General features: G+C 28.3%; 53 protein-coding genes and 1 tRNA gene (2 of these 54 cut by a window edge). 22 read left to right on the top strand and 32 right to left on the bottom strand.

Annotated elements, in window-relative coordinates:
- Positions 1-439, top strand: partial view of a GTP-binding protein gene (locus H9W90_RS10570; protein WP_187481563.1) — the 3' portion only. Its footprint begins 80 nt before the window's first position; only the last 439 of its 519 coding nucleotides appear in the window; the start codon falls outside the window, past its left edge; the stop codon is at positions 437-439.
- A gap of 3 nt (positions 440-442) precedes the next feature.
- Here the strand turns inward: H9W90_RS10570 and era are convergent, their stop codons facing one another.
- A complete protein-coding gene (gene era, locus H9W90_RS10565; protein ID WP_187481562.1) occupies positions 443-1,327 on the bottom strand; it encodes a GTPase Era in 885 nt (294 codons plus the stop codon).
- A 110-nt stretch (positions 1,328-1,437) separates the two neighbouring features.
- Here era and H9W90_RS10560 point away from each other — a divergent pair.
- The 5 genes from H9W90_RS10560 (at position 1,438) to H9W90_RS10540 (ending at position 4,694) form a co-directional block, all read left to right on the top strand.
- Positions 1,438-1,510: transfer RNA gene (locus tag H9W90_RS10560), tRNA-Met, on the top strand.
- Positions 1,511-1,563: 53 nt separating this feature from the next.
- Positions 1,564-2,931, top strand: a complete 1,368-nt coding sequence (locus H9W90_RS10555; protein ID WP_187481481.1) for a tyrosine-type recombinase/integrase — start codon at positions 1,564-1,566, stop codon at positions 2,929-2,931.
- 12 nt (positions 2,932-2,943) lie between these two features.
- Positions 2,944-3,918: a hypothetical protein gene (locus H9W90_RS10550; RefSeq protein WP_187481503.1), complete on the top strand. Its 975-nt coding sequence runs from the start codon at positions 2,944-2,946 to the stop codon at positions 3,916-3,918.
- 132 nt (positions 3,919-4,050) lie between these two features.
- A complete protein-coding gene (locus H9W90_RS10545; protein ID WP_187481479.1) occupies positions 4,051-4,230 on the top strand; it encodes a hypothetical protein in 180 nt (59 codons plus the stop codon).
- A gap of 59 nt (positions 4,231-4,289) precedes the next feature.
- Positions 4,290-4,694: a hypothetical protein gene (locus tag H9W90_RS10540; protein WP_187481478.1), complete on the top strand. Its 405-nt coding sequence runs from the start codon at positions 4,290-4,292 to the stop codon at positions 4,692-4,694.
- 340 nt (positions 4,695-5,034) lie between these two features.
- Here H9W90_RS10540 and H9W90_RS10535 read toward each other — a convergent pair whose 3' ends face one another.
- The 13 genes from H9W90_RS10535 to H9W90_RS10475 form a co-directional block, all read right to left on the bottom strand.
- Positions 5,035-5,568 (bottom strand): condensin complex protein MksE, encoded by a 534-nt coding sequence (locus H9W90_RS10535; RefSeq protein WP_187481561.1) that lies wholly within the window; start codon positions 5,566-5,568, stop codon positions 5,035-5,037.
- Positions 5,549-6,772 (bottom strand): hypothetical protein, encoded by a 1,224-nt coding sequence (locus H9W90_RS10530; protein WP_187481560.1) that lies wholly within the window; start codon positions 6,770-6,772, stop codon positions 5,549-5,551. The genes H9W90_RS10535 and H9W90_RS10530 overlap by 20 nt, the downstream gene beginning before the upstream one ends.
- 2 nt (positions 6,773-6,774) lie before the next feature.
- Complete coding sequence (locus tag H9W90_RS10525) at positions 6,775-7,590, bottom strand: DUF2220 family protein (RefSeq protein ID WP_187481559.1); 816 nt, start codon at positions 7,588-7,590, stop codon at positions 6,775-6,777.
- A complete protein-coding gene (locus tag H9W90_RS10520) occupies positions 7,580-10,303 on the bottom strand; it encodes a coiled-coil domain-containing protein (RefSeq protein WP_187481558.1) in 2,724 nt (907 codons plus the stop codon). Before H9W90_RS10520 ends, H9W90_RS10525 begins: the two co-directional genes overlap by 11 nt.
- A gap of 284 nt (positions 10,304-10,587) precedes the next feature.
- Positions 10,588-11,043, bottom strand: a complete 456-nt coding sequence (locus H9W90_RS10515; RefSeq protein ID WP_187481557.1) for a hypothetical protein — start codon at positions 11,041-11,043, stop codon at positions 10,588-10,590.
- A gap of 146 nt (positions 11,044-11,189) precedes the next feature.
- On the bottom strand, positions 11,190-11,606 hold the full coding sequence (locus H9W90_RS10510) for a hypothetical protein (RefSeq protein ID WP_187481556.1): 417 nt from the start codon (positions 11,604-11,606) through the stop codon (positions 11,190-11,192).
- A gap of 130 nt (positions 11,607-11,736) precedes the next feature.
- A complete protein-coding gene (locus H9W90_RS10505; RefSeq protein ID WP_187481552.1) occupies positions 11,737-12,279 on the bottom strand; it encodes a hypothetical protein in 543 nt (180 codons plus the stop codon).
- A 168-nt stretch (positions 12,280-12,447) separates the two neighbouring features.
- Positions 12,448-12,843: a hypothetical protein gene (locus H9W90_RS10500; protein ID WP_187481555.1), complete on the bottom strand. Its 396-nt coding sequence runs from the start codon at positions 12,841-12,843 to the stop codon at positions 12,448-12,450.
- Positions 12,815-13,315: a hypothetical protein gene (locus H9W90_RS10495; RefSeq protein ID WP_187481554.1), complete on the bottom strand. Its 501-nt coding sequence runs from the start codon at positions 13,313-13,315 to the stop codon at positions 12,815-12,817. Before H9W90_RS10495 ends, H9W90_RS10500 begins: the two co-directional genes overlap by 29 nt.
- Positions 13,316-13,320: 5 nt before the next feature.
- Positions 13,321-13,659, bottom strand: coding sequence for a DUF3467 domain-containing protein (locus tag H9W90_RS10490; protein ID WP_187481553.1), 339 nt, complete (start codon positions 13,657-13,659; stop codon positions 13,321-13,323).
- Between the two features lie 231 nt (positions 13,660-13,890).
- The gene (locus H9W90_RS10485) at positions 13,891-14,433 is read right to left on the bottom strand and encodes a hypothetical protein (protein WP_187481552.1); all 543 of its coding nucleotides are present in this window, start codon (positions 14,431-14,433) and stop codon (positions 13,891-13,893) included.
- 333 nt (positions 14,434-14,766) lie between these two features.
- Positions 14,767-17,361, bottom strand: coding sequence for a TrlF family AAA-like ATPase (locus H9W90_RS10480; protein ID WP_187481551.1), 2,595 nt, complete (start codon positions 17,359-17,361; stop codon positions 14,767-14,769).
- A 328-nt stretch (positions 17,362-17,689) separates the two neighbouring features.
- On the bottom strand, positions 17,690-18,391 hold the full coding sequence (locus tag H9W90_RS10475; RefSeq protein WP_187481550.1) for a hypothetical protein: 702 nt from the start codon (positions 18,389-18,391) through the stop codon (positions 17,690-17,692).
- A gap of 216 nt (positions 18,392-18,607) precedes the next feature.
- Between H9W90_RS10475 and H9W90_RS10470 the strand changes: the two genes are divergently transcribed.
- Together H9W90_RS10470 and H9W90_RS10465 are read left to right on the top strand one after the other, a co-directional pair.
- Entirely contained in the window at positions 18,608-19,429 is an 822-nt protein-coding gene (locus tag H9W90_RS10470) for a HipA family kinase (RefSeq protein WP_187481549.1), read from the top strand.
- Position 19,430: 1 nt separating this feature from the next.
- Positions 19,431-20,276, top strand: coding sequence for a hypothetical protein (locus tag H9W90_RS10465; RefSeq protein ID WP_187481548.1), 846 nt, complete (start codon positions 19,431-19,433; stop codon positions 20,274-20,276).
- Positions 20,277-20,488: 212 nt separating this feature from the next.
- Here the strand turns inward: H9W90_RS10465 and H9W90_RS10460 are convergent, their stop codons facing one another.
- From H9W90_RS10460 to H9W90_RS10390, 15 genes are all read right to left on the bottom strand, one after another.
- Positions 20,489-21,256 (bottom strand): hypothetical protein, encoded by a 768-nt coding sequence (locus H9W90_RS10460; RefSeq protein ID WP_187481547.1) that lies wholly within the window; start codon positions 21,254-21,256, stop codon positions 20,489-20,491.
- Positions 21,257-21,644: 388 nt separating this feature from the next.
- Positions 21,645-21,839: a hypothetical protein gene (locus H9W90_RS10455; protein WP_187481546.1), complete on the bottom strand. Its 195-nt coding sequence runs from the start codon at positions 21,837-21,839 to the stop codon at positions 21,645-21,647.
- Positions 21,840-21,990: 151 nt separating this feature from the next.
- A complete protein-coding gene (locus tag H9W90_RS10450) occupies positions 21,991-22,788 on the bottom strand; it encodes a barstar family protein (RefSeq protein WP_187481545.1) in 798 nt (265 codons plus the stop codon).
- Between the two features lie 148 nt (positions 22,789-22,936).
- Positions 22,937-24,490, bottom strand: a complete 1,554-nt coding sequence (locus H9W90_RS10445) for a TlpA family protein disulfide reductase (RefSeq protein ID WP_187481544.1) — start codon at positions 24,488-24,490, stop codon at positions 22,937-22,939.
- A gap of 150 nt (positions 24,491-24,640) precedes the next feature.
- Positions 24,641-25,219: an MltR family transcriptional regulator gene (locus H9W90_RS10440; RefSeq protein ID WP_187481543.1), complete on the bottom strand. Its 579-nt coding sequence runs from the start codon at positions 25,217-25,219 to the stop codon at positions 24,641-24,643.
- A gap of 143 nt (positions 25,220-25,362) precedes the next feature.
- Positions 25,363-26,820 carry a T9SS type A sorting domain-containing protein gene (locus tag H9W90_RS10435; protein ID WP_187481542.1) on the bottom strand — a complete coding sequence of 486 codons (1,458 nt, stop codon included), beginning with the start codon at positions 26,818-26,820 and terminating at the stop codon, positions 25,363-25,365.
- A 194-nt stretch (positions 26,821-27,014) separates the two neighbouring features.
- Entirely contained in the window at positions 27,015-27,605 is a 591-nt protein-coding gene (locus tag H9W90_RS10430; protein ID WP_187481541.1) for a hypothetical protein, read from the bottom strand.
- A 154-nt stretch (positions 27,606-27,759) separates the two neighbouring features.
- Entirely contained in the window at positions 27,760-28,458 is a 699-nt protein-coding gene (locus tag H9W90_RS10425) for a hypothetical protein (protein WP_187481540.1), read from the bottom strand.
- A gap of 314 nt (positions 28,459-28,772) precedes the next feature.
- Positions 28,773-30,275 carry an Eco57I restriction-modification methylase domain-containing protein gene (locus H9W90_RS10420; RefSeq protein ID WP_187481539.1) on the bottom strand — a complete coding sequence of 501 codons (1,503 nt, stop codon included), beginning with the start codon at positions 30,273-30,275 and terminating at the stop codon, positions 28,773-28,775.
- A 3-nt stretch (positions 30,276-30,278) separates the two neighbouring features.
- The gene (locus tag H9W90_RS10415) at positions 30,279-31,193 is read right to left on the bottom strand and encodes a hypothetical protein (RefSeq protein WP_187481538.1); all 915 of its coding nucleotides are present in this window, start codon (positions 31,191-31,193) and stop codon (positions 30,279-30,281) included.
- Positions 31,193-31,495 (bottom strand): helix-turn-helix domain-containing protein, encoded by a 303-nt coding sequence (locus tag H9W90_RS10410; protein ID WP_187481537.1) that lies wholly within the window; start codon positions 31,493-31,495, stop codon positions 31,193-31,195. The genes H9W90_RS10415 and H9W90_RS10410 overlap by 1 nt, the downstream gene beginning before the upstream one ends.
- A 290-nt stretch (positions 31,496-31,785) precedes the next feature.
- Positions 31,786-34,146: a toxin-antitoxin system YwqK family antitoxin gene (locus tag H9W90_RS10405; protein WP_187481536.1), complete on the bottom strand. Its 2,361-nt coding sequence runs from the start codon at positions 34,144-34,146 to the stop codon at positions 31,786-31,788.
- Between the two features lie 164 nt (positions 34,147-34,310).
- Positions 34,311-35,111 carry a hypothetical protein gene (locus H9W90_RS10400; protein ID WP_187481535.1) on the bottom strand — a complete coding sequence of 267 codons (801 nt, stop codon included), beginning with the start codon at positions 35,109-35,111 and terminating at the stop codon, positions 34,311-34,313.
- 157 nt (positions 35,112-35,268) lie between these two features.
- Entirely contained in the window at positions 35,269-35,910 is a 642-nt protein-coding gene (locus tag H9W90_RS10395; protein WP_254712475.1) for a toxin-antitoxin system YwqK family antitoxin, read from the bottom strand.
- A gap of 34 nt (positions 35,911-35,944) precedes the next feature.
- Positions 35,945-37,102 carry a tyrosine-type recombinase/integrase gene (locus tag H9W90_RS10390; RefSeq protein ID WP_187481534.1) on the bottom strand — a complete coding sequence of 386 codons (1,158 nt, stop codon included), beginning with the start codon at positions 37,100-37,102 and terminating at the stop codon, positions 35,945-35,947.
- 420 nt (positions 37,103-37,522) lie between these two features.
- Between H9W90_RS10390 and H9W90_RS10385 the strand changes: the two genes are divergently transcribed.
- From H9W90_RS10385 to H9W90_RS10375, 3 genes are all read left to right on the top strand, one after another.
- Positions 37,523-39,112 (top strand): tyrosine-type recombinase/integrase, encoded by a 1,590-nt coding sequence (locus H9W90_RS10385; RefSeq protein ID WP_187481533.1) that lies wholly within the window; start codon positions 37,523-37,525, stop codon positions 39,110-39,112.
- Between the two features lie 3 nt (positions 39,113-39,115).
- Positions 39,116-39,796 (top strand): hypothetical protein, encoded by a 681-nt coding sequence (locus H9W90_RS10380; RefSeq protein ID WP_187481532.1) that lies wholly within the window; start codon positions 39,116-39,118, stop codon positions 39,794-39,796.
- A 64-nt stretch (positions 39,797-39,860) separates the two neighbouring features.
- Positions 39,861-40,298, top strand: coding sequence for a hypothetical protein (locus H9W90_RS10375; protein ID WP_187481531.1), 438 nt, complete (start codon positions 39,861-39,863; stop codon positions 40,296-40,298).
- Between the two features lie 6 nt (positions 40,299-40,304).
- Here H9W90_RS10375 and H9W90_RS10370 read toward each other — a convergent pair whose 3' ends face one another.
- The 3 genes from H9W90_RS10370 to H9W90_RS10360 all read right to left on the bottom strand — a co-directional run bounded on the left by H9W90_RS10370 (position 40,305) and on the right by H9W90_RS10360 (position 43,882).
- On the bottom strand, positions 40,305-41,654 hold the full coding sequence (locus H9W90_RS10370) for an ATP-dependent DNA helicase (RefSeq protein ID WP_187481530.1): 1,350 nt from the start codon (positions 41,652-41,654) through the stop codon (positions 40,305-40,307).
- 61 nt (positions 41,655-41,715) lie between these two features.
- The gene (locus tag H9W90_RS10365) at positions 41,716-42,498 is read right to left on the bottom strand and encodes a hypothetical protein (protein WP_187481529.1); all 783 of its coding nucleotides are present in this window, start codon (positions 42,496-42,498) and stop codon (positions 41,716-41,718) included.
- A 1-nt stretch (position 42,499) separates the two neighbouring features.
- The gene (locus tag H9W90_RS10360) at positions 42,500-43,882 is read right to left on the bottom strand and encodes a reverse transcriptase domain-containing protein (RefSeq protein ID WP_187481528.1); all 1,383 of its coding nucleotides are present in this window, start codon (positions 43,880-43,882) and stop codon (positions 42,500-42,502) included.
- Between the two features lie 512 nt (positions 43,883-44,394).
- Between H9W90_RS10360 and H9W90_RS10355 the strand changes: the two genes are divergently transcribed.
- From H9W90_RS10355 to H9W90_RS10305, 11 genes are all read left to right on the top strand, one after another.
- Positions 44,395-45,420 carry a helix-turn-helix transcriptional regulator gene (locus tag H9W90_RS10355; RefSeq protein ID WP_187481527.1) on the top strand — a complete coding sequence of 342 codons (1,026 nt, stop codon included), beginning with the start codon at positions 44,395-44,397 and terminating at the stop codon, positions 45,418-45,420.
- A gap of 6 nt (positions 45,421-45,426) precedes the next feature.
- On the top strand, positions 45,427-47,133 hold the full coding sequence (locus tag H9W90_RS10350; RefSeq protein WP_187481526.1) for an AAA family ATPase: 1,707 nt from the start codon (positions 45,427-45,429) through the stop codon (positions 47,131-47,133).
- Positions 47,134-47,135: 2 nt separating this feature from the next.
- Entirely contained in the window at positions 47,136-48,113 is a 978-nt protein-coding gene (locus H9W90_RS10345; RefSeq protein ID WP_187481525.1) for a hypothetical protein, read from the top strand.
- 15 nt (positions 48,114-48,128) lie between these two features.
- A complete protein-coding gene (locus H9W90_RS10340) occupies positions 48,129-48,590 on the top strand; it encodes a hypothetical protein (protein WP_187481524.1) in 462 nt (153 codons plus the stop codon).
- A 67-nt stretch (positions 48,591-48,657) separates the two neighbouring features.
- Positions 48,658-50,442 carry a type I restriction-modification system subunit M gene (locus H9W90_RS10335; protein ID WP_187481523.1) on the top strand — a complete coding sequence of 595 codons (1,785 nt, stop codon included), beginning with the start codon at positions 48,658-48,660 and terminating at the stop codon, positions 50,440-50,442.
- A complete protein-coding gene (locus tag H9W90_RS10330; protein ID WP_187481522.1) occupies positions 50,442-51,800 on the top strand; it encodes a restriction endonuclease subunit S in 1,359 nt (452 codons plus the stop codon). Before H9W90_RS10335 ends, H9W90_RS10330 begins: the two co-directional genes overlap by 1 nt.
- Before the next feature lie 2 nt (positions 51,801-51,802).
- Positions 51,803-52,264, top strand: a complete 462-nt coding sequence (locus H9W90_RS10325; RefSeq protein ID WP_187481521.1) for a hypothetical protein — start codon at positions 51,803-51,805, stop codon at positions 52,262-52,264.
- A 15-nt stretch (positions 52,265-52,279) separates the two neighbouring features.
- A complete protein-coding gene (locus tag H9W90_RS10320) occupies positions 52,280-52,675 on the top strand; it encodes a hypothetical protein (protein ID WP_187481520.1) in 396 nt (131 codons plus the stop codon).
- Positions 52,676-52,772: 97 nt separating this feature from the next.
- On the top strand, positions 52,773-54,434 hold the full coding sequence (locus H9W90_RS10315; RefSeq protein ID WP_187481519.1) for a DNA recombination protein RmuC: 1,662 nt from the start codon (positions 52,773-52,775) through the stop codon (positions 54,432-54,434).
- Between the two features lie 3 nt (positions 54,435-54,437).
- The gene (locus H9W90_RS10310; RefSeq protein ID WP_187481518.1) at positions 54,438-57,419 is read left to right on the top strand and encodes a type I restriction endonuclease subunit R; all 2,982 of its coding nucleotides are present in this window, start codon (positions 54,438-54,440) and stop codon (positions 57,417-57,419) included.
- 43 nt (positions 57,420-57,462) lie between these two features.
- On the top strand, positions 57,463-57,671 hold the 5' end (the start) of the coding sequence (locus tag H9W90_RS10305; RefSeq protein ID WP_187481517.1) for a hypothetical protein. 1,075 nt of this gene lie beyond the right edge of the window; the window shows 209 of its 1,284 coding nt (coding positions 1-209); its start codon is at positions 57,463-57,465; the stop codon falls past the right edge of the window.

Below are 57,671 nucleotides of genomic sequence, written 5' to 3'. Positions count from 1 at the left end.
AGAAAATTCTGAAGTGATCATAAATCGTTTTTCTGAAGCATTTAAAAAAGAAGAGATATCTTTTAGAGGAAGTTTTGTAGATGGCCACGTTTTTATAAGTGTTGCCAAAGAGGACGAACATTTTTGGTCGCCACAATTACATTTAGAAGTTTTAGAAAGACCTGGAAATAAATCTGAATTAAAAGGTTTATTTGGTCCTAAACCACAAGTTTGGACGCTTTTTATGTTTATACACTTTGTAATTGGAATTTCTTTTTTAGGATTTTGTGTTTTATTATACACAAAATTATCTCTAAAAGAATCAATTATTTTTCCGTTAATAATGATGGTGTTTCTTCCTCTATTTTGGATTTTACTTTACTTTTTAGGAAAAATAGGAAAAGATACAGGTAAATCTCAAATGCAAGAATTACATGATTTTATGATAGAATATATTTAAAGTTTATTTTTGATTATAACCAAAACGTTTCAACTGAATTTTATCGCTTCTCCAGTTTTTATTTACTTTAACGTACAATTCTATAAAAACTTTTTTCTCGAAAAATTTCTCTAAATCTTTTCTTGCTTCTGCACCAACCCTTTTTATGGCAGAACCTTTATGACCAATAATAATTCCTTTTTGAGTTTCTCTTTCTACCATAATTACAGAACGAATTCTAACAATATGTTCCTCTTCGGTAAACTCTTCCGTTTCTACTTCTACAGAATATGGAATTTCTTTCTTGTAATGAATTAATATTTTTTCTCTAATTTTTTCATTCACAAAAAAGCGTTCTGGTTTGTCTGTTAATTGATCTTTCGGGTAAAAAGCAGGACCTTCTGGTAATAATTCTTTTATTTTTTCGAAAACTTCGGAAACATTAAAACCTTCTAAAGCAGAAATTACAAAAACATCTGCATTTGGTACTTTGGTTTTCCAATATTCAATTTTTTCTTCTACTTCTTCTTGCGTAGATTTATCAATTTTATTCAATAATAGTATAACAGGTATTTCACTATGAATAATTCTATTGAAGAATGCTTCGTTTTTAAGCTCTTTCTCACCAACTTCCACCATATAAATTAGAATATCTGCATCTTCAAAAGCAGATTTTACAAAATCCATCATAGAAGATTGCAATTCATAGGCAGGTTTTATAATTCCTGGCGTGTCAGAAAACACAATTTGATGATTCTCGTCATTTACAATTCCTAAAATTCGATGTCTTGTTGTTTGTGCTTTAGAAGTGATAATAGAAAGTTTTTCACCTACTAACGCGTTCATTAACGTTGATTTACCAACATTAGGATTTCCAATAATATTTACAAAACCAGCTTTATGTGTCATGTTGCAAAGATAATTCCTTTTTACAGTTCATTCAATTTTAGAGTATTAAAAAATAATTAAAATAAAGTTTGGTTTTTACTTACATTGTATTGTATATTTGCAGTCCAAATCGCGGGATAGAGCAGTAGGTAGCTCGTCGGGCTCATAACCCGAAGGTCACTGGTTCGAGTCCAGTTCCCGCTACAAAGCTTAATGCTATTAGAATCAACGAATTGTGTCTCACAATTCGTTTTTTTATGTCTTTAAGTTTCTTACTTTTACGTACCGTAAACGCTACCGTAAACGTTTTTACCATGAAAATGAATTATTCAGAACCAAAAATCTACACAGGAGGAGTAGATATTTCCACTTGGTCAAAACTCACTTTACAAGAGAAAAAGAAAGCAATGTCTAAAGATTGGTTTGTTTATTTTTCATTTCGAAATCCAGAAACTGGAAAATTGGTAAAGCAAAATTTTATAAAAGCTGGCGCAAACAAATTAAAAACCAAGAAGGATCGTTATGCTTTTTTAAAGACGATGCAACAATCTTTGTTAGAATTGTTGCAATATGGTTTTAATCCCTATGAAGATAACAGTGCTTTGGAAGAAGCTATTTTTTCAGATGCCACACAGAAGAGCAAAAACAAAGCAACAGAAAAACAACAAGAAAGCAACAGTAAGGCAATAGAACAGCAACAGCCAACTATTAAAGAGACAAATGCTACGTCTATTTTAAGTGCTTTTGAATTCACTTTAGATTTAAAAGCAAATATGATGAACAAAAATTCTTTTGTTCAGTATAAGAGCAGGATAGGTCTTTTTGAGAAATGGTTAAAAGAGAAAACTTATTTCGATAATCCCATCACCTTTATAACAAAGAAAATAATTATTGAGTATCTAAATGATGTTTTAAAAAGAACGAGTGCAAGAAATCGCAATAATTCTAGAACAGATATTGCATCTATGTTTCAGCTTTTGGAAGATAATGAAATCGTAAAAGAAAATTTCGTACGTAAAATTGCTGTTTTGAAAACAGTACCAAAAAGAAATAAAACATACACCCCAAAACAAGAGAAAGATATTTACGAATATATGAAAAGTGAAGATCCACATTTATTACTATTTGTAAAATTTATTTCCTATAGCATATTAAGACCTATTGAGATATGTAGGTTAAAAATTGCTGACATTGATGTTATAGACAAGAAAATATACGTTAAAGCAAAGAACAAACCTGTACAAATTAAAAGACTGCCAACTATTTTATTGGATAGCCTACCAGATTTATCATTAAAAGACCCAAAAGCCTTCCTTTTTGGTAGATTTGAAATAGGAGAAGATTGGGATGCAGAAGAAACTAATAAAAGAAACGAATTTTCTAAACGCTTTAAAAAAATTAAAGAACACTTCAAGTTAGGTACGGAATTTGGAATGTATAGCTTTAAACATACTTTTATTACGAAGATGTATAACAGTTATAGGAATCAAGGTAAATCTCAACATGAAGCAAGGAGTATGTTGATGCCAATTACAGGACATTCAACAATGGTTGCATTAGAGAAGTATTTAAGAGATATAGATGCCGAGTTACCAGATGATTATTCAGTATTATTAAGAAAATAATTAAAAACAAAAATGCATAGAAAAAGTAAGTTTTGGTCTTGTATTAAGAAGAATACAGATTTTTATGATTTGACAAGAGAGCAACAAATTGATGCCCTAATAAATGGCGGAGTTTATGTTTGTTACAATTCTGCATCATCATCATCATCATCAAAATTAATTGTAAAAGACAACGTTCTATACCTGCCAGATTTAAGCATAAAAAAGAAACCATCAGAAGATTTATTAGATGAGTTTTATGATTACGTTCTAGATATTAGCCAAAGTGATATTGATACTCACTTTTATCTTTTTTTTAAAAACTTTAACGATAGTGTTTTCGGAATGGAGTTTTTAGAGCAAAAAAAGGTAGCTCGTGAACTTTTTATAGAAATTTATGATAGCGTAGATGTAAAAGGAATAGATTTTTTAAAAAAGGAATTTTCCAAAAACGGAATAGAAAATTTAAAAGAGTATAATCGGTTTTTAAAATTAAAAAGTGTAAGAAAAGCAAAGTGTTCAGCGCTAGCTACTGATGATTCATTAATTTCATTTTTAGGTGGTAATGAAGCCTATTTTAAGTCTTCTGAATTCTTAGAGCATAATAATTTTTTATCTATGCTTGATTTTGAAAAACAATTAAAAGTTTTAATTAGTTTGAATGACCGTTATCAATTTACAGAAGATGTAGTGTTTAGTAAATTGGGTAAATTGAAGGATCGGTATAAAAAATATCAAAACACATTCTCAAGTTTTGATGTATTTAGATTTACAAATAATTTTATTGAAGAATTAAACGAAAACAAACCCTCTAATATTGATAGCTTACACCAAGCTTTATTAGAATTGAATTTGATACAAGCAAAGAAAGAATCTTTTATCAACTACCTAAATACTGAACATAACACTCCAACTACTAAATTAAGAAATTATGCTAGAGACGTAAATCGGTCTCACGATTTTAGAGTGCTCAAAATTAAGGAGCAACTCAAAGAATTGATTTCTTAAAGAGGATGAATTCCGCATTTGACATAAAATACTTCACACAGACATAAAAAGACATCCTTCGGACATCTATTTCTAACCCCTTTCTGTACCTATAATCTTTAACTTCGAATAGACCTTAGTTATCGATTAGAAATGAATTCAGAAATAGTTTATCAAGTAGCAAAAGCCCTTCCAAAAGAGGAGCAATTGTTGTTGTTTGAAAAACTAAAAAAAGATTTCATGTTCTCAAAAACAAACAATAAAATAAGCAGCAAGCAATTAAAAAAAGAAGATGCTATTGATTATTTATTGGCTCATGTTTTTAACAAATAGGGGTAAAATATTGTAATAAAGAACGATTAAACATTAATCTTACGTAAAATTAACGCATAATGGAACCAAGAATGTATGTGTGTGAATATTGTAAAAAGGAATATTTACCAAAAAGAAGAAGGGTACAAAAGTTTTGTAGTGATAGTTGTCGTGTTCGAAAACATCAATTAAAAAGCTCAAAAATCAGTAAAGAATTATCTCTAAAAGAAAATATCGTCCAGAAGGAAAAAACAAAAATAGAAGCAGTCAGCTTCGCTGGTGTAGGAAATGCAGCTTTAGGAAATTTGGCAGTAAAAACATTAAGTACTCTTTTTACTAAAGAAGAAAACAAACCAGCAACAAAGGGAGATATACTAAAATTAACAAAATTAATTAGGTATCAAGAAATTAGAAATTTATCCAAGGACTTGTTAGGTAAAAAACCTTTTTTTGATACTGTTCTTAAAATAGTTGTGTATAAATAAAAATCATTGTTTTAAACGACCACAAAAATCCAGCGAAGCTGAACAAATAAACCTTAAAATACTTTTTTTCAAATTACTGGCAACGTGATTGTATAAGCTTTGTTGCGTGTTTCAAGCAACTAATTTAGTAAATAATTACTGACCAAGAAAGTCTTGGAGGGCTTTCGAAAGTAAGCAAAAAGCCAGCAATAAAGTTTATACGCTGTTGTGCATAGTGCTTTTTTCATTCAGCTTGTTTTCCGATGTTTATTATTTAGTTCGGATTGAGCGTTGGCAAGACATACTCTTTTGCAATTTTTGGTGTAGAGTTGGCTGATGCGAATTGTAAATGTGTATGGGTTTATGCCTTGGCTTTTTCATCTTCTGTTTTTTCTTTAAGTTTCTCTTCTGCAATTTCCATAGCAAAAGTAAAAAATAGCTTTACAGCTTTTGTAAATTTGAATTTATTACCATCAATTACAATTAAATTCTTACTTCTCCAAGTCTTAATAAATTTATCAAATTCGGAAACTGTAGTTTTTTCTAAAATCTCCCACTTACTAGACTGTCTTAATAATTCTTCAGTTTCGCTAATATCAAACGAACCTACTTCTATTTTATCTCGAAAATTCTTGCCAGAATAATCTAATTCTCTTGAAAGTATGGCTAGAAATAAAGTAAAATCACGTGTTCTTTTTTCGTTTACTTCATTAGAAGATAAGTAACTAAAATCCGCTTCAATATTTAATTTGAAATTAAATGATTTTTCGAAAAACTCTGTGTATTCATCTTCAAGTTCCTGTAATGTGTAAAACAATGGACTTGGTGAAATAATGAATTTTCCGTCTAATAATTCATTAACTATTTTTTTATGCTCACTTGGATACTCTTTCATAAACTCGTACTTTAGGTATTTTTATAGAAGCGTCTTTTAACTCAATTGTAATTCTATCGTCTTCTCTGTATTCAGCCACCAAATCTTCTTCTAATAAAAGATTGGTAATAGAAAAATATTTCGATAATGTAATCTCATCAGTATGTTTTTTTAAAGCATCAAAACACCACAAATAAAAATCTTCAATTTTATCTTCTTTTAATATTTGTTCTTTAAAATATGTTGAATCTGGAAGCCATTCTTGTTCTTCAATCTGCTCTTCATAATAAATGTCAGAAGTTTTGTAAATGAATTGGTCTACAAAAAATTCTGCTTCACTATGAAATCCTTTGAATATAGCACTTCCTTTGATTTTCTTAATAGGTTTAGGTAATGGTATAATATAATTTTCTGGATAATCTACATTTTCCACAAAATGATAAAATCCACTTAAAATGATAGAATCGCTTTTAATTCTATCTAATAGTGGTCTTAATTCTCTTGTTAGTTTTTGTAAATTATGGTCTAATTCTGTGCGAGCGTAAATTACAGAACCATAAAGTTTTTTATATTCTCTCTTTAGCTTAAAACTGCTGGCAACATATTGTTTTTCGCTGGTATATTTTTGGATTTCAACAAGAGCAGAATAAAATGATTCAGGATGTCCTTTTTCTAAAATCTTATTAAGTGGTTCAATGTATTCGTCAATCCAAAAAACTGCTTTTTCTAATCTTTTTGATAAATCAGAATATTCATCCGCATTTACTTTTAATGATTCTGTGTCGCTTAATAGTCTTTGGGTTTGTCTATGAATATCATTTAGAAATACATCAATTACAGTTATGATACTTTGAATAAGAACAATTATTTTGTTAGGCTTTTCTGTTGTTTTTAATTCTGTAAATAGCTCAAAAATAGTCCTGTATCTATCTTTTAAAGTTTGAGGTAAATCAAGCGTGAAATCATCAAAAATAAATTGTAAAAAAGAAGTATAGTGAATATCTAATTTATAGTCTTTTGTTGGAAGCTGTCTGCAAAACTTAACATCAATTAGCTTTGTTATTGAAATCTTTGGGTCATTACTGATATTATATTCTTCAATTAATTTTTCAAGAATATCGCTATCTATAATAAAGTCTGGCTTACTAGAGTTAAAAGCTTCCTGTACAAATTCATAATGATTTTGCAGAAATTTTAATATGTATTTACCTGATAACTTAATCATCTTTATATTTTTACAAATAATGCTTGTTGTTCTAAAAATCGTTTAGTTTTATAAATGTCTGTCCTGATTTTTACAACATTCTCGTCAGTCGATTCTTTTACTTCTTTACTTGGGTTTTGCTCTCTTCCTTGTTTTGTTTTAATTGTTCTTGAAAATGTATTAAAAAGTATTTCGTAATTCGATGGAATAAATATCTCTGCATTTGGAAAGACTTTTTTAACCATCAAATAGTTTTGCAATCCTTTGTAGTCGTAATCAGGAAAAATAAGAACTTTTTTTGTTTTTAACTTATTTAAAATGGATTTTCCTAAACCACCATAAGTATGGATAAACACAAAATCATTATCAATTACTTTTTCACATAACAAAAATGAATCTAAATTTTCTACAATACAAATTTTATCTGTTTCTAAATTATTTACTTGAGCACTAAAAGCACCAAATAAATTAGTTGATTTTTCTAAATCTACAATTTCAGAATTTATCTTAATATTTTTAAAACCTCTTACTAAGATTATATTTTGACTCTTTCTTTTTCCTGTTTTTGTATTTCTATATGTTCCAATATTGCCAACAGCAGAATAACTATCTTGAAGTTCTTTAGGAAACTTGCTTCTGAAAAATAGTTGCAAATTTTCTTTATCGTTTAAAATATAACTTCCACCACCTGTAACAGCTTGCGAATAGGAAATAAAATTACCATTAAGTAAAGTTTTAAAGTCGCCACTTTTTTTAACAGACGCACTAATAGAGGAAGCGTTAATTTTTCCCTCTTCTAAAATTTTTAATATGAAGTTATAAAAAGTCTTATTCTGCATCACGATAAATTACTGGGAACGATTGTAGTTCGCCAAATGAAATCTTTTTTCTTTTATTTTTCGAATCTGTTTGAGGTTCTTTTAATAAATAATATTTTTCAATTCCTTCAACTTTTCTAGGTGCTGCAAAAATTGGTACAAAATGATTTGCTTTACAAAACTGTATTAAATGCTTGACGTTTTTTTGACCGATAGCATCAAGTTCGTCTACATAAATTATGGTACGGTTTTCGGTGTTATTGTGAACTAATTCTTTTAGAATATTTAAGAATAAATATAGTTTTAAAACAATATTAGTTCCTCTTGATTGCACTTGTTTAGAAAGGTCTATAGTTTCAGTTTTACCAGTAACTTTTGTTATTTCTACATTTATTTTAAATAAATCAACTATGTTAATTGCTTTACCATTACTATTTGTTAATTGTCTTTGTAATGCTTCTTTTGATTCTGAATTTGCATTATCAAAGTCTAAACCGTCTGAGAATTTGAGTTGAGAGATTTTTTCTAAATCTTTAATTAAATCAGTATTATCATCAATCTTTACTTTAACACTCTGAATATTTGAAATAGGATATTCTGCTAATCTTTGGTTATAACTTCTCGAAACAAAAGTTTTAAAATCATTGTATTGTGTAATGAAAGAATGTGTTGGACTTCCAATTTCGTGTGATAGTGTATCTAAAAGGTTATTTATAACTTTTTCGGTTTGTGGAATGTTTACCATTTCTTCATCTACATCTCGAATGAATTTTTTAATGTCTTTCACATCCATTTTCAAAACGTTGTGTAAATCATTTTTGAGATTATTTCTATTCTCTTTAATGCGTAGAAATTTTTTATATCTTGATTGAAAATTTTCAGATATTTTTTCAAATTCAACATCTAAAATTTCTTCAATTTCATAAATATCTGTTGAATCTAATATTTCCTGATATTGTTTCTTAATATTCGTTAAATCATCTTTGTATTTAGCCCTTTCTTTTATTTTTAGTGATAAGGCATTTTTTGTTTTGCCAATTTCTAAATCTTTATCTATTATTTTTTGAGCATTATCTTTTAGTTCTTTTTTAAGAACTCCAATTTCCTTGTCGTTACTTTCACTTTTGAGTTTTAATTCAGGTTTTTTGTCAATTCTTTTTAGAAATTCTGAATTGGTTTTAATCGAATTGCTTAATGCTTGAATTTCCTTTTCAACACCTTTTCTATTTTGTACAATTTGTAATTGAGATTTTTTTTCAATTAACTCTTTTTCTTTAACTAAGAGTTCTTCTTGAAGGTTTTTGATTGTAGGAAGCTCTTTCTTTATCTCAACATCTGCAACATCTATTAAGCCGTCAAAAAACTGTAAAGGGAAATCGGAATTTGTAATTTCTTTTATAATTTTTGATTTATCAAGTTCCGCTATATCTCGATTTAAAAAAGTATAAATCTTTTTGATTGTTTCTTCATCTTTAGAAATGTTCTGATATAATAAATTGTCAAAGCGTTTAATCGCATTTTCTTTTTTATCAATATTAGTTTTTAGATTTCTAATAGCATCTAAAATTTCTCTTTCAGTAAATTTACTTCGTTCCAATTGACTTAGTTTAGAGACTAAATCAGTATGTTTTTTTTCTTCGTCCTTTAAATTACTCTTTAAACCTTGATAAAGTAAATTGTCATTAGTTGGTTCGTATTCTTTTAGCTCGTCTAACTCTATAGATATTAACTTGTTTTCATTTACAAGTGCTATACTTTTGTTTTCTAACGTTGTTTTAGAACTTATTAAAGTGTCTCTTTCTTTTGTTAAGTTTACATCTATTTTGATTTGTAAATCTTTTATAGAAATAGAAAGTTCACTATTATCATTTATTTTATCAGTTAATTCTTGCTCAACTGTATTGAATTTTTTTAGAAACGTATTTTTTAATTTACCTAAAATTGATTCTTGACTTATAAATTCGTCATTAAGTAGTTTTAGCTTTTCGAAATCTGTTTTAATCGAAATTAAATGTTGAAGATGTGTTTTCTTTTTCTCAAACTCTTCAATTTTTTCAAAACTAGTACTGGAAAGTACATTTAAAGGAATGTGTTGTTGACCATCTGCTACTAAAAGAGCATTTTTAAATGACTTTTCATTAATATCACTAGTTCTAATTAGGTGTCTATAAATATCTGTGAAATTATTTGAGAAAGATTTTCTTCCGTTTCTTTTTACATTTTTTTTAAGCCAAACAACAGGATTTTTATTCTTATCAGAATTGTAAACCAAATTATATAATTCTTCATTTGAAAGTTTAACAGGAACATCAGTTGGGTTTTTAAGCGTAAGTAATTGAAGAACATTATTCCATCTTCTTGCTTTAAATTTTCCATTGTTTGTTTCTACAAAGCAAGATTCATCATATTCTCCTGTAATTTTATAATATTCTATAGTGTTTTCGGGTGTAGCTTTTACAAGAATAGAGTAGTAGCCATTTTTTAGTATTTCAAAGATTATAAAACTATGTAAGCTAGTTCCATCAAAATAATGCTTCATTGAATCGGACAATTTTCTGTCGTCTTCAAATCGCATTTGGTCTTTATCTGTAATGTATAAGAAATTAAGTGCGTTAATGAAAGAACTTTTTCCAACATTATTTTCAGCTGTAATTTGAATACTCGAACTTTCTCCGATGTGAATACTTGCTTTGGCGTAAAGTTCAGAGTTTATGATTACAATTTTATTCAGCATTCTTTTTTTCGTTTTATTTCGTTTTGAGCGTTTGCAAGAAACAGCTCTTTTATTTTTTTTCGGTTGGCTTTTCGCGTTGGCAAAAAAAATAAATGTGCTGTTTTCACGTTGGCTTTTTTAGCACTAATTTAAATACTTTGCACGAATTTCCGCATTATGCACAACGGTCTTGTATAAGAATAGTTGCGTGTTTGCGTGCGAGGAATTTCCGAAGGAAATTCAGATGTAGCAAATACGCAACTACCTTTGTTTAAGCCTAAATTAGCAATTATTTTTATACGTTGTTACCCAACGTTTTTTTTATTCAGATTTCCATAAAATGATTTCGGTTGAGCCCAACTATAAAGAGTTCTAATTCTCAATTTCCAATCTTTTTCAAACAAGTCATTCCAATATTTTTCTTTCGGATAAACGACTTTATCCATTTTTCCATGATGGTCATCGTATTCAAATTTTTCCCATTCACTTTGGATAGAACTTAAATCAAAATGCTTTTCAAATTTCTCCAATCCTTTTGTTCCAATAATCTTGTCAGGAATAGGATATATTTTTTCTGATTTGTCAATGATGAGTAAAAAAATCGATTCATCGTCTAAAGCAAGTCTCGGACTAATTCCGATTAATTTTATTTCATTCAGATTTAAGCTAAATGATTTGCAATATTTCGCTAATCCAATTTCTTTCGAGGAAAACTCCGTAAATTTTAATTCAGTGTCTGTTATTTCAATTCCAGGTTTCATTTCTCAAATGTTGGGTAACGTTGTTGTGTAGGAAAAGTTGCGTGGTTTAAGCAATAAAGTTAGTAAATAAAACACGAACCAAGAAAATCCGAGAGGATTTTCGTAAGTAGGCTTTTACCAGCAATTTTTTTTACACGGTGTTGGGTTTAGTTTTTTCCTTTCTCACTTTTTTCTTTTTCCTTCATAAAAATTTTTTCTTGTTCAACACCTCTTGAATGTTGTCTATATCCGTATGCAATAATTCCAAATGTAACAACATAAACTCCTGTATAATCAGATATAAAGAAAGATACAGCCGTTAAAACTATTCCTAAAGCCATTTTGTCAAAGCCTTTACTTTTATTTTTTTTAAAGTCAAAGTCATCTCCACTTATATGATCTCCAGTATTTTCCATTTTGCTTAAAAACTCAACTTCTTCAGCTTCATTATCTTTTTCAAAAGTTTCACAGTTATTCTCAAAATTTGCAAGTTCATTTGTTAAACCACATAGTAATCCTTTGTGAAAGTCAAATTCACGATTCCTACATATTTTACAAAATTCTAAATGTTCTTCTCTTTTCATTTTTTTAATTAAACCCAACGTTGTTGTATAAGAAAAGTTGCGGTTTTGTCAGCGAGGAATTTCCGAAGGAAATTCAGAAGTTGGCAAAAATGCAACTGCCTTTGGTTAAGCACTAATTTAGCAATTTTTTTTATACGGTGTTGGCAACTGGCTTTATTTTTTCAGTTTCTTGTTTCGTAATAACATAAATCAATTCTTCATAGTTCTCTGTTGAAAATCTCTCTATTATTTTTTTTTCTTTTAAAGTTTCAATTTCTACTATTTTGTTTTCGTTTATTTCCTCAAAATCCTTTTTTGATATTATATTTCCATTCAAAATATAAATAATTCTCTTTTCAGGATTAATATCATCAACCGCTATTATTTGATTTAATGTTGATATAAATATTGCTCCGTTTTTCCCACTTTCTCCAAATATTTTTAAAGATTTTTCCTTTTCAAAATATTTTACGCTCAAAATATCGTCTTCTAATAATAAAATTTGTTCGGTATTCATTAATTCATATTCTCTGATGTAACCGTCAATAAGAATTAAAGGATTTTCAGTTAATGAATTTTTTTCTTTAATTGACTCAATATAATTTTCTAAATCAGTTTTGTTTGATTTTTTCTGACTACAAGAAACACTTATCAAAATCAGAATTAATATTATGTAACTTTTTAATTTCGTCATTTTTCAGAGTTCAGTTTTGTGCTTGTTGCCAACGTGTTTGTATAAGCTTTGTTGCGAGTTACAAACACTAAAGTTAGTAAATAAAACACAAACAAAGAAAATCCGTGAGGTTTTTCGCAAGTAGGCAAAAAGCTAGCAATAAAGTTTATACGGTGTTGGCAATAGTAGTTATTTATTATAAACAACTATAGATTCGTCTCTAATTTTCTTTGGCTTACTGCCTCTCATTTGTACTCTTTCTTCGGAATCGTGTATTTCTGAATGATATATATTTTTTTCTATTGGAAGATATTTTATTATACCATTTCTATTGCGTACACTTTCAGCTTTTACCTTACAAATTGAAAAAAAATCTTTACTACTTTTCAGAAAGTCAATGCATTCTTTTTCAGTTCTATCTGCTTCTCTATCAACTGAAACACCTTTTGAATCTTTGAATGTGGCAGAACTAGGTCTATTGTTTTGAAAATCCCAATTAATTTCAATGATTCCACGATATAAGAATTCATTATTATTTATTGAGTTATTTAATTTTTTAGGTGTAAAGCTCACTAATAAAATCATTTATTTCTGAAATTGAAATTTCTTTTTCAATTTCTTCTCCGTTTTTTACTTGGTATACAAAAATTTCATTTGAAGATATTTCAATTTCCACTAGATTTTCGTCATTTAAATATTTTTCAATTTGTATAGAACCTCTACCTGTTGGGAAAATTTGTGGCTGATAATCTAAAGTCGAAATTAAATTCTCAATATCAGAAATTAGAGAGTCTTCAATAGTTTCACCATTATATCCATTCCAGTCTTCTTGCAAGTGTTTCAAACTGTTTAATTTTCTTTTATTAAGTTTTAATTGCTCTAAAGAAAATCTATGAGAATTATTAAATCTTGTTGAGGATGGTAATGATGTTGTGTTAACTATACTGTGAGTTTCTAAATCAGAAGGAATGAAAAACCTTTCAGATTCAGTTGAATTAGTCATGGTAAGTCCTAAGCTAATAATCATTGTACGTTTAATTATATCAGTTGTATCCATTGATATTATTTTTTCCCTTTAGCTAAATCTTCTAGTTTTTCTAGTTTTTCAATATTATTCCCCAACCATTTATAAATTTCTTTAGCTGATTGATAATTCATTATCACTCCATTTTCGATAACTCTTACAAAGCTATTATTTAAATCAGATGGCTCAGATTCAATTTCTTTTGGTGCAACTTTATCATTTTCTATTTGATAGGTTTGAGAAATTGGAAGAGCGTTTCTTTCTAAGTAGAAATTTATTACAATTTCCCCTTGAGGACTAATACCTCCTTGAGCTCCGTTAACATATTTAGGGTTGTAACTATCTTTAAATATGTATTTACTTTTTATTTTATTCATTATACTTAAATATAATAATTTAATTTATATAAAAATACAAAAATATATTTTTTAAATTTGAAATCAGATTAATATTAACAAAATATTAATTCATAACGATTTTCATCTATTATTGCCAACGTTGTTGTATAAGAAAAGTTGCGGTTTTGTCAGCGAGGAATTTCCGAAGGAAATTCAGAAGTTGGCAAAAATGCAACTGCCTTTGGTTAAGCACTAATTTAGCAATTTTTTTTATACGGTGTTGGCAACTGGCTTTATTTTTTCAGTTTCTTGTTTCGTAATAACATAAATCAATTCTTCATAGTTCTCTGTTGAAAATCTCTCTATTATTTTTTTTTCTTTTAAAGTTTCAATTTCTACTATTTTGTTTTCGTTTATTTCCTCAAAATCCTTTTTTGATATTATATTTCCATTCAAAATATAAATAATTCTCTTTTCAGGATTAATATCATCAACCGCTATTATTTGATTTAATGTTGATATAAATATTGCTCCGTTTTTCCCACTTTCTCCAAATATTTTTAAAGATTTTTCCTTTTCAAAATATTTTACGCTCAAAATATCGTCTTCTAATAATAAAATTTGTTCGGTATTCATTAATTCATATTCTCTGATGTAACCGTCAATAAGAATTAAAGGATTTTCAGTTAATGAATTTTTTTCTTTAATTGACTCAATATAATTTTCTAAATCAGTTTTGTTTGATTTTTTCTGACTACAAGAAACACTTATCAAAATCAGAATTAATATTATGTAACTTTTTAATTTCGTCATTTTTCAGAGTTCAGTTTTGTGCTTGTTGCCAACGTTTAGTATATGAAAAGTAGGGCAGTTGGTAAGCACTTACTTTCGATTTTGAACTTAGCCATATTTTTCATTTTATTTTTATCTTTTCGTTTTTCTAAAATACAAATTAAAAATATGGCGGACTTTGCAAATAAACACAAGCCTTCGTTTTAGCACTTTCCGCCCTATTTTTTATATACATTGTTGTGCTTTCGTTATTTTCCACAAACTTGCTAGCGTTGGCAAAGACATACTCTTTTGCGATTTTGGGCTTAGCATTGGCTGTAGCGAATTGCAAATGTGTATGGCTTTCAGCGTTGGCTATTCCATTGCAATCGCATACTTCCTTTCTCTTTGTTTAAAGGCTTCATTTCCACCTTCTAATATTTCACATACGTGTTGTTTGATACCTTGAGAATCTAAAGTTATTCCAATAGATTTGTCTTTTTCTTTTGTGTTTTCTAAACTACCAGAAACGTACTGAAATTTAATTCCGTTTTTGTTTGGTGAATCATTTCCATTTTGATTGGCTACAATTATTAATTCAGAATCTGAACCAACCACTATATTTGGATTATGTGTAACTAATATTATCTGACGTTCTTTTTTCTTCTTAATGAGGTATGCAACTAAGTCTTTATAGATTGCTCTATTGTCTAAATCATCTTCCGGTTGGTCAATTAATATTGGACAATCTTTACTGCTAAAATCAAGTAGTAAGAGTAAAACAACGAATGCTTTTTTACCTTCTGACATCTGATTGAAAATATCATCATAAACTATGTCGTAAGATATTTCAAAAAAGTTACTTGCCATTAATTTTTGACAAAGTGAATTATGACTGTATTGACCTTTTAAAGTAATATTCTTTTCTAGAAGCTTTTCAAATATTTGATTTACCGAACTAAAATAGTTTTCGTTAGTATCTAGGTTAACTCCGACTATTGTTTGCCCTTGCTGACTTTGTTGGTTTATACTATTGTATAGTAAATCTTTATATTTACGCTTATTTAGTTTTGCAGATGCCTTTATCTCTAATTTGTCTCTAGACACACTTAAATCCTCTCTGAAAGCTTCTATTTTGTTTAAAAATTCTCGATGTGAATCTTTTATAGAAGTTTTGAAAGCTTCTATTTGTTCTTTTAACTTGTCAACCTCTTTAGTAATTATCAATATATCTGCAAGCTTGTCTTTTTGAATTTTCAATTTGCTTTCAACTTCTCTGTACTGAGTGTTATTCTGAAAAGCCTCCAAACCTTTTAAATAAATTGGGTCTATAATTATTCCTTCTATGATTTTTTCGTTTACGGTTTTAACAGCAGTATTAGAAGTCTGTATTTTGTCAATTTCCGTTTCCCATTCTCTTTGAAACTTTACTTTTAATTCATCAAACTTCCTTTTGATTATTACACGGTTTTCTTCTGAAATTGACACAAGTTCAAATTCAATTTCCTTGTTGATGAAAAACTTCTCTTTTAAGTTTTCAATTCTAGAAATTTCATCTCCTAAAATTTCATTTGATTTAGAAACGGAATCTTTTTGAGCTCTCAATTTTGAATATTTATCTAAATTGTCTTCAGATATTTGAGACTTACTCTTTAATTCAGCTAATTCTTTTGTGAGTTTTTCAATTTCTGCTTCAATACCTTTTTTATCTCCTTTTTCTTTTAAAAGGCTTCGCCTTTTTATTAAGTCTTCCTGAAGTTGAAATATTTTATTAACCTTGTTAGTAATGTCAGTGTTGTTTTCACTACTAAACGTTTCATAGTTCGAAATCAATTGATTTTTAGAGCTATCTTGTTTAATGATATTTTCAATAAGATTATCAAGTTCTTTATTTCTGTTTCTTGCTAATGTGTACATATAGCTTTGTGGAAAGTATTCAATATCTCTATTGTCGTTTACAGTTCCATCTTTCCAAGTAACAACTATGTTGGCAACAACTTCATTTACAAAATTAGTGTAATCTTCATTTTCTGCTTTTACGTCTTTATCGCAGTTTAATTTTTTTGCGATAGCACCCAATAATATAGATTTACCAGTTGAACGCCCACCAATTATTGAGCTTAAATTTTGATTAAAATATATCGTTTGTGGGTTGAAATTTGTGTGAGATATTTTAACGGATTCTATAACTTGATAACCAGCTTTTTGATGTGGTTTCAAACCTTGAATTCTAACTCTTTGTTTAGGCTCGAAAATAACTTGCTTGAGACCTTCGAAAGTCGTGTCTGCCTTTATCCAACAATTTTCTTTTAGAACATATTTTTTCACGTTATGATTATCTGAACAGATTATCATTGGAAGATGCTTCTTTATTGCAGGAAAAACAACATTAACATAACCGTCTTTATCATCTGGCTTTCCTAGTTCATAAAAATCTATAAGTTTTGCTATCAGAGTTTTTTGTGCATCTCCGTGTGGTAAAGAATGAGTAATGTTCTCAACGGAATTGGATTTTTCTCCAGCGTGAATTGTCGCAATTCCTCCTAATTCTTTAATTAATTTAATTGTATTTTCTAAGTTACAATAGACTTCATTAATTTTAGCGCCTTCTCCTTTAATTTTGGATATATTGGTTCTATTTTCTATTTGTCCCCAAATATGGGTTAAGTTACAATCTTCTGAGAAGATACCTATAAAATGAATTGGTGCACGACCTCTAGCGTCTGAAAGAAATTCAATTCCTGGTAAAACAGTAATACCTTTTTCCTGTCCTAATTTTTGTAGTTCGGTAATACGTTCAATATCTATTATGTGATGGTCAGTTATCGCAACTACAGAAATTTCATTGGTAGATAAAGTATCAATGATTTCTTGATTTGTTATTGTTTTATCTCCGTAATCGTATGATGTAGGTGTGTGAAAATGTAAATCCCATTTTCTCCATTGAGAACCTTTTTCTATTTCTTTCATTCTTTAATTTGGTCAGTAGTCACTTAATTCCGTAAACTTATTTCATTCCTAACTTATTATATTACGGTTTTCCTCAATCTAATTCGAGCGTTGGCAAAAAACAGCTCTTTTGGTTTTTAGCGTTGGCTTTCGTGTCTGCAAAAAAAACCAGAAGTGCTGTTTGTGCGGCTGGTTTTCATAATGAAGCACAACGTGATTGTATAAGCAAAGTTGCGATGATTTAGCAGTAAAGTTAGTAAATAATTACGAACCAAGAAAGTCCGTGAGGACTTTCGCAAGTGAGCTAAAACCAGCAATTTTGTTTATACGGTGTTGTATGCCGTTTTTTCTATTTGTAATAGTAATACCAATTACTTTCATAATTCGTGTCAAAATTTTCTTTACTGTCCAAATGGATATTAAAATATTCTTTTTTGAAATACTTAAACTCATCATATTCTTTTAGTAATTCAAAATATTGCTCTTTCCATTTCTTGTGTGTTTCAGAATATTCATATTTCTTTAATTGTTCATCAGTTTGTAAAAAATATGTTACAGAATTAAACCTTCTATCAATTCCCCATAATTCTGGATTATTTATTTCCGTTTTCAGTTTCTTAATTTCTTTTTCAGGTATGTTCTTATTTGCCTCATCTTTTGCAATTGTTTCAAAGTCAGAAAAGTAAACAAATACATTTTTTGATTTATATATTAGTTTAAATAATCTTTTAATCCAATTCGTTTTATTTTCCAATTCATAGTTTGAAGTTATTTCTGCAAACTTTTCAGCAACCTCTTTTTGTTTTCGCTTATCAAAATTATAAGTTTTATTATCCATAAACTTTCCTTTGTCTCTTGCGTATTCAAGACAAATTTGTATTCGTGGTTGAGACTTATTTTTATGGATATAATCGAAAATGATGTTTAAAGTTTTGACATCGTATTTTTGGTCAATCCATTTCGCAAGTGGTTCAAATTCCTTTTTTATTGTTGAAATTCCTTGTTTTATTTTCTTGGTTGATTTATAATCTTTGTCAGAGGTAAATATCATTTTCTTTAGTTCGGAATTTTTTTCTCAAATGGCATACGGTTTTGTATATGAAAAGTAGCGTGTAAGTACTCACATACTTTTCCGACTAAAATAACGTTATTAAATAAGTAATACAAATTAAGTTAGGCGATTATTTAGCTATTTTTTATATACGTTGTTGTGCAAAGTTTTTATTTGATATATTTGCTTGTATAATAAGTATATAATAATTTTTTAATGCAATTACTTCATACAATTGAAGATGTTCATAAAGTTTTTGACACACAAGGAAGTAGTCCGCTACTTGTAACTTGCAATGATTTCAGAGATTGGGTATGTAAGTATGATAGGTTTCCTAAATATTTGTTTAACGAGTTGATAGCATCTGAATTTGCTAAAATATGGGGAATTAAAACACCCGAAACTTGTCTTATTAATGTTAAAAGAGAACATATTCCAAATGAAAAATTTCCGCAATTACAGATAGGTTGGTTTGAAAAGCAATGTTTTGGATCTTTATATCTAGAAACTTCTAAAGAATTAGATCATACTATGGTGTCAATGTTTCAGGAAAAATCTTTTAGAAATAAAATATCTGATAAAACGGATTTTTTAAAAATAGCACTATTTGATATTTGGACAGCAAATGAAGATAGGAATCATAACAACTTCAATTTGCTTTTATCCGTTTCTCCTGATAATATGAGTTTTTTTTATGCAATCGACCACGTAAATATTTTTAATATGTCATTCCTTGATTATGGAATTACAGATTTGACTGAGGATGAATCAATAATTAAAACTGATATAGCAAAAATTTTATTTGGAAAAGACAGGAAATTAACAGACATTGTGAATAACTTGGTTGAAATGTTATACATTTGCACCAAAGAATGTGAAAATAAATTAGACGATATTTTAGATTTAGTACCAGACTCTTGGAATATCGACAAAGTCTTAATTAAGAAAAGAATTATTGACAATTTATTTTCTGATGATTGGAAAAATCAATGTGAATCGAACTTTAGAGAGTTTATACAATCTTTTGTAGCTAATTAAAATGAAAACTATTTATTCAATACTTTACGTTAATTTGAATACTACTCTTAATGAAAGAGTTAGTATAGGCGTTCTTGTGTCTAATGGTTCTAAAAATTATTTTAAATTCTCTTCGGACAAGCTTTCTGCTTTTAAAGGTATTTTAAATAGTGAGAGATATGGTTTAGTTAAAAGTTACCTTAAGTCAATTGATAAAGAGATTGTTTCTGATAATATAGTTGACTCTAATAAATTATTTATTAAAAGAGATTTTAAGAATGATTGGATTAATGAGAGTTATTTAGTTTATCTTTCTAGATATTCAAATAATATTATTCAGTTTTCTGAACCAAAAACGATTGATGTAGATTTAAATGATAATACATTTAAAAGAATTTTTGAAAAATATATTTTTAAATTTTCTAATGACACGAATGTTGAACCTGAATTTAATGTTCATTCTATAGTCAAAAAGCAATTATTTCCTAAAATTCAAGAGAAAGTTAACATTGAAAAGACATTGACCTCTGATGATTTTGAAAATTTATTTGCACCAATAGATATAGATTTTATAGGTGTAAATGGAATACCTGTAGCTGGACAAACAATAGACTTTGAAAAAAGTCATTATTATCTTGAAAATGATGTTACTAGATTTGTGTCTTTAACAAAAGCTATAGAATTAGAAGGTGACTCTAGAGGAAAATATTTTGTTTTAGGAAGAGAACCTCAAAAGAGAGTAAACAAAAACCATTTGCTATGGGAACATATTAGAGATACTGAATTTCTAGAGTTTGTCGATATTAGCGAAGTCGGAATTATTGAAGATTACATTCAAAAAAATAATGTTAGACCTTTTTTTGATTAAAATTAGATACTAACAAATCAGAATGCTTTATTTTTGTGTTAGTATTTCTGATTGATTTTATTTCCTAAATTTTTCAAATTTACCGTAATTTTAAATTTTGCACAACGTGTTGTGTATGATTAGTTGCGTTGGCGAGAACTAAGTTACTAAAAGAAAACGAACCAGAGGAAAATCCGTAGGATTTTCCGAGTACACACAGACCAAGCAATTAATTATACACGTTGTTGTGAGTTGGCTTTTTTCTGTTCGTATTTCGGTATTATTTCGTAAAGGTCAATTCCTTTAGGTTTGTTTTTTAGCATTTCGTCAATCAATTCCGATTTTCCACCAATAAATGTCATTGGACAGTCGTAATCTGTAATTATAAACCAATCATTTCCTGTTGTCGGATAGATTGCACTTGGGCTATCTCTAATTTCGGGTTCAAAGTCCCAGACTTTTGGTAATTCAGATAAATTTCCACGCAATATTTGGTCTTCGTAAATCTCTTTAGTTTTCATTAAAACATAATAAAAGTCAGATTCCAAGTCTCCATATTTTTTAATCAGTGATTGAGTGATAAATTCCAAGTCAGATAATTCAGCTTCTCCCTCGGCTGGATACCAAATGTATTTTGGCCAGTCATTATTTTTTCTTAAATACTTGTCTGCAATTTTTTCTTTTACTTTTTTCGCTGTTTTTAAATTGAATTCCTCGTCATATTTTTTAAAGAATTCCGAATAAGTAAGCCTTTCAAATTCTTCTTCGTTGACATCTTTATCTCTTAAAAAGTTAACTTTTTTATTAAGTTCTTTTGCTTTGTAGTTTATCCAAAAAGGATGTAATAAAATCAAATATTTCTCAAAATTTGGCGGACTACACATAGCTTGTAAATACCAAAAAAAGTTGTCGTGATTGATTTTGACGTCAAGCTCAAATCCTGGTCCTAATTCAGCATATGGTTTAATCCATTTCGGTATGTCGTCTTTTACGAAGTTCATTTTTCAGCTTGCTCACAACGGTTTTGTGTATGAATAGTTGCGGTTTTGTGTGCGAGGAATTTCCGAAGGAAATTCAGACGTAACAAAAATGCAACTGCCTTTGGTTAAGCACTAAACTACGCAATTTTTTATACACGTTGTTGCCATTAGTACTTTTTTTTACATAGAAATCATTCCGTTTTCTTTTTTCCGAAGTATATGTTTTTCTCCGTTTTTAATTTACTCAAACTTGCTTAAATTCCGATTCATATTTTTCCCAAAGAGTGGAAGTCGGAGAGTTTTTTTATTCAGTTCCGTTTTGTGTTTTTTTTCAATACTTGATTAGTAAATTCCGCGTTGCTTAATTTAAATTTTTGTTTTTTATGCTTTAAATTTTCTATTTAAATCATTAAGAAAATAATCTTGAAAGTTCATAAAAGAACATAATTATACTTCCAACAACAACTCCTATATTTCTAACGTAAATATTATATTCTAAATAATGATTTGATTTTTTGTAATCAGCATAATCTTTTTTCAAACCAATCGCACAGTAGATTCCGAAAGCAATAAACAAAATAGCAAATATGTCAAATTTTTCCATTTTCTAATTCAAGGTTTGAGTTTTTCCGTATTAATGGCAACGTTGTTGTATAAGCTTTGTTGCGTTGTTTAAGCAGTGAATTTAATAAATAAAACACGAACGGCGAAATTCCGAAGGAATTTCCCAAGTGAGCCAAAACCAGCAATAAAGTTTATACGGTGTTACCAACAGTTATTTTTTTATTTTCAGTATTTTGATTGTTATAATCCTTTATAATTTCTTTCAAAATTTTCGAATCTTTTTTAAATGTTTTTTCGAATTTTTCCCAATTGGTTAAGGTCAATTTTTTTGGCATTTCAACGATTCCAATTATCGAATCCCAAAAAGCATCCCAATTATTTCCATAAAATTCAGGGAAGTAAAGTCTTTCCGAAAAAATGTCGTGAAAATCTTTAATACTCACAATTTTCCCAAGGTCAATAGTTTTTATTTCAGGGTTTAGTAATTCGTTAAGTTCTTGTTCAACGTCTTCTAAAATTCGGTTTTGATACCATTGTACAGGTTCAAGTTGTTTTTTCAAAACGTCAGAATTCCATTGATTATATTCAGTTTCTATTGGACAATTATCAAGTACGCTTTCATAACCAATTGCAAGACCAATTGTCAGAAATGGTCTTTTAATTTTTTCTTCTTGTTCAAGATATAATTCTCTTAATTTTCGAGTTGCCAAAACAATTTCAATTTTACCAGATTTAATCTTTTTAAGTAATTCAATTGTTCTCCATTTTTCATATTCTTTCCAGTCAAAATGTTTCTTAACAATCGATTTTATAAAATTCTTGGTTTCTCTACTTTTAAAAGTAAAAGCTAATAAATCATTATAATCGTCTTCTTGAATTATATTTTCAAGCTCTTTGTTTTTATAAACCCAACTTTCAAATAATTCCAATGAAATGTCATCGTTTAGGAATTGATAAAACTTGATTCTATTCGGATTTATGTTGGTCATTCTAATTGTTGGTAACGTGTTTGTATAAGAAAAGTTGCGTGGTTTAGGTACTAAAGTTAGCAAATAAAAGCCAAATAGAAAGTCAGCGAGGACTTTCGTAAATTGGCTTTTACCAGCAATTTTTTTTATACGGTGTTGGCAACTGGCTTTATTTTTCCGTCAATAATTTTCTTAATTGTTCTTTTGCTCCTTCTCCTGGTCGATTTGCAAATCCATTTATTAATTCTCCATTAGGATTATAAATTAAATAATGTGGTATTGTTTTAATTCCTAAATCCTCAACAACTTTAGAAACATTTCCGTTTTCTATAAAATAGTTATGACTGTTCGAAAGACTATCAGTTTTAATTGCCTTTTGCCAATTTTCTTTTCTGTCATTTAGAGCCAAATATATAAACTCAATATTTTCATTTTTTAATTCTTTTTTGAGCTTGTTAGATTCTGGCATTGTCTCTCGACAAGGTCTACACCAACTTGCCCAAAAATCAACATAAAGCCATTTTCCTTTGTTGTTTTTTAAAACATTAGAAAAAGTAATTGTATCATTTTTTAAGTCGGTTAAAATCAGTTTGTCAGACTTGCTGAAATCTAATTTATAGTCTTTCTGCAATTTTTCGAGTTGCTCTCTATTTGTCGTGTTTTCCTGTAGTTTTTTAAAATATTTTTCTTTGTCTTTGATTCTGAAATTTTGACCAATTCCGTCATAAGCATTGAAAAGTAAATAATTTTTAGCAACTTGATTAAATCGTCTATCTTTTAAAATAGAGTCAAAACGAATTCTTGAATCTATGTAAAAAGCACCTGAATTTCCATTGTTTTCCTCTATAAATTCCAAATCATACTTCGAAATATTGTTTAAATAATCTCTAAAGAATGAAAATTTCATTAAAGAGTCTGTTTTGGCTAAATCGAAACCGAAAAGTTGCTCAATGGTTTCTTTATCTCTTAAAGATTTGTTTTGTTCCAACCACTTTTTAATATTCTTGAGTTTTTTGTGCTTTTCCATTAACATATTCAAAGCATCTTTTCGATAATTGTAATTTGTCTCCGTAATGCTTTTTGATTTTAATAAAGAATCTAATAATTGTGTTTCTCTAATAAAATCATTTTTTGCTTTGTTGAAGTAATCAATGGAATTTTGTTCATGGTTTTTAATATCGTTATCTATAAAAAGATTTGCAAAAATCAGGTGATGGCTTGTATATTTATTACTGAATAATTTTTTATGTCTATAACTATTATAATTTAGTTCTTCATTATTTACCTTTCTATTAGTTATCTCCGCTTTTGGTATATTATAATTATAATTAAAAACAACGGTATCTCCATTTTTCACTAAAAAGGTATCGTGTATTGAAGTAAAAAAATTGTTTGTAGTGAATTCAAGGTATTCAGAATAGCACTCAATAACTATAGTGTCACGAACATTTGGTTTGGGTAACCACGTTTGTTCGTTATTCATATAATCTAGATATGTAAAACCATTTTTGATGTAAAAAGCTTTTGGACCTAAACTATCTTTTAGTGTTTTTCCAATGCTGTCTTGTTTTATTAAATGAGTATATTTTGCTGGTGCATTTATTGAAATTAAAACAATTTTATTAGGTTTTTTTGTTTTGGGTTCTATCTTGTTAGGTTCTTCTTTGCAGGAAAACAGTAATGTTATTAGAAGGAAAAAGTATATTTTTAGTTCAGATTTCATTTTTTTTCAGCTTGTTGCCAACGTGTTTGTATATGGTTTGTTGCGTGGTTTAGCAAGTAATTTAGCAAATAAATACCGAATAGAAAATCCGCGAGGATTTTCGTAAGTAGGCTAGAACTAGCAATAAATTATATACGGTGTTGTACAATGTTAATTTTTATTTTCGTCATTCAAATTATTACTTGTTTTGGACTCTATATATTCTTTAGCAGCAGTTTCAGTCAACCCAAATTCCATTTCTTTCGATTCAAGAGGTTTAACAGATTTGTGTATTATGTTCAATTCGTGAATTAAATAAGAAAATGCAAAAGTAAATTTCGCTCGAGTATTAATTTTTTCAACATTTTGTGAAATAACAGCTGAAGTCAATTTTGTAATATTAAATAGATTGTTTGATATGTCCTTAACTTTTTGGTCATTAAAAGTGATTGATTCGTACTCGTGAGCACATATATTTCTCAGTTTTCGAATTGAATGCAATGATTTGCACATTTGATTGCTAATTATTCCAAATCTGTAAGCCAAGTCAATCTTATTTGAAAGTGTTGATAATGCTCCATTGTTATTAAATAAAGGGTCATTTGAAGATGGAAACGAAACAAGATATCTGTCAAATATTTTGTACAATACATCATCTATAATCGAACCTGCTAAAATAATACAAGCTCTATCACTTTCATTATTCAGTTGATTTACTTGTTTGTCTAAAATCTTAATTTCTTCTTTCATCTAATATTGTACAACGGACTTGTATAAGAACAGTAGCGGAATTAGATGCTCTTCCTTTCAGTAGGCAAAGTTGGCTATTAAATATAATAGCGGTTTGAGATTACACCCAAACCGCTATTGCTTTTATACCTTGTTGGCATTAGTTATTCTTTTATTATCTTTCTTGTTGTGCTACCTAAATCTGTTTGGATGTACAATAAATAAACACCTGATGACAGAAAAGATGTATTTACATTAGATTCATTTGACTTAGAATTGTCAATATACAATTCAGAACCCTTAAGATCTAATATTTTAATAGTTTCAATCAGATGTGACCCCTCAACTTTAATATTAACTACGTCCTGAAATGGATTCGGGTATGTATTGACAATATTATCTAGTAAAGAAGATTCATCAATACTCAAGGAAGTGAAATCCACGACAGCTAATTCATCATAATATGGTTTAGAACCATTAGTTCCGTTGAATGAATGTCTTTGAGTTACATTACCATTGATAGGATTGTATTCAATTAGGCTACCATTATTTCCGCCGTTTTCACCTGTAGTTGTAAAGTATAAACGGTTATTAGTTGATAATGTCATAGTTCCTTTAGGTGTATAACCTTCAAGATCTAATGTGTAAAAATAATCAACAACACCAGTTGTTAAATTATAAGTGAAAAGTGTACCAGCGTTTACGTTATCTATATTTTCTTCTGATGTATTACCATATAAAAGTCCATTCAATTCTGTTAGACCACTATATGGATAAAAACCCTGGTCTTGTATTCCTGATTTGAAAACTTCTAATGCACTGTAATCTGTACCATCTAATTTAATTCTAAATAACACACCTACATCTGTTATATCACCACCTTGTGTAGATGTACCATAAAGATATCCATCGCTACTTTCTATTAAACCATTTTGTGCATTTTTAAAACCGTGATTTGGAGATTCACCAGGTCCAGTTGAATTAAATAACTCCTCTAGTTGATTTGTAGAGGTATTCCAACGAGTGATCGTTCCAAAATCATTTGTTCCACCATTGGAGGTAGCAATATAAAAATGGTTGTTGCTAGCCTGCATTAATTTTGATCTTCCTTGACCGTGAGTAGTTCTATCTAAGGTAGCTAAAACAGAAATAGCTTGCGTACCTAGGTCATAAGTTGATATTATACTATTAAATACACCGACTTCACTTTGTGCACTAATAATGTAGAGCTTTCCATCATTAGCAAGAAGTGGACTATGATTAATGTCACTACCAATTATAGATTTATCATCAAGTGATTCAATTACAGTTAAATTATTTGTTAGAGGGTCAAAACTAAAAAAAGATCCGAACCCAGCGGTAGCTCCAGGGTTATCAACAGGCCCTTCTTCTGTAGTAAAACCATAAAGTTTACCATTTGCTAGTGTTAAACCTCCTAATGGTTTACCACCCGTACTAGTTGTAAAATCAAAAACTTTTTGAAAGTTTTGGCCGTTTTGGTCAACTCTGTAAATGATTCCAAGCCCATTCGCACCTCCTTCATAAGTTGTGCCATACATGTAAGTTTGCGCATGTAATTGAAACGCAATAACATAGATAACTAAAAGTAAAATTTTTTTCATGTCTGTTTTTTATTTGATTATAAATTACAATTTACGATTTTTTTTTAAATTAATGCCAACGTTGTTGTATATGGTTTGTTGCGTGTTTCAAGCAACTAATTTAGTAAATAATTACGGACAAAGAAAGTCCGCGAGGACTTTCGTAAGTAGGCGAGAAGCCAGCAATAAATTATATACGGTGTTGGCAACAGGCTTTATTCAGATATTATTTCATTCAGAAATTTCATTAAATTAACTTTTGAAATATTTTTATTTCCTTCTTCTCTTAAAAAGAATTCAAAATAATTTTGTTCATTGTTAAGTCGATATTCCGCTAAATAGATATCACATAAGCAAATTTGGTCTTCTTTAGTCGGTTTTATGTTTTCTTGCAATAACTTTTTATTGATAAACTCTAAAATTTGTTCTTTCTTTAATTTCAGAGTTTGCTTTTTTCTAAATTTTTGATATTCAGGTTTGTCAATATATTCGTCTAGTAAATATGTATATCGAATAGAACTCCATTCTTTTCCATTTCTTTTTATTTCTATTAATTCCTCAAATACAGCTCCGCCTTCTGGAAATCTCCAAATTCTCATAATTTCATCAGAGTCAAAAAAGTCAAAAGCACCAAGTTTTCGCAAATCGTTTGGAATAGTTTTCAGTTTATTAACTTCTTTTAATTCCTCTTTTTCAATTTGAGCAATTTCCTTTTTTAATTCTACTTTATTTAATTCAGATTTTGATTGGTTTTTACACGAAACCAAAGTTAAAATCAGAAGTAATATGTTCAATGTGTGTTTCATTTTTTAGCTTGTTGCCAACGTTGTTGTATAAGAAAAGTTGCGGTTTTGTCAGCGAGGAATTTCCGAAGGAAATTCAGAAGTTGGCAAAAATGCAACTGCCTTTGTTTAAGCACTAATTTAGCAATTTTTTTTATACGGTGTTACCACACGTTTTTTATTCCGCTATTTTTAATTCAGACAATAATTGTTCATTCGAAAACCCAGAACAACTGTCGTCTTGAAAATTCAACTTTTCAATTCCATTGTTAAGATTATAATTGATTCCGAAATTACAAGAATTGTCAGCATTTTGCATTAGATTCAGTTTACGCTCAAACAATGCTATTTTTTCTATGACGGATTCTGTTATTTTTATTTTTCCACGTTTTATTCTTTTTCCGTTTTTGTAATATTTATATTTTAAAAATCCGTTTTTAGGTTTTAAAATCAGTTTGTCAGATTCAAAAGTTTGATGTCCCCAAGTTGTGTTCAAAATCCAACTTTCATTATTTTCGATTGATTCTTTTATTAGAGATTTTTTCTCGTAATCTTTAAACTTGTTTACGCAAATTTTTATTTCAGTTAGTTCCTTTGTGTTTGTAAAAATTGTATCGATTTTCTGTCCAAAAATATTCGTGTATTGAATTTTTAAAAATTCAGAATTGTTCATAATTATCTTCTTATGATTATTCCAATATTTATCTTCTTGAATAAAATTCTGTTCAGTTAAGATTTTCGGATTTGCTCTTTTTATTGAGAACATTGTACCATCTTTATAAATACAATTATATGTTACTAATTCAATTTTATTTTGAGCGAATAAAATGATTGATGTAAAAACTAAAATTGTCGATATGTAGAATGTTTTTCTCAAATGTGTGGTAACGGTCTTGTGTATGAAACGTAGCGTATAAATAAACACTAACTTTTCGGATTTAGCACGAGCCGAATTTTTTATTTTTATGTTTAATTTTCTTTTCTAAATATAACCAAATAAAAAATTTGGCGTACTTTATAAATAAGCAAAAACCTCTCGAAAAGCCTATATTAGCTATGTTTTATACACGTTGTTAGCCACTGGCTTTTTTCCGCAAACTTGCTAGCGTTGGCAAAGACATACTCTTTTGCAATTTTTGGCTTGTGTATTGGCTGTAGCGAATTGCAAATGTGTATGGCTTTCAGCGTTGGCTAAAATCCGTACAATTCCGCAATCATTTTATTATTCTCTGTTTCTAATTCAATTTCATAATCTCCAGAAACTTTAACTTGTTCGATAATCTGTTTTATGTTTTCTGTTATAGTATCTTCTTGTTCAATACTTGGTTGTATAAATGGAATACGTTTTATGTAATTAGAAGAGTTGTTTGTTGAAGGATTTATTGTTCTAATTAACTTATTGCAAGTTGGTGAATTGAAAAACGCAAGGAAATAGTGGATTAAGCTTTCTTTTTTTGGAAATATTCCGACTATTGATTGGTCGAAAAGTCTATTTTCAATAATAGCACCAGTTATTGAACTAGAACTAACCATTGGTACAGCTATTCCTTTTCTAAAATAATATGAAGAATTTTGATAACGAGCTTTTTTATCTTTTTTGTAAAAACTAACTATATCACTTGACCATTCCATAAACCAATTGTCAGCTTTGTAATATCTTACATTTCCACCTTTAACTATTGGAACATATATTTGCTCATTTTCAATTCCATCTAAAGGTCTTGAGCTACAGTCATAAGTTATTTTTTCTTTATCAACTTCGTCATATCTTTTTGAATTACGAATCTCTTTGCTCAAAACTTTTAATCTATCCTTGTCATTTCCAGAATAGAAACCTGTTGCACAGTCGCAAACTTCTCCAATGCTCGTTTTCGCCTGTCTAATACAATCAGAAACACTAGGATTCGTATTGGTTAGAAAAATATATCCATCATTTTTTAAAACGTTTTTCTGTTGAATATTTAGTTTCGTTAGGTGTTTTATTTTTTCATTTCCTAGTTCCTCAACGGATTTATAATCTTTAATTATTCTGAATGTGTTTTCTAAGTTTAATTTATAGTCACTAGATTTCTCTAATGCAATGATTGATAAATTTGCATAGCCAAAATTAACTCCAGGAAAGTACGAGGAAGGAAATAAAGCTATCTCTTTTATTTTGGTGTTAGATAATATGTACTTTCTAATATCCTTGTGCATATTTAGGTTTAGATAAGTGTCAGGAATTATAAAAACTAATTTTCCGCCTTCATTTAATGATTCTATACTTCGATAAAGAAAAAGAGAGTAGCTTTCTTTTGCGTAAAATCCGTTAAATCTTTTCTTTAAAGTAGCTCTGTCAATTGTGTTTCTCCAAGCTCCATATGGCGGATTAGCTATTACAGCATCATATTTTCCACCCATTGAACATAGAAACTCCAAATCTAAATCCGTTAATGTGTCTGTTTGTTTAATCGATATGTTTTCTAAATCTTGATATTTTGATTTCAAAGTATCACAAGCATTTTCGTTCAGTTCAAATGCGTCTATTTTAATATTTTGATATTTATCTAAAATAGGGTCAATAAAAACACCATCTCCTGCACAGGGTTCAAATATTGACTCTGTTCCGTCTAAGTCTAACAAGTCAACCATATATGAAACGATTGGCTCTGACTTAGTATAATATGCTTGAAATATTCTTTGTTCACTAATCATAATCTACCAAGTTAAATATTGAGTTAAGTCGTTATCCTCTAAATGTTTTACAAAATCGCTATCTAAATCTTCAGTCCAATTTATATTTTCAACAATCCAAGTGCTAATATCAAATCCAGAATATTTATGAAGCTCGCCATAAGTTTCTGCCCCAGAAAATGCACTCCACGTTTTTGAATTTTTTAAAGTGTTGAAATAATTATTGTTTTCAGTTGCTCGAACAAAAATCAGTGGTTGATAATCATCTTCTAGATTATGATAAATACTTGCAACAAGAAGAAGTCTATTTACATTACCTTTTTCATTAGAACCAAAACCACTTTTAAAATCTACTACATATTTTTTACCTTCAAATATAAAGTGTAAGTCTAATTCAAGTTGAATTTCTCCAGACATAACTAAACTCCATACTTTATCGTAGTACTTATTAAGTTGTTCTTTTTGTTCTGCTGAAATGTCTAGATTGTTTATATATTCTTGAACTTCATCAGCCAATTGTTTTTTAACATCAGCGAAAAGTGGTGGAACAAATAACTCTAAATCGTTAATAGGATATTCAAATGCCAATTTGCAGAAAGGCTCCCATAATTCTCCAATTCTTCGTGAAAAAGCCATATACTCATAAGGCCATACAGAATGTCTAACTTCTAGCATAACTACATAATTGCAGTAGGTAACCATTAAAACACATTCTAAAATCTCTTGATTTGACCAATCGTCTTTCTTGCCTTTTTGCTCTACTATCTCAATTATTGTATTCCTAGCTCTAACAAGTAATGTGTTTAACTTTTTCGCTTTCTTTTTAAATTCGGTATTACCATATTCCTTATTAACCTCTGCAATAAATTCGCTTGACCTATCTCTAAAGTATTTTAAGAGTTCTGCTTTATTTTTGGCTGTTTCTTTTGTAATGTCCATTAGCTCTTTTGAGTTTTTAAATATTCTATTTTCTTTTCGGCAACTTTCATTGCAATTAAACCTAAGTCTTCGTCTTGCACTTCATATACAAGTTTGTCACTAAGCCAAGCTATTACGACTTCATTCTTTTTATCTTCATAAAATTCGGAAAGTGCATTGACTTGTTCTTTTGTCGGCATTCGGTCATTTCGCTCAATTTTACTAAGAAGCGTTGGGTCAAGAGATAATTCCGCCCCAACTTCTCTCAGAAGAAGTCCTTTTGATTCTCTTAATGCACGTAATGTATCTCCAATATTTTTCATAAGTCTATTTTTGACTTGACAATATTTGGCTAATATAAGTATTTTTTCTGAATTAGAGTGTCGAGCGTGGGAAAAAGGCAAGCTCTTTTTATTTTTTGAGGCACGAAAAAAATGAAATGTGCTTGACTGTGCGGTTGGTTTTTCAGCTTGTGGCTAACGGTTTTGTATATAAAAAGTAGCGGATTTTTATGCACTCACTTTTCGGTTTATAACATACCTTTAATTAATTCATTTTCTTTTGATTAAGCGATTAAACCGCTATTTTTTATATACGTTGTTAGCACCAGTACTTATTTTATTTTTCCGTCTTTGTATTTTACTTTTTTAATTCTTTTTCCTGTATTTATGTCGATAAATTCCGTATTTCCATTTCTTAAACCATTCTTAATTTTACGAATTTCTTTAATATTATCTTCTTCGTTAATATAAGTGAACTTTCCAGAGAATAAAGCATCATTTAGATCCAAGTACTTTTCCGAAATAATTATATTGTCGTCATATTCGATTTCTATTTTGACTTTTTGGGGATAGTAATAGTAAGTCCAATCTCCAATTTTACTTTCTTCAAAGTATTCTCCAATAATTAGAGGTCTATTATTTATGTCATAATTCTTATATGTTCCGTCTTTATAAATTTTTGACTTGTCGTTTTCTTTTAGTTTTAATAGGAATGAAATTTCAAACCAATTATGACTTATTTCATTTTCTTTTTTTAACCAATAAACTTGAGAAATTTTTCCGTTTGGCAAGTATTGGGTAAATCTGCATTTATATCTGTTTGAATATTCATCAAAAATTTCAAATTTTCTTTCAGGCTGTTGTCCTATACTATCATAAACAATTAGTTCCCTAAATTTTCCATCATCAAAACGTTTTATTTCTTTTGGTTTATTTTGATTATTCCATTCTGTAAATTTTCCATCAAATTCTCCGTTTGAATAATTTATAGTTTTGTTGATTTCTCCTTTTTTATAATAGTATATCCATTCTCCTTCTCGTTCATCATCTTCATAAGAGCCTTCCATAAAATATGTGTAAGGGTTACCGTCATAATCTTCATCTTTATATCGATGAAACCATTTGCCAATTTTTTGGTCATTTGCAAAATTACCTTTTGCTACTAAAATGTCTAATGAATCTCTTAACTCAAAAGCACCATTCAATTTGTTGTTTTTATAATTAGATTTTTGTAAAACTTTTTGGTAAACCATTCGAGTGCAAGAATCTTTTGGCTTATTGTTTTCGTCTAATTCTGAACACTTGTATTTCTCTTTATTCAAATAGGAAAATCGAGTTGTCAATCCATTTAGTTTTCCTTTTCTATAATTTTCTATTAAGTACAGTTTTTCTGAATAGTGTGTAGGTTTATCGTCATTAGTATATTTTGAATAGTAATTTTTCCATTCGCCAGTTTTTTCATCGTTCAAATAGTTTCCTTCACTACTTAAAGATTTTGTTAAGGAATAGTCTTTCCAATAATCTGTTTTTTTATCATTCTGATACTTCCCTTCTGATATTAAAAATAATTTTGAAACATCAGTCTCTATAACACCTCCAAATACAGTTTTCGTAACATCTAAATATACTTTGTAGTTGCCGTCTAATTTGTCGTTTGTATAGTTTGCTATTATTAAGCTGTCTCCTTTTATATCTTGTGAATAACCATTTTTTAAACCTTTCGAGTAATTTGTTTTTGTTAATATTCTTTCACCTTTTTCTTTATCTATGAAGATTAAACTCCAATTTCCTTCTTTTTCTCCATTCAATAAGGTTCCAATTACTTTTAGGTATAGTCTTCCGCTTTCGTCATCATAATAGTATTCGGTTCTCTCTCCATTTTGAATATCATCTTTGTAGTGAGTTGAATAAGATATTTTATTGTCTTCGTAAGCTGTTAATTTTCCATTTTTTTCATCGTTACTCTGATAATATTCAAACGTTTTATTTCCTTCTTCGTCATACTCTACAAAGTTTCCATTTGCTAAACCATTTTTATAATAACCTGTCTTTTTTAGTTTTCCATTTTCATAATAGACTTTTAAAGCACCATTAATTTTTCCATTTACTTTTGTATATTCAGCTTGTTTTGTGTTGCCATAATAGTAATCGACTTTCTTTCCGTTATCTGGGTCATAAATACTTGACTTTTTTATTAATAAAAATCTGTATGCAGTAATACTTTCGTCAAAACTTGAATAACTATTTTTTTCTCTTTTTTCTGTTGTTATTTTTAAAATAAATTTGCTATTCGCATATGTAGAAATTAATTCATTGTTTTCAATTTCGCTATTTTGAAGTTTGTAACCTTTCGAACTTAGTGAATTTTGGATAGCAGAATATGAAGGCTTATTAAAAACGGAATAACTTAATTTATTTGGAAATCCTTCATAAGTATAAAGGTAAAACCAAGCAGAAGCCTTATCTCCATAAGTTTTTTCATAAGACCAAGTTATAGTGCTATACTTTTCGGAATTTCCCTTTTCAGATTCATAGTATTCCCAATTTTTATTCATTAGAAATTGATTGACACTTTCCCAATTTGATTTGTTGCAAATATTTTCAATGTCGTTCAATGTAAGTCTTTGTCCAAAAGAAATTTGGCTTATAAAGAGTAGTAGAAATAGTAATGTTTTCAATGTAATATTTTTCATTCGTTGGTTTTTCTCGTATTGGTGCTAACTTGTTTGTACAAGATTAGTTGCGATGTTAAGCAATGAAGTTAATAAATAATTACTGACAAAGAAAATCCGCGAGGATTTTCGTAAGTAAACTAAAAGCAAGCAATTAATTTTGTACGGTGTTGGGCAAAGTATTATTATAATAATTTTTGATTTTCAATTATTTTCTTATTTTTCATTTCTTCTTCCATTTTTAGTTTTTTAATCTTTTGTTTTTCTTCTTCTGATTTTTTATCTAAAATTCTTTTTTTAGAACTTATTAATTTATCCATTTCTTCATTTGAATAATAACTTATCCACATATAATTCAAATAATGTTCAGTTTGTTTTTTCTCCTTAAATTGCATTGCTGAAACAAAAAAGGAATCTGAATCATTCTTGTTTTCCAAATTTTTATAATACTCAAAGTCTTCTTTAGTACTTCTTACAATGTTTCCAGAATTTAAGAAAGAAAGTAAAACTGACCTTTCTTTATTTCTAAATAAATATAATTCCTTTTTATCTTCTTTCAGTTTTGGCATTTTATATTCAATATATTCTTTTTTATTTCTGAAAAGTTGAATTAAAGAATTCATTAATATTTTCTGATTTTCTATTATAACTTTTGATTTTTTTAGATTCAAAAATTCTCTATTTAAAATTTCAGATTCACCGTAAAATAAATTAATTGAATTTTCCCCCTTTTGTATTTCAAACTTATACTTTTTAGAATTTAGTTCAATTATAAATTTTCCTAATTCAAGAGTTTTGTCCCACGTTTTTTCCCTAATTTCTTTTTCAAATTCAGATTTTGTCATTTCAGGACTAAAACTTAAAAATATAGGCTTGTAATGATTTTTTATAACTTCGGGTTCTAATTTTTTATTCGTAATTTTTTTCTCTTTTTGACAAGAAGAAATTAGAAAAACTATTACTAAAATTGAAATGATTCTTTTCATTTTTTTTATTTTGCCCAACGTTGTTGTGTTATGGAAAGTTGCGGTTTTGTGAACGAGGAATTTCCAAAGGAAATTCAGAAGTTTGCAAAAATGCAACTAACTTTGTTTAAGCTAAAAATAAGCAATTTTTTATACACGGTGTTGGGCATAGTTATTTTTAATTCCATTTTGTTTTTTCAATGTGTTTTTTCTCAATTGTTCTATTAATTAGTTTTCCCTTTTTGTCAAACGTTTTAATTGTTGTTTTCCTTTTTTTATTTTTATATATTTCATAATATGTCAATTCTCCATTTTCATTGAAGTAATTTACTCTTTTATAATTCAGAGTTAGATTTTCGTAAAAAGTTTGAGTAAGTAATTCTCCGTTTTGTCTATAATTTATAATTTCAATAGGTTTTCCGTTTTTAAATATTCCTTCGAATCTTTTGTTCCCATTTGAGTTAAAATCAGTTTCAGTTCCGTCACAAACTTTTTCGCAATTCATATAATTCCAGCGCTTTGAGTGTAATTCGTTTCCAAATGAAAAGAGAATTTTTGGTATTCTTATTGTGTCTTTTTTCTTTTCTAAAATTATTGAATATTCTCCGATTAAATTTCCACGATTAACGAATATTGTAATGGCTTTATAGTTTATTTCGGGTAACGATTCAATTTCAAATTCCGGTTCTATTATTTTGTTTGAACAATTATCATAAAAGACTAAATTCAATTTCTCTTTTCCATCATTTTGACTAAAAGACGAATAGCTGAAGATTAGTAAAAATGTTAATTTTAGAACGGATTTCATAATTATGCCCAACTGGTTATATGTAATCAAATATATTGTATAATAATTATATTTTAGGGGATAAACCAAGTTTTTCGTTATTATTATCCGTGTTTTTTAATTTCTGTAAAGCTAAATCTAACGGATTTTGAATTTCTAATAAATCCTTTCTTTTTACGTGTGTGTAAATCATAGTAGTCTCTGGTTTCGAATGTCCTAGTAGAGATTGAATATATCTTATATCTACTCCGTTTTCTAATAAATGAGTTGCGTAACTATGTCTTAATGTGTGTGGTGTTACTGGTTTTTTTATATTCGCTTTTAAACAACTCTTTTTTAAAAATTGTCTAACACTTTCAGCACTGTATTTTCCACCTTTCTGCCCTTCAACGAAATATTTTTTTGGTTTGTAAGAATAATAATAATTGGATAGTAGTGGTAGAAAACTTTCAGCTAAACTTACATATCTATCTTTTCGTCCTTTACTATCTTTGATAATTAGTTGTTTTCTATCTATGTGAAAATCTATTAACTCTAAATTTATCAATTCACTTATTCTTAACCCACAAGAATAAATTAATGCAAGAATAGCTCTGTGTTTTAAGTTTTGTGTAGATCTTATAATGTCTAAAACTTCTTCCTGTGAGAGTACATTTGGTAGTTTTCTTGATTTTTTAGGTCTTTCTAGAAATAAGTCATTAATTTGTGTGTGTGGATAGAATGCTATAAATAATTTCAATCCACTAATGAACTGCCTTTGGGAGCTTACTGAATATTTACGTTCAATGAATACTTTTTCTATAAATAACTCAACACTTCTGTTGTTTAATTCGTTTAATGGGGTTTTAGTGTGAAAATTAATAAAATCAGCTACAAAGAATGTATAGGTTTGTATTGTGCTTAAACTATATCTTTTACCCTTTAGGTAAGAGTAATATTGGTTAAGTAGTACTTTTTCATCTTCAGTAAGGTTCCGTTTAAAAAGTGTTTTTTTAGATATTTTACTATCATCTATAATGGCTATCTTATCAAAATATTTATGGACTAATTCTAAATTTTGACTTGTATCTTCAAGATACCACGATCTTAAAGTAATGCTCCATTTAGAACCTTTAATTTTTTTTAAAGTATCTTTTAATAAGTCGTTATACTTAAACTTTAATAATAGTTGAGGTATTTTTCGATGGACTTTTTGTTCTAAAATAATAGTAGGTAGATTATTCATTCTTTTTGTATAGCTCTTAAATTTAATAAAAAAGAATTAATTATTTGTTTTTTGGTATCAAAATATTTTTAAAAGAGTGTTTTTTAAGCGAAGTACTGATAATAAATAATTAGATGCAGAATGTTTCATCATAAAATTTTTTTAAAAAAAAAGTAAAATTATATTTGCTTAATGCTAGGTGATATTTTAGTTTTTTTATAGATGTTAGTTATCTTATAATAATGTGTATATTTGAATAGAAATTAATAATAATCATCGTAAACGCTATCGTAAACGATTTTATAATATTTGGCTACAAATAAGGGTGTTTTGGCGGTTTTTGTCGAACTCATAACCCGAAGGTCACTGGTTCGAGTCCAGTTCCCGCTACTACTTTAAATCAGTATAAAACAACAGTTTAGGTCTCTAAACTGTTTTTTTATGCAATCAATTTATGAATATCTTACCTTTACTACAAAAATTGAACACGATTTGGAACACGATTCGAAAAAATCACAACTTTTTTCTATACCCAAAATTTACATTGCAAATGGCGATTTAAAGAAGCGTTGGTATGTCCGTTTTTCTTTCAGAAACCCTGAAACAGGAAAAATGACAAGAATGGCCAATATCTATGGTAAAGTAAATAATTACAAAACCAAAGAAGCAAGGTTGGCTATTTTAACTTCCTACAGAAAAAACTTACTAAAATTACTTAAACTGGGCTTTAATCCTTTCGAAGAAAATTCTGATCTGTATCATAAATTAGTTAATGAAGAAGCACAAACTAAACCAAAAGTTGAATCAAAAGATGACTCCGAGAAAGAGGATTTAAATTCAGTAATTAACCAAGCAGTTAAAAACGCAATTAAAGATGCGTTGGCAGATAACGTTATTGTTCCAAAAGTGAACACTGAAGAGAATAATGAGAAAGTATTTAAAGATGAAAACACATCTTCCAAAAAGCTGAATAATGAAGAGCACGTAAAAACGAAACAGTACGTGCAAGTACGTGCAGATGATAATGGAACAGTCGAAAACACCAGTGAAATTGTTAAAAATACTGCAAAAAGTCAGCACGAAGATTACGTGCATGAATCGCACGTAAATGAAAGAAATGAATTTTTAGAAATTATTTCTATAGCCAAAGCTTTCGATTTAGCATTAGAATTAAAATCGAAAGAAGTAAGTGAAAGAACAATTCGAGATTATAAATCTAAAAGTAATCGCTTTGTTGTTTGGATGCAAGAAACGTATCCAGAAAAGAAAAGTATTAAAGATGTTACTAGAAAAGATTTAATGGCATATTTAAATGATATCGCTTTAAAAACAAGTGCCAGAAATCGAAATAATTATAGAACAGAATTGGGTAGTTTATTTCAAGTTTTAAAAAATAATGAAGTAATTGAAGAAAATTATATTCCTTCAATTCCTGTTATGAAATCGAAACCAGAAAGGCATAAAACATATACTTTAAAAGTACAAGAAAGTATTTTTGAATACTTAATTAAAGAAGACCCTAATTTATTGCTATTTATAAAGTTTGTTGCTTATAATTTTATAAGACCTATAGAAGTTTGTCGACTAAGAATTAAGGATATCAATTTAGATACAAAAACAGTTCAGTTTAAAGCAAAAAACAGTCCTTTAAAAACGAAAATTATTCCTAGTATTTTATTTGATGAATTACCAGATTTATCCAAATTAGATAAAGAATCGTTTTTATTTACACCAAATAAAATTGGAGCTTTTTGGGATGCCAATGAAACCAATAGAAGAGATCATTTTTCTAAAAGATTTAGAAGGGTAGTAAAGGATCATTTTAAATTGAATGAAGATTATGGTATTTATAGCTTTAGACACACATTTATCTCTAAATTATATAGAAAGTTGAGAGAAGATTCAGCTCCTTTTGAGGCAAAAAGTAATTTAATGCTCATTACAGGGCATAGCTCAATGAGTGCTTTGGAGAAATATTTAAGAGAAATTGATGCTGAATTACCTGAAGACTATTCAAACCTTTTTAAATAAGCTATGAGTAAAAAAACAGTACAAAATACATTTGAAATCTATGAGCTTTTACGAGCAGGATTGATGTATCCTTCCATTGTTTATATTCCTATAGATACAGTATTAGAGTATGTTGAGTTTGAAGAGATAGCAGAATTGCAAGAAATAATGCAACCCTTTGATAGATTATGGATTTGTGAAAGTTTAGAAATTAATTATCATTTAGAAGCTGATACAGATTTACAACTATTATTAAAAAAACAAGATGTTCTTAAAAAGAATTTGTTTCTTTTAATAGATTACAAACAAAATTTAGAACCTGAGCAATTTGAGTATTTAGAGAAAAACTACAAACAGCTTTTATATGTTTGTATGTATTTTTCTCAAGAAATGTTAAGGGTATTAAAAGTATCGAAAGAGAAACACCTTAAGAAATACTTACACTTATTTGAACTTCAGGATATTCATTATCAGAAACACTTTACAGCAATTGAAGAAACTTTTCCATCATCAGAAGAAGAGAAGAAAACTTGGTATACTAGTGATACTATTAATTATGAAAAATTAAAAGAAAACATTCCTTTGGATAATAACAGAGATGATAAAACTTCAAAAAAAGTGAAAAAGAAAAGGCAAAAATATATTACAGATGAAGAATCTCAAATGTATTTGTTAGAGAGTGTTTTTAATATAAAAATTGACTAAATGTTGCGTTTTATATAAATTAAGCGTTATTTGTACGTACAATTAACGCTTAATTTGTTTAAATATGGAAGAAAGAGAATATACCTGTCAATATTGTAAAAAGGATTTCGTTCCAAAAAGAAGAAAAATACAGCGGTTTTGTAGTGCTTCTTGTAGGGTCTCGTTTCATCGTTTTAAAAATGTTGATGTATCAATTAAATCAACAAATCTTCAGATAAAAGAAGAAAAGGAAGAGAGTAAAACTAAAATAGAACAAGTAAGTGTTGCTGGTGTTGCTAATGCTGCACTAGGAATAGGTTTGGTTGAAGTAGCCAAAAATATATTAATTTCTGAGCAAGACAAGCCAGCTACAAAAGGAGATATTGTAAGACTAGTTGCCAATTTAAAACGCTATCATAAAATTAAAAATATGGCTGTAAATCAATTTGGTCAAATTCCTCATTTTGATTTAGAAAAAGGAGAGTTGGTTTATTTTGGAGTAAAGTTTACAATTAACCCATAGTTAATTTTAATAAAAACAAACTTTTTCTTTTGCTCTTGTGATGGCGGTATATTGAAACTTTAACGAAGGCATAAAGTAAGAATTTACCAAAACTCTGTCCCATTCACCACCTTGTGCTTTGTTGCATGTAATTGAATGTCCATAAGTGGCTCTTATTGCACCAACATATCTATCGTCCCAAGGCATTAAGGTTTCTCTAAATACTTTATTTTTTTGAAACCTTTCATGACGTAAAATGTTTTCTTGTTTTGCATGAATACCTTGTGGGTTGTTTAATGAATCTAAGAGTAAATAATCATCAATTATTTCTAATTTACCTTCCATGTTTTTTGATTCAATTTTTATTGGCACAAAATGTAAACCTGCTACTTTTTCGGTTTTTGATAAGTCGATGTCTTTTACAACAATATGATCTCCACTATATAATTGAAAATCATTTCTTTTCCAAGTTTGATTGACTAATAACAAATCTTCTTTTTCGACAACTTTTTTATTAAACCCATAAATTTTATTTCTCACATTATTGTTGAACATTTTATTCATTTTGTGAGTGCAGCCAATCGAAATAATAGCATCTTGACCATTTGCTAAATAATCCAAAACATAATCTCTTGAAGCATCTTCAATAGATAATTTTCTAATATCATGAAGAGGTACATGTTTTAAGTCATTTTCAATACCCAACCTCAATTTTGTAGCATTTTTAAGAACATAGCTTCCATCTTCTTGTCTTTTAACCTCCGTTAAAAGTTTTGCTTCTCCAGTTAATTTAAAAGTAGTATTTAAATATTCTTTTGAAAGTGCTAATGATATTTTTTCGTTTACTGGAGGTAATTGATTGCTATCTCCTAAAAAGATGATTTTATTATTACTATTTCCAGATTTTACAAACTTTATTAAATCTGATAAAAGTGAGTTTTTAGACTTGAACAAACTATCAGAATCAACAGGAGGTTTTGCTGAAATCATAGAAGCTTCATCTATAATGTAAACATTAAAATCTTTTACATCATTATTCTTTAAACGAAAAATAACTTCACCAGTTTTAGCATTTGAAGACACATTGTAAATTAAAGAATGGATTGTACTATTAATTGTTTTAGATTTTCTACCTAAAATTCTGGCAGCTCTACCTGTTGGTGCTGCTATATTGTATGCAATACATTTAGTGTTTAAATAACCAATTAATGCTGTAGTAATTGAAGTTTTCCCAGTTCCAGCTGCGCCACACAAAATAAAGAAATCATCTTTGTTTTCTTTTTTAACAAAGTCTGACATACCTAATAAGGCAGTTCTTTGTTCTTGTGTTGGACAGTCAAATTGTAAATGATCTAAAATTGTAATTGCATTTCTCATAATCTATCTTTTTAATTTTGATACAAACTAACGATAGATGTGTGCAATGGTTATGCAATAATTATAAATTGGTATTTATATTTGAAGTAAATCTTTCTAAAAAACCTAGAAAATTGAAATAATACTTATTATGAGATGGGATTATTTCATCATATACTTTCTGTTGATAATAAGTTGGTGCTAATCCTCTATGGTTTCTATTTCGAATTAAGTATAAATTATTACCTTGATTGTAAATTTCATCAAAACCTTGGGTATTAAACTTAATTAATTCATTAAAATAAAAGTAATAAAGTACAGCTCTAAACTTATGATTAAAAAACCATTTCTCGTTTAAAATATTAAAATGTTTTTTCTCATCAAATTTCATCGTTATAAATCTACCAATTTTAGGCCCTCTAGAATTTCTATAAAATTTTTTTGAACTTGAATTGATTATTGATGTAATATATTCATTTGACGAAGCAACAACTTTTTTATTTAAAGAATATTTTTCATATAAATAAATTACTATATTTTCGATTTGTTGAAACATTGCTAAACTAAAATCCTCAAAATTATCTTCTCTTCGAAACTGCTCCATTCTAATAAAATCTTGAATTAAAGTTTCCTTAATTTCTTTAATTTTAAAGTCTTTATAAAATTTATTAGCCTGATCTGCAATTATTTCTTTGATACAATATTCGTGAATATTCTTAATTAAAGTACTATCGTTATTTATTGTAGAATCATTTTGAAAACGTTTTGACAATTCCTCCTTAAACCATAAGTTTTCAGAATCATTACTAATTTCTTCAATTAATTTAAGAAGTTTTTCTAAATTTTCCTTTTTATGTTTTGCCATATTATTTATCGTAAAGTTTCATAGCTTCATCTAAACCCTTTTCAAAAAGTACATCTAAAATTTTATTAATATTCTTCTTTTTATTAGCTTCTTTTTTTGCTTTCGCTTTAGCTACCAATTTCATAAATTCAATACTTGAAATATCAGATTTATTTTTAGCATTGTCAGTTTTTAATCTTTTTTCCTTTAGAGTTAGTCTTTTTTTGATTTTCTCCACAGGTTGTGGTGTAATAGATAGTTTATCAAACCTACTTTTTAGTTTTAAGTATGTAGAATCTGATTCTCCTTTTACCATTTTTAAATATAACAACTTCCCTTCAAGCACCATCAACATATTAGGATTCCCTTTTTTAGTGTGTCCTTTTTCCTTTAAGTAATTATTTAAAAATAATTCATAAGCTTTATCATAACCAAACCTTTCCCATAAATACAAATTATGCCTTACACTTTTAATATAGCTTCTTTTAATATTTATTTTGTCGTTTACCACTAAACCAGTAACTTCTTGTCTATAGCCTCTTTTTTGTAATCTTACTTTTGTTTCTTTTATATGGAAATTCTGTTCTTTAATAATGCGTCTTAATTCAATATCAAACGTGGTGTCTTTTTCAAAAATTGCTTCTTCTTTTTCTAATGATATTTTGTATGTGTTATGGTTACTACTAAAAGTAATGTCATCTGCATATCTTGTGTAATCCAAATTAAAACGATTGGCAAGACCAGTCAATTTAATATCCATTCTTTCACAGATAGCATTGGTAAGCGTTGGTGATGTTGCTGCACCTTGAGGTAAAACAAGTTTTTCTAACTTAATCCAGTTATTGTCCACAAATCTCTCAACTTTCATTTTATGGCAACACAAAGATTTTATCATATTGGCAATCTGTTTTCTGTTATCAGAACTCCCTAAATTAAATGGTGCTACTTTTAATCTACCCCAAACTCTTGCAGCATCAACACTCGGAAAGAAATCTTTTAAATCAATATTGTACACATAATTTTTATTTATATGCTTTTTTGCATTCTCAACGATTGATTTATTTGGTACAAAACCAGTTGCAGCTTCGTGTGGTTTATGAAGTGCTTGAAGTATTATATTTAAAGATTTTTGAAACTCTAATAAGCCTTTGCAAGGTGCGTGAATGGTTCTGGGGGCTCCAGATTTTTTCTTGATTTCAAAAGTGTGGTAATATTTTTTTTTGGAATTGAACTTATTACTGTCTTTAGAAATGTAAAAATTTAGTTGTGTAATAGTAAATGGAATTGTTTCCTCCTTATAAATAATCTTTTTAGAGAAATTTAAAAGTTGAAGAAACTCCTCTTTGCTATTCATTTTAGCAAAAAGTTGTTTTATTTTTTTTTCTTGGTCAATAGCTAATTTCATTTTTTTGAGAATTGATTTATTTTTAAAATAAAAACCGCAGCATCAATTCTTTCTTTATGAATTGTAATAAATTAATAATTATAAATAATTAAAAAAATAATACTTAAAAAAATATAAAAAAATATTACTATAAGAAGACTTAACTTCAATACAATAACGATAATAACATTTAGTTACAGTAAACTGCAACCTACTGCCGAATACAGCAGAACACCTGCCTAAACAGGTAATCAATTTTTTATACTACGGTTTTATTTCAAAGAACAGTGCAAATATTGCTTTATACAATGCAATCTACCTGCACGCTAATAAATCATTAAAACGAATATAAATCAAAAATTAAGTTTTGGCAAGTTCAATCTATCTTTAAAATATGTGCAGAATAGGTGCATTCATACTTTTTAGATTTGCACCAACATAAATAAAAAGAGAATTCATAATTAATTAAATTGTTTTACAAGTTGTTTTAATTATATTTAAGGTCGCTATGATTATCTATTGAAAAAGAAAATATGTCTACAAACAAAAATGCTATTTTAAGATATCAAACATTAGATAAATGTTTTAGAAATCCAGGTAAAAGATATTTCATTAATGATCTAATTGAAGAGTGTAACGAAGCATTATTCGATTATGATCCTTCAAATTCTGGAATTCAAAAAAGACAGATTTACGATGATATTCTTTTCATGAAAGATTCAAAAGGTTACAATGCGCCAATTGAAGAAATTAAAGAGGGTAGAAGCGTTTACAGAAGATATAGCGATTTAAGTTTCTCTATTAATAATCAGCCAATAAATGAATCTGAAGCAAGTCAATTAAAGGAAGCTTTAATGACCTTAAATAGATTTAAAGGAATGCCTCAATTTGAGTGGGTAAATGATTTGTCAACTCGTTTAGAATCCAGTTTTGGTTTATTAACTTCAGAAGAACCAGTTATAGGTTTTGAAAATAATCCTTATGTTTCTGGTTTAGAATATATATCTGAATTATACAGAGCAATTATTTATAAGACACCTTTAAAAATTGTAAGTAAAAGTTTTACAAAAAATAATACTGAAGAATATGAGTTACATCCATATTATTTAAAACAATATAACAATCGTTGGTTTGTATTTGGATATAATGTATCAGAAGGGAAAGTTTTTAAAAAAGCATTGGATAGAATTGAAAGTATAAATGAGTTAAAGATTGAATTCATCAATTCAGATATTAATTTTGAAGAATATTTCGAAGATGCAATTGGTGTTACTTTAAAAGAGAGTCAAAAACCACAAAAAGTAAAAATAAGAGTAAGTAAAGATTTGTGGCCTTATGTGCAAACAAAACCAATTCACGAATCTCAATCTTCTGGAAATAAGGAGAATTTAAAAACTTTAGAAAAAGGGTATATAGATATTACTCTAAAAGTAATTTTAAATTACGAATTAGAATCTAAAATTTTAGAAAGAGGAGAAGGGTTTGAAGTTTTAGAACCTTTGGAGTTAAGATGTAAAATTGCACAGAGAATAAAGACTCTAGCTAAAAAATACGTATAACATAATATGGAAACAATAAAATTATCGAATTTTAGAAAAGTAAAAGATAGCTGGGATTTAGATTTAGCTCCAATTACTTTTTTTACAGGAACAAATAATTCTGGAAAATCAACAGTAATTAAGTCTTTATTACTTTTAGAGGATTATGTGAAATCTAATAATCATTTTGAATTAAATTTTCATGGTGAAAATTTTTACAAACATAAAATAGAAAGTTATAAAAATGCAGTTAATAGAACAAGCTTTATTAATTTAAAAAAAGATTTAGTTTTTGAATATAAAAATAAAGGATATGATATTTCCTTAACTTTTGAAATAGGCGAGAATAACTTAATAGGTTTTCTAAAAAAAATGAAATTCAAGAGAGAAGATAAAGCAACTTTAGAAATTAGCCAAACAAGTTCTAAAACTTATCAGCTTCAGATAGATGCGTTTTTTTTAAATCAAAGGATTATTGATAATAAAGAAGAAGAAGATAAACTTAATACGTTAGCTTTAGAATTGACCGTTTCTAATATTATTGAAATGGATAAAGAAGAATTGAAAGGTCTTTATGCAGAATTTGATAAGTATTCTCATAAAATGCTTTTAATGAATGAATACTCTTACACAGGAGACAACACGTTAGATCTTAATTCTGAAGAGACTAAAGATTTGGCTAATGTCTATCTTAAATATGATAAAATAATTGAAGAAAATAGAAAGAAGATAATTGATGTAACTCAAAATATTTCTGATGGAGAAAAGAAGTTGAAAAAAATACAACAAAAGCTCAATAAAAAGGGGCAATTAATTAAAGATCGTTTAATGTATAGTCCAACATTTTCTTTAGAAGACTTTGGTATTTCTGACAGAAGGATTGATAAAATTTTAAGGATAGTTTTACCACAGTATTTAGTTGATAATAATCTTGGAAATAATAGAATTAAGAATAATTTTAAAAATTCTGATGAAAGTTTAGAACTTGATAAAGCGAATAAACTTGGAGATGAACTTTTATTAGCTTTATCTTTTAATACCAGGCATTTAAGTCCTCACAGAAGTAATCAAAGTAAATTGTTTATTCATGAAAACAAAAATGTTGATATTAACTACTTGACTAAAAACCATTTTGAAAAACAGTTGCATGCAGATATAGATGTACAAAAATTTATGAAAAAATGGATGTCTAAAGACTATTTTGATATAGGTGAAGATTACAAAATATCGACTTACGAGTCTACAGTTTCAAAAATTGAAATTTATGAAGATGAAACGTGGATTAATTTATCGGATAAAGGTTTTGGTGCAGGGCAAATATTTTCAATTCTTTTGGCAATAGCTTCAAGTATTATAGAAACTCAAGGAAAAATTGCTAAAAAAGGTGCTTTATTTGAACAGGATTTATCAATTATTCTTATTGAAGAGCCAGAAGCAAATTTACACCCAGGTCTTCAATCTAAATTAGCAGAACTGTTTTTAGATGCTAATAGAGAATTTGGAATCAACTTTATTCTTGAAACTCATTCAGAATACATGATAAGAATGTCTCAAATTATTGTGAAACAAATTAATGAAAAAGATGAAAATGCTAAAATTCCATTTGAAGCCTATTATTTCGATAAAGATGCTAAACCATATTCTATGATTTATAGAAAAGATGGGAAATTTACAAATGAATTTGGTTCTGGTTTTTTTGATGTGAGTTCTAATTTAGCTTTTGATATTTTATAATTATGGATATTTATATAGATAAATCTAACTTAATATCTTTTGTAAAATCGAAAAGCCATGAGTTGTTTGATGATTGTAATAAATTATTAAAAAAGCAACTAAATGTTTATTTTAATTTCCCAAAAAATGATTTGAAAGAAAGTCCTTTATTATTAAATTGGATAACTACTTTAAGTCAAGGTATGGGAGAGCATAATGAAATAAAGTTTGATTATAAAGAACCTGCAAGACCATTAAAATCTAATAGTTCAAATTCTTTTTGTTCAAAAAAATTAACTTCTGTATATTTATTGGAAGATGATGAAACTGAAAAATTTAAAAATGCGGGTTGTGTTTTAGTTGGTAAAGTAGGTGAAGAAATACAAGTTCTTAATAAACTCTTTATAAATCAAAATGATTACGATTTTGAAAAGAAATGGAGAATTAATGGAGACGATTTTAAAACATGGAGTGATTTAAAAGAATATTCATTGCCTTTAACAGATATACTAATTATAGATCCTTATATTTTAAGCAATAAGGATACTGATACAGATACAGTTGATGTAAACTTAATAAATTATTTAGACGTCTTGTGTATAGAATCATTTACGAAAGCAAATGTTATCATAGTAACAGATCCAAGTCGTTCTAATTATACTTTTGATGAAATCAAGAAAAAAATAACTTCTAAATTGTCAAGCCAATTAGGAAAACGGCCATCTTTTACGCTTATTTTTACAAAACGAGAGCATGATAGAGGTGTTTTAACAAACTATAGTAGAATCTATTCAGGAGATACGTTTAGTTTTTGGAATAATAGAGGTCAAAAAATTACAAAAGGAAGAGAAATCTCTTATTCAAGTTTGGCTAAAAAAGAGAATCATGATTTAGCAATAAAATTAATTGAAGATATTCAGCATACAATTACTTTTTTAAATAGCAATAATCCAGATTTTATTCAAGGAGATAAAATTTCAAATTTTTTAAACTTTAATTAAGTCGCTATGAAAATAATGAATGTATCAGAATTTAGAAGTCAGCTTTTAGATGGACATTATAATGTTATAATCAATAAGTTTAATGAGGCATTTGATTTAAACTTGTTGCAATATATAATTTATAATGAAGGTAGCCCTTCTGATATTAGAGATTATCATGAAATTAGTATTAGAGGACAAGAACTGTTATTATCATTAAAAAATGAATTAAGAGCTTTTAACAGCGATTATTATAAATGGAAAAATACTAAAGATATTGCATTAAAAATTAATGAAAGTCCAGAGTTTGTTTTTGAATATGTGAAAAGAAAAACTTTTCATGAAGCTTCCGGTTTAGCTTACGATCCTGATTGTATTAATTATGGAAACGAAGAAAAAATTTTCACCAATTTAAGTAAAGTTAAAAAAATATCAAGTTTTCAAATAATGAAAGATATTCAGCTAAAAAGAAGGTTCGACAACTTGTTGAATGAATAATCCAATCAACGCACATCAATCGCACACATAAAATATATATTTGTACCATACAACAACAAACCAATAAATGAGCACCAATAACAACAAAGTAGACGTAGGTTTTATCTGGAGAATTACAGACGATGTATTAAGAGATGCCTTTAAGAAAAATGAAATAGGAGATGTGTTATTACCATTTGTGGTAATTAGAAGATTAGATTGTATGCTCGAAAAGGTTAACGAGAACGTACGCAAATCTTATAACGATTTTAGAGACAAAGTAAGTGAAGATAATTTAGACCCAATCCTAAAGAAAGCAACAGGAGGCTTAACCTATTATAACACCTCAAAACATACTTTACATTCTTTAAAAGACGAACCACAATACATAGAAATCAATTTTAATAATTACTTAAATGGTTTTAATGCAGAAGTAAGAGACATTTTAGAAAGCTTTCAGTTCGATAAAGTAATTGCACGTTTGGTAAAAAACCGTTTGTTGTATGAAATGATAGACGCTATTTGTAAAATAGACCTACATCAAGATACTATAGACAACCATTCTATGGGGTATGTTTTTGAAGAATTGATCCGTGTTTCTAACGAGCAATCTAATGAAACAGCAGGAGAGCATTTTACACCTAGAGATGTAATTGCCTTAATGAATGCCATTATTTTTACGCCAGAAAAAGACGAATTATCTAAAACAGGAATCATCAGAACTATTTTTGATCCTGCTTGTGGTACAGGTGGAATGGTGAATTTAGGTAAGAATTTTGTGTTAGATGAGGTTTGTAAAGACAACCCAAACAAGCCAACTATTTTAACATACGGACAAGAATTAAACGAGCAATCTTGTGCCATTGCAAAATCGGAAGCCTTAATTTCTGGAGAAAACCCAAGAGATGTAAAACACGGAAACTCATTTACAGACGATCAATTTCAAGGGAAGAAATTCCATTATATGATGGCGAATCCGCCTTATGGAGTTACTTGGAAAAAAGATAAAAACTTTATTGAAAACGAAGCATTAAACCCTGCAGGACGTTTTTATGCAGGAACACCAAGAACTAGTGACGGGCAATTATTGTTTTTACAACACATGATTTCTAAAATGGATGAGAAAAATGGTTCTCGTATTGGTGTGGTAACCAATGGTTCTCCCTTGTTTACTGGTGATGCAGGAAGTGGCGAAAGCAATATACGTAAATGGATTATAGAAAACGATTGGTTAGAGTGTATTGTTGCCTTGCCTAAAGATTTGTTTTACAACACAGGTATCAATACTTATATCTGGTTTTTAACCAATAAAAAAACGAAAGCACGTAAAGGAAAAGTGCAGTTAATAAATGCAAATGCATCTAAAGTAACAGGTACAAATGCCAAAGGGAAAGAAGAAATCGAACATATTTTTGCACGTTCTAACAAAAAAAGTTTGGGAAACAAACGAAACGAATTAACCCAAGAGCACATAAATGCATTAATAGAAATTTACACCAATTTTGAAGAAAACGACTATTGTAAAATTTATAATAACGACGATTTTGGTTTTTACCAATTAACCATAGAACAACCTTTGTACAAAGATGGTAAAAAGGTGTTAAGTAAAGGAAACCCAAAACCAGATTCTAAAAAAAGAGACAAAGAAAATGTGCCATTAACCGAAGATATAGAAAACTATTTTACCAAAGAAGTGTTACCACACGTGCCAGATGCTTGGATAGATTATGACAAAACCCGCATTGGTTACGAAATTAACTTTGCCAAATATTTTTATGAATACAAAGGTTTACAACCTGCTGCTGAAATTAAAGCAGATATTATTGAGTTAGAAAAAGATATTGCTACACTTTTAAATGATTTATTGGCATAATGAAGAAATACGATGTATATAAAGAAAGTGGAGTTGATTGGATTGATAAGATTCCTGAAAATTGGAATATTGCTAAATTAAAATATAATGCGAATATTTCTTTTAGTAGTGTTGATAGGCATCAATATGAAACTGAAAGGCGTGTAGAGATTTGTCACTATCCAGATGCTTATAAAAATGAAGTTATAGATGAATCAACCAACTTAAGTGTAGGAAGTTGTACACAAAATGAATTTGAAAAATTTCAATTAAAGAAAGACCAAGTTATTATTACAAAAGATTCCGAAAGTGCTAATGATATTGGCGTACCAACCTATGTATTAAAAACTTTGGAAAATGCTGTTTGCGGTTATCATTTAGCTATTATTGAAACTAATAAAAATATTTTAAGCGGAAAATACATATTTAGATACTTACAAATAAATATTGTAAAAACATATTTTGAATTAAACTCAAATGGGGTTACCAGATTTGGTTTAGGTAAACCAACAATTATGAATTTATCAGTTCCAATAATACCTTTACAGGAACAAAATAAAATAAATACTTATTTAGACCATAAAACAACTATTATAGATGCTTTAATTGATAAAAAAGAGCTGCTTATAAAAAAATTACAAGCACAAAGACAAGCAATTATTAATGAAGCAGTAACCAAAGGTTTAAACAATAATGCCAAAATGAAAAGTTCTGGTATTGAGTGGTTAGGAGAAATCCCAGAACATTGGGATATGGTTAAGTTGACTTGGTTAACAGATTTTATAACTTGTGGTTTAGCCGCAACTCCTAAATATGTAGAAGATAATGAAGGAGTTCCATTTTTATCTGCTCAAAATGTAAAACCTGGAAGGATTAAACTTCATAAATATCGTTTTATTTCAAAAGAACTTCATCAGAAATTAACTAAAATTAGAAAACCACAAAAAGGAGATTTATTAGTTACAAGAGTTGGTGCAGGTATAGGAGAAGCCGCAGTTGTAGACATAGATTTTGAGTTTTCTGTATATGTAAGTCTAACACATATAAGAACAAACCAAAAGTTATTGTCGACATTTTTGATGTATTTCTTTTCAACAGAATATGCTAAAAATTTAGCATTAGAAGGAACTGTTGAAGGTGGTGGACAAGGAAATTTAAATGTAAAAAATGTTGAAAATTACCGAATTGCATTGCCAACTTTAAAAGAACAACAAGATATTGTCAAGTTTTTAAATAGTTCAACAAAAAAAATAGATGAAGCGATAAGGCAATCTCAAGATTCCATCAAAAAACTAAAATCCTATCGTCAAGCTATCATTAGTGAAGCGGTAACAGGTAAAATAGATGTAAGAGATTGGCAAGCACCAAAAAACAATTAGTTATGATAAAATGTATTGTAAAAAATGATATGTACGAAGTAGATATTTTCGATGAAGAAACAAATACACCAACAAATACTGTTATTGTTGATAGATGTAAATGGTCAAGATTGTATAACGATTATGAACTTCATAATGGTGTTGTTGTTAATCTAAAAGGTAGATATAAGGAATCTGGTTTAAAAAGATTAGTTTTTAATTTTAAAGGTGTTATTTTAAAAGAAGTAGTAACAAGAAATTTTCAGTCCTATGCAGACTATCTAAATATGTTTCATAATATGGAGCAAGAAGAATTAGAAAAATTAATTCTAAAAGCTCAAAACGAAACAAAAACCATTTTAGAAGAAGAAATTGAAGAATTGAAACTTCAAAAAATAGCCTTGGAAGAAGAGTTAGAAACGTATTTAGAAATTCAACAGAAAAGAGAAGAAATTAACGAGTTAATTAAAAAATTAGATTGCTAATCTAAAGAGAAAGTTATGAATAATATAAAAAGTATTGAAATAATAAGTAATAGCTCATATGCTAAGTTAAAGATTACTCATGAAAAGGGTCAATTAAGTATGCCTGTCCCTTTTAAAAAAGAAAATAGTGAGAAAATTTCAATTATTATTAATCATAGTCTAACTCACGGCTATAGTAGATACGAGCATTTTAAAAAAGAAAAACTATTGATTTTTCAAAACATATTATTAAATGCTTATGTATTCTCACATGATAAATTAGAAATGGCAGTTAATAATTCGGAATCAATAGATACTTTAAAAATATTAAAAGAACGCACGCTATTGATAAGAGCATATTTAAGAGATGTAACTACCTTCATAGATTGTTATCCAGAAAAATTAGAAGAATTTAAAGAAGATCAGATTTAAGTTTATTAGTGTTTTTTATTTTTAAATAAATATGGAAAAAATAGTGTAAAAAGTCAAAGAAATTAATAAGTTAGATCGCTAATCTAAAGAAAAAGTTATGGGAGAAATTATATTGTATATTATTTTAGGAGTTGTTTTGGGTTTCATTATTGGTTGGTTTATCGCCAATTTTAAATCAAATAAAACAATTAGTCAACAAAAAGAAGACAGTCAAAAAGCCTTTTCTATTTTAGACAAAGAATTTGTAGCATTTAAAGCAACAACAAATAGTACGCTTCAACAACAAAAAGACACTATTATAAATCAAAATTCTAAACTATCTATTTTAGAAAACGATATAGAAACTGCTGAAAAATTGACATTAACTTTAGAAAAAGAACAAGCAACTTTAATTGCAGATAAAAATTCTCTTACCAAAACACTTAAAGAAAAAGCAGATGTATTAAAAGGTTTGCAAGAAATTTTAGATACTAAAATAATCGAAAATAAAACTATATCAAGTGATTTAGCAACAAAAACAGCCAATTTTACAGCGGCTAAAAGCACAATTAATCAACAAGAAGAATACATTACAACTTTAAAAGAAGAATTAACAACTTTTAAAAATAAATACAATAGTACTAATGAAGATTTGGCAACTGCAAACGCAGATAACAACTCTTTACAAGAAAAGTTAGCAAGAGAGCAAAAAGAAATTAAAGAAGTTAGAGAGCAATTTAATATTGAGTTTCAAAATATTGCAAACAAAATATTAAAAGACAATACCAAATCTTTTTCTGAGTTAAATGAGTCCAAAATTAAGGAGTTATTAAGTCCTTTAAATAAAGACATTAAAGAGTTTAAAACTAAAGTAGAAGATGTTTATGATAAAGAAAGTAAAGAGCGTTTTTCTTTAGGTGAAAAGGTAAAACAATTAGCAGCTAAAAGCGAGCAGATTAGTCAAGATGCAATTAATCTAACAAATGCGTTAAAAGGAGAGGCAAAAACCCAAGGTAATTGGGGTGAAATGATTTTGGAAAACATTTTAGAAAAATCGGGTTTAGGAAAAGATAAAGAATACTTTATGGAGCATCAATTAACAGGCGATGATGGAAAACCATTAAGATCTGATTCTGAAAATAAAAAAATGCGCCCAGATGCAGTTATAAAATATCCAGACAATAGAAATGTAATTATAGATTCTAAAGTTTCTTTAAATGCGTTTACAAGATACTTAGCAACTTCAGATGTGGAGGAGCAAAAAAGAGAATTAGATGCGCATATTTCCGCAATAAAAAACCACATTATTACATTAAGTACAAAAGGCTATGATGATTATGACAAAGCCTTAGATTTTGTGATGATGTTTATACCAAGTGAACCAGCATATATTGCTGCAATGCAAGGAGATTCTAACCTTTGGAATTATGCATACGACAAACGTATTCTGTTAATGAACCCTACAAATTTAATTACTTCATTAAAATTAATAGTAGATTTATGGAAACGTGAATATCAGAACCAACACGCAATTGCAATTGCAGACAGAGGAGCCAAATTATATGACAAATTTGTTGGTTTTGTAGATAATTTAGAAAAAGTAGGTACTCATTTAGATAGAGCTCAATCTTCCTATAATGATTCTTTTAAACAATTAAGTAGTGGTAATGATAATTTAGTATTACAAGCAAATAAACTAAAAGAATTGGGTGTGAAAAACAAAAAAGAACTTTCTAAAGGAATACGAAATGAAGCTTCTATAAATATATTAACAAAATAATTTATGGCATCAGGAACTAAAGAGATTCATTTTGAAGAGCATATAGAAAACTACTTAACAAATAGAGTTAATGAGTATATAAGTGTTTCTCCTACTTTGTATGATAAAGATTTGTGTGTAATTCCATCAGAAATTATTGCCTTTGTAAAAGATACACAACCTAAACAATACCAAGCATTAGAAAAACAATATGGTGCTTTAACTGATGCCAAAATTGTAGAAACAATTGCTAAAAACATCACTAAAAACAAAACATTAGACGTTTTAAGAAATGGTGTAAAAGATAGAGGTCAGAAATTAACATTGGCTTATTTTAAACCTGCACACAATAAAACACCAGAACACGAAGAAGCGTATGCTAAAAATCGTTTAAGTTTAGTGCGCCAATTTCAGTATTCTAATCGCAATAAAAACGAGATAGATATTGTGTTGTTTATAAACGGAATTCCTGTAGTTACTTTAGAATTGAAGAACGCATTAACAAGACAAAATCATCACAATGCGATTAAGCAATATATGCAAGATCGTGATCCAAAAGGAGAGCCTTTTTTAGAATTTAAACGTTGTTTGGTGCATTTTGCTGTAGGTACAGAAAAGGTTTTTATGACTACTCAGTTAAAAGGAAAATCTACTTTCTTTTTACCTTTTAATAAAGGTTTGGTTAATGAAAATCCTAATGGTTTTGCAGTTTCCTATCTTTGGGAAGATGTGTTACGTGAAGACTCTTTATTAAGTTTGGTACAAAACTTCATAAGTGTACAAGTAGATAAAGAAAAGGTATATAATCCATCAACAAAAAAGTTAGAAGAAAAGAAATCTACCAAATTATTGTTCCCTCGTTTTCATCAAAGAAGAGCTGTAAACAGAATTTTAGAAGCCTTAAAAGAAGATGGTACAGGTAAAAATTATTTAGTTCAACATTCTGCAGGTTCAGGAAAATCAAATACCATTACTTGGTTGGCATACAGATTGGCTAATTTTTACCAAAAGTATACAGATAGCAAAGCATTATTCGATTCTGTAATTGTAGTTACAGATAGGCGAGTTTTAAATAAACAGATTCAAGATAATATTCGTCAGTTAGACAATACACCAGGCGTTGTTGCCTATTTAGATGAAAAAACTACAGCACAAGACCTAAAAAAGGCAATTGAAGACAAGAAGCGAATTATTATTACTACTATTCAAAAATTCCCAATAATTTCTGATGTTGTAGGCAGATTTACAGATAGAAATTATGCTGTTTTAATTGATGAAGCACATAGTTCTCAATCTGGAGAAACATCAAGACAAATGCGAAAAGCATTAAGTTTAGAGCAATCTGCAGAAGCTGAAGCAAACATTAAAACAGCAGATGAAATTATTGCTGAAGAAATCGCTAAAAAAGGAAAGCAAGAAAATATTTCTCAATTTGCGTTTACAGCAACTCCAAAACCAAAAACGTTAGAGTTATTTGGTACAAAAATAAATGGTCAATTATCTGCTTTTGATGATTATACCATGGAAGAAGCCATAAAAGAAGGCTTTATAAAAGATGTATTGAAAAACTATATGTCTTTTAAACGTTATTATAAGTTGATAAAACATTCAGAAATTGATGATAAAGAATACGAAAAGAAAAAAACAGTTCGTGTTTTAGGCAATTATGTAGATTTACAAGACCACGCAATCGATAAAAAAGCACGAATTATTTTAGAGCATTTTGTAAGTAAAACACAGAACGAAATTCAGGGACAAGCAAGAGCAATGTTGGTTACAAAATCGAGATTGCACGCAGTAAGATTCAAACGTAAGTTCGATGAAATTATGCAAGAATTAAATTTGCCTTATAATGCGTTGGTTGCTTTTTCTGGAACTGTAAAAGATGATGAAACTGGTGGAGAATACACAGAAAGCAATATGAATAATCTGGAAGGTAAAATTAGCATTCCAGAAGCTTTAAAATTACCAAAATTCAGAATTTTAATTGTTGCCAATAAATTTCAAACAGGTTTTGACGAACCTTTGTTACAAACTATGTTTGTAGATAAAAAATTAGGTGGCGCAAATACAGTACAAACACTTTCTCGATTAAATAGAAACAGAAAAGGGAAAGATGCAACAATGGTTTTAGATTTTGTCAATGACCCAGAATTGGTGCAAAAAGACTTTCAGCATTTCTATGGTAAAAACTATATGGAAGAAGAAAGTGAAACGGATCCTAATAGTTTGTACGATGTTTTAAACCAAGTAGAAGATTACAAAGTTTTTTACGAAACTGAAGTAAATGCTTTTGCAGAAATATTTTTTAGGCAAGGCGATAATTTTGAATTGATTCAGCCCATTTTAGGTTCAATTTCAACTCGTTTTGCAGATGAATTAGAAGAGGAAGACCAATTAGGTTTTAAAGCAGCAGCAAAATCGTTTATAAAAATTTATCGTTTTTTAAGTCAGATTATTACGTTTACAGATGTAGAGTTAGAAAAGAAATACGTTTTTCTCACGGCTTTACTTAAAAAGCTACCCTATATACAAAGTGGTTTACCTTTAGATGTTGTAAATGATGTGGAGTTAGATAGTTATAAGATTCAATTTAAGTTTCAAAACGATTTGTCTTTAGTTTCTGAAGACGGAGAAGATTATGGAATGACGCCAGAAGGACCAGGAGGAAATATAGATGAAGATGTAGATTACTTGTCCAATATTATAAAAGTATTGAATGACACCTTTGGTTTGGAGCTTACAGAAGAAGATAAAGTAGATTTTAATAAAGTGAAGAAAAACTTATATGAGAATCAGGAATTAATGTCTTATTTCAACAAGCAAAATTCTAAAAATGATATCAAAGATAAATTTGAAGAAGAGGTTGATGGTGAGTTCTTAAACTTTATAAATACAAAGTTAGATTTCTACAACAAAATGACAGATGATAAAGCTAATGTTTTATTTAAGAACTTGTTATTTCAAGAGATTTATAATCGTGAGGTTAGAGGGTTGAGGAAGTAAGAATTCAAATTAGTTATTGAATGAATTAAAAATAAAATTTGCTATGATTATATTTTTAGATTTAGACGGCACGTTAACAAATACAACACATCCTTATTTTAAAAAAATGAAGGATGGTTTAGATGCTACTGATATCTCTTTAATAAGAAAATATGTATTTCCAGATGCTCTTGATTTTATAAAAAATCAAATTTTAAAAGGAAATAAACTTTATATTATTTCAGATAGCCACCCAAGATATGTCAAGCCAAT

The sequence above is a fragment of the Polaribacter pectinis genome (genome assembly GCF_014352875.1).
In the GTDB taxonomy this organism is placed as follows: Bacteria; Bacteroidota; Bacteroidia; order Flavobacteriales; family Flavobacteriaceae; genus Polaribacter; species Polaribacter pectinis.
This window is presented reverse-complemented; position numbering and strand designations above follow the sequence as displayed.

Bases quoted from the DNA above. Each gene is read 5' to 3' on its own strand.
- era (WP_187481562.1), bottom strand. From the start codon at position 1,327: ATGACACATAAAGCTGGTTTTGTAAATATTATTGGAAATCCTAATGTT.
- H9W90_RS10555 (WP_187481481.1), top strand. From the start codon at position 1,564: ATGTCTTTAAGTTTCTTACTTTTACGTACCGTAAACGCTACCGTAAAC.
- H9W90_RS10550 (WP_187481503.1), top strand. From the start codon at position 2,944: ATGCATAGAAAAAGTAAGTTTTGGTCTTGTATTAAGAAGAATACAGAT.
- H9W90_RS10545 (WP_187481479.1), top strand. From the start codon at position 4,051: ATGAATTCAGAAATAGTTTATCAAGTAGCAAAAGCCCTTCCAAAAGAG.
- H9W90_RS10540 (WP_187481478.1), top strand. From the start codon at position 4,290: ATGGAACCAAGAATGTATGTGTGTGAATATTGTAAAAAGGAATATTTA.
- H9W90_RS10535 (WP_187481561.1), bottom strand. From the start codon at position 5,568: ATGAAAGAGTATCCAAGTGAGCATAAAAAAATAGTTAATGAATTATTA.
- H9W90_RS10530 (WP_187481560.1), bottom strand. From the start codon at position 6,772: ATGATTAAGTTATCAGGTAAATACATATTAAAATTTCTGCAAAATCAT.
- H9W90_RS10525 (WP_187481559.1), bottom strand. From the start codon at position 7,590: ATGCAGAATAAGACTTTTTATAACTTCATATTAAAAATTTTAGAAGAG.
- H9W90_RS10520 (WP_187481558.1), bottom strand. From the start codon at position 10,303: ATGCTGAATAAAATTGTAATCATAAACTCTGAACTTTACGCCAAAGCA.
- H9W90_RS10515 (WP_187481557.1), bottom strand. From the start codon at position 11,043: ATGAAACCTGGAATTGAAATAACAGACACTGAATTAAAATTTACGGAG.
- H9W90_RS10510 (WP_187481556.1), bottom strand. From the start codon at position 11,606: ATGAAAAGAGAAGAACATTTAGAATTTTGTAAAATATGTAGGAATCGT.
- H9W90_RS10505 (WP_187481552.1), bottom strand. From the start codon at position 12,279: ATGACGAAATTAAAAAGTTACATAATATTAATTCTGATTTTGATAAGT.
- H9W90_RS10500 (WP_187481555.1), bottom strand. From the start codon at position 12,843: ATGATTTTATTAGTGAGCTTTACACCTAAAAAATTAAATAACTCAATA.
- H9W90_RS10495 (WP_187481554.1), bottom strand. From the start codon at position 13,315: ATGGATACAACTGATATAATTAAACGTACAATGATTATTAGCTTAGGA.
- H9W90_RS10490 (WP_187481553.1), bottom strand. From the start codon at position 13,659: ATGAATAAAATAAAAAGTAAATACATATTTAAAGATAGTTACAACCCT.
- H9W90_RS10485 (WP_187481552.1), bottom strand. From the start codon at position 14,433: ATGACGAAATTAAAAAGTTACATAATATTAATTCTGATTTTGATAAGT.
- H9W90_RS10480 (WP_187481551.1), bottom strand. From the start codon at position 17,361: ATGAAAGAAATAGAAAAAGGTTCTCAATGGAGAAAATGGGATTTACAT.
- H9W90_RS10475 (WP_187481550.1), bottom strand. From the start codon at position 18,391: ATGATATTTACCTCTGACAAAGATTATAAATCAACCAAGAAAATAAAA.
- H9W90_RS10470 (WP_187481549.1), top strand. From the start codon at position 18,608: ATGCAATTACTTCATACAATTGAAGATGTTCATAAAGTTTTTGACACA.
- H9W90_RS10465 (WP_187481548.1), top strand. From the start codon at position 19,431: ATGAAAACTATTTATTCAATACTTTACGTTAATTTGAATACTACTCTT.
- H9W90_RS10460 (WP_187481547.1), bottom strand. From the start codon at position 21,256: ATGAACTTCGTAAAAGACGACATACCGAAATGGATTAAACCATATGCT.
- H9W90_RS10455 (WP_187481546.1), bottom strand. From the start codon at position 21,839: ATGGAAAAATTTGACATATTTGCTATTTTGTTTATTGCTTTCGGAATC.
- H9W90_RS10450 (WP_187481545.1), bottom strand. From the start codon at position 22,788: ATGACCAACATAAATCCGAATAGAATCAAGTTTTATCAATTCCTAAAC.
- H9W90_RS10445 (WP_187481544.1), bottom strand. From the start codon at position 24,490: ATGAAATCTGAACTAAAAATATACTTTTTCCTTCTAATAACATTACTG.
- H9W90_RS10440 (WP_187481543.1), bottom strand. From the start codon at position 25,219: ATGAAAGAAGAAATTAAGATTTTAGACAAACAAGTAAATCAACTGAAT.
- H9W90_RS10435 (WP_187481542.1), bottom strand. From the start codon at position 26,820: ATGAAAAAAATTTTACTTTTAGTTATCTATGTTATTGCGTTTCAATTA.
- H9W90_RS10430 (WP_187481541.1), bottom strand. From the start codon at position 27,605: ATGAAACACACATTGAACATATTACTTCTGATTTTAACTTTGGTTTCG.
- H9W90_RS10420 (WP_187481539.1), bottom strand. From the start codon at position 30,275: ATGATTAGTGAACAAAGAATATTTCAAGCATATTATACTAAGTCAGAG.
- H9W90_RS10415 (WP_187481538.1), bottom strand. From the start codon at position 31,193: ATGGACATTACAAAAGAAACAGCCAAAAATAAAGCAGAACTCTTAAAA.
- H9W90_RS10410 (WP_187481537.1), bottom strand. From the start codon at position 31,495: ATGAAAAATATTGGAGATACATTACGTGCATTAAGAGAATCAAAAGGA.
- H9W90_RS10405 (WP_187481536.1), bottom strand. From the start codon at position 34,146: ATGAAAAATATTACATTGAAAACATTACTATTTCTACTACTCTTTATA.
- H9W90_RS10400 (WP_187481535.1), bottom strand. From the start codon at position 35,111: ATGAAAAGAATCATTTCAATTTTAGTAATAGTTTTTCTAATTTCTTCT.
- H9W90_RS10390 (WP_187481534.1), bottom strand. From the start codon at position 37,102: ATGAATAATCTACCTACTATTATTTTAGAACAAAAAGTCCATCGAAAA.
- H9W90_RS10385 (WP_187481533.1), top strand. From the start codon at position 37,523: ATGCAATCAATTTATGAATATCTTACCTTTACTACAAAAATTGAACAC.
- H9W90_RS10380 (WP_187481532.1), top strand. From the start codon at position 39,116: ATGAGTAAAAAAACAGTACAAAATACATTTGAAATCTATGAGCTTTTA.
- H9W90_RS10375 (WP_187481531.1), top strand. From the start codon at position 39,861: ATGGAAGAAAGAGAATATACCTGTCAATATTGTAAAAAGGATTTCGTT.
- H9W90_RS10370 (WP_187481530.1), bottom strand. From the start codon at position 41,654: ATGAGAAATGCAATTACAATTTTAGATCATTTACAATTTGACTGTCCA.
- H9W90_RS10365 (WP_187481529.1), bottom strand. From the start codon at position 42,498: ATGGCAAAACATAAAAAGGAAAATTTAGAAAAACTTCTTAAATTAATT.
- H9W90_RS10360 (WP_187481528.1), bottom strand. From the start codon at position 43,882: ATGAAATTAGCTATTGACCAAGAAAAAAAAATAAAACAACTTTTTGCT.
- H9W90_RS10355 (WP_187481527.1), top strand. From the start codon at position 44,395: ATGTCTACAAACAAAAATGCTATTTTAAGATATCAAACATTAGATAAA.
- H9W90_RS10350 (WP_187481526.1), top strand. From the start codon at position 45,427: ATGGAAACAATAAAATTATCGAATTTTAGAAAAGTAAAAGATAGCTGG.
- H9W90_RS10345 (WP_187481525.1), top strand. From the start codon at position 47,136: ATGGATATTTATATAGATAAATCTAACTTAATATCTTTTGTAAAATCG.
- H9W90_RS10340 (WP_187481524.1), top strand. From the start codon at position 48,129: ATGAATGTATCAGAATTTAGAAGTCAGCTTTTAGATGGACATTATAAT.
- H9W90_RS10335 (WP_187481523.1), top strand. From the start codon at position 48,658: ATGAGCACCAATAACAACAAAGTAGACGTAGGTTTTATCTGGAGAATT.
- H9W90_RS10330 (WP_187481522.1), top strand. From the start codon at position 50,442: ATGAAGAAATACGATGTATATAAAGAAAGTGGAGTTGATTGGATTGAT.
- H9W90_RS10325 (WP_187481521.1), top strand. From the start codon at position 51,803: ATGATAAAATGTATTGTAAAAAATGATATGTACGAAGTAGATATTTTC.
- H9W90_RS10320 (WP_187481520.1), top strand. From the start codon at position 52,280: ATGAATAATATAAAAAGTATTGAAATAATAAGTAATAGCTCATATGCT.
- H9W90_RS10315 (WP_187481519.1), top strand. From the start codon at position 52,773: ATGGGAGAAATTATATTGTATATTATTTTAGGAGTTGTTTTGGGTTTC.
- H9W90_RS10310 (WP_187481518.1), top strand. From the start codon at position 54,438: ATGGCATCAGGAACTAAAGAGATTCATTTTGAAGAGCATATAGAAAAC.